The organism is Pseudomonadota bacterium, assembly GCA_039818985.1.
GTDB lineage: Bacteria > Pseudomonadota > Alphaproteobacteria > Sphingomonadales > Sphingomonadaceae > Alterisphingorhabdus.
In genome coordinates this window covers 511,500-569,170 of record JBCBSU010000002.1, presented here as the reverse complement: position 1 = coordinate 569,170, position 57,671 = coordinate 511,500, and the positions used below count along the sequence as shown (strand labels likewise).

At 59.3% G+C, this 57,671-nt stretch carries 50 protein-coding genes and 2 tRNA genes (2 of these 52 cut by a window edge); 27 read left to right on the top strand and 25 right to left on the bottom strand.

Translation table 11 applies throughout. The features are described 5' to 3' along the window. The 4 genes from ileS to AAFX04_14425 form a co-directional block, all read right to left on the bottom strand. A protein-coding gene (gene ileS, locus AAFX04_14440; protein MEO1046633.1) for an isoleucine--tRNA ligase crosses the window boundary here: on the bottom strand, positions 1 to 2,909 show its 5' portion. 175 nt of this gene lie to the left of the window's left edge; only the first 2,909 of its 3,084 coding nucleotides appear in the window; it begins with the start codon at positions 2,907 to 2,909; its stop codon lies off the left edge, out of view. 145 nt (positions 2,910 to 3,054) lie between these two features. Further along, entirely contained in the window at positions 3,055 to 5,247 is a 2,193-nt protein-coding gene (locus AAFX04_14435) for a 3-hydroxyacyl-CoA dehydrogenase NAD-binding domain-containing protein (protein MEO1046632.1), read from the bottom strand. Positions 5,248 to 5,354: 107 nt separating this feature from the next. Next, the gene (locus AAFX04_14430; GenBank protein MEO1046631.1) at positions 5,355 to 6,569 is read right to left on the bottom strand and encodes an acetyl-CoA C-acetyltransferase; all 1,215 of its coding nucleotides are present in this window, start codon (positions 6,567 to 6,569) and stop codon (positions 5,355 to 5,357) included. A 277-nt stretch (positions 6,570 to 6,846) separates the two neighbouring features. Then, a tRNA-Cys gene (locus AAFX04_14425) sits at positions 6,847 to 6,920 on the bottom strand. Between the two features lie 271 nt (positions 6,921 to 7,191). Here AAFX04_14425 and AAFX04_14420 point away from each other — a divergent pair. The 10 genes from AAFX04_14420 to AAFX04_14375 all read left to right on the top strand — a co-directional run bounded on the left by AAFX04_14420 (position 7,192) and on the right by AAFX04_14375 (position 18,403). Next, the gene (locus tag AAFX04_14420) at positions 7,192 to 7,878 is read left to right on the top strand and encodes a protein-L-isoaspartate O-methyltransferase (protein MEO1046630.1); all 687 of its coding nucleotides are present in this window, start codon (positions 7,192 to 7,194) and stop codon (positions 7,876 to 7,878) included. A 78-nt stretch (positions 7,879 to 7,956) separates the two neighbouring features. Further along, the gene (locus AAFX04_14415; GenBank protein MEO1046629.1) at positions 7,957 to 9,396 is read left to right on the top strand and encodes a TolC family outer membrane protein; all 1,440 of its coding nucleotides are present in this window, start codon (positions 7,957 to 7,959) and stop codon (positions 9,394 to 9,396) included. Positions 9,397 to 9,514: 118 nt separating this feature from the next. Beyond that, positions 9,515 to 9,937, top strand: coding sequence for a DUF2497 domain-containing protein (locus AAFX04_14410; GenBank protein ID MEO1046628.1), 423 nt, complete (start codon positions 9,515 to 9,517; stop codon positions 9,935 to 9,937). Positions 9,938 to 9,993: 56 nt separating this feature from the next. Then, positions 9,994 to 12,057: a S9 family peptidase gene (locus AAFX04_14405; GenBank protein ID MEO1046627.1), complete on the top strand. Its 2,064-nt coding sequence runs from the start codon at positions 9,994 to 9,996 to the stop codon at positions 12,055 to 12,057. Then, positions 12,054 to 12,722 carry an enoyl-CoA hydratase/isomerase family protein gene (locus AAFX04_14400; protein MEO1046626.1) on the top strand — a complete coding sequence of 223 codons (669 nt, stop codon included), beginning with the start codon at positions 12,054 to 12,056 and terminating at the stop codon, positions 12,720 to 12,722. Before AAFX04_14405 ends, AAFX04_14400 begins: the two co-directional genes overlap by 4 nt. A 144-nt stretch (positions 12,723 to 12,866) precedes the next feature. Continuing rightward, on the top strand, positions 12,867 to 15,968 hold the full coding sequence (locus tag AAFX04_14395) for a valine--tRNA ligase (GenBank protein MEO1046625.1): 3,102 nt from the start codon (positions 12,867 to 12,869) through the stop codon (positions 15,966 to 15,968). A 4-nt stretch (positions 15,969 to 15,972) separates the two neighbouring features. Beyond that, positions 15,973 to 16,332 carry a VOC family protein gene (locus tag AAFX04_14390; protein ID MEO1046624.1) on the top strand — a complete coding sequence of 120 codons (360 nt, stop codon included), beginning with the start codon at positions 15,973 to 15,975 and terminating at the stop codon, positions 16,330 to 16,332. A 94-nt stretch (positions 16,333 to 16,426) separates the two neighbouring features. Next, complete coding sequence (locus AAFX04_14385; protein MEO1046623.1) at positions 16,427 to 17,284, top strand: hypothetical protein; 858 nt, start codon at positions 16,427 to 16,429, stop codon at positions 17,282 to 17,284. A gap of 112 nt (positions 17,285 to 17,396) precedes the next feature. Continuing rightward, the gene (locus tag AAFX04_14380) at positions 17,397 to 17,666 is read left to right on the top strand and encodes a hypothetical protein (GenBank protein MEO1046622.1); all 270 of its coding nucleotides are present in this window, start codon (positions 17,397 to 17,399) and stop codon (positions 17,664 to 17,666) included. Then, complete coding sequence (locus tag AAFX04_14375; GenBank protein MEO1046621.1) at positions 17,666 to 18,403, top strand: 7-carboxy-7-deazaguanine synthase QueE; 738 nt, start codon at positions 17,666 to 17,668, stop codon at positions 18,401 to 18,403. The genes AAFX04_14380 and AAFX04_14375 overlap by 1 nt, the downstream gene beginning before the upstream one ends. Positions 18,404 to 18,655: 252 nt before the next feature. On the opposite strand, the gene AAFX04_14370 is transcribed toward AAFX04_14375, so the two are convergent. The 5 genes from AAFX04_14370 to AAFX04_14350 form a co-directional block, all read right to left on the bottom strand. Beyond that, on the bottom strand, positions 18,656 to 20,272 hold the full coding sequence (locus AAFX04_14370; protein ID MEO1046620.1) for a DUF87 domain-containing protein: 1,617 nt from the start codon (positions 20,270 to 20,272) through the stop codon (positions 18,656 to 18,658). A gap of 177 nt (positions 20,273 to 20,449) precedes the next feature. Continuing rightward, positions 20,450 to 21,172, bottom strand: coding sequence for a TIGR02186 family protein (locus AAFX04_14365; protein ID MEO1046619.1), 723 nt, complete (start codon positions 21,170 to 21,172; stop codon positions 20,450 to 20,452). Positions 21,173 to 21,210: 38 nt separating this feature from the next. Further along, entirely contained in the window at positions 21,211 to 22,125 is a 915-nt protein-coding gene (locus AAFX04_14360; GenBank protein ID MEO1046618.1) for a sulfite exporter TauE/SafE family protein, read from the bottom strand. Positions 22,126 to 22,204: 79 nt separating this feature from the next. After that, a complete protein-coding gene (locus AAFX04_14355) occupies positions 22,205 to 23,377 on the bottom strand; it encodes a hypothetical protein (GenBank protein MEO1046617.1) in 1,173 nt (390 codons plus the stop codon). Further along, the gene (locus AAFX04_14350; GenBank protein MEO1046616.1) at positions 23,374 to 24,798 is read right to left on the bottom strand and encodes a glycosyl transferase family protein; all 1,425 of its coding nucleotides are present in this window, start codon (positions 24,796 to 24,798) and stop codon (positions 23,374 to 23,376) included. The genes AAFX04_14355 and AAFX04_14350 overlap by 4 nt, the downstream gene beginning before the upstream one ends. A gap of 173 nt (positions 24,799 to 24,971) precedes the next feature. Between AAFX04_14350 and nhaA the strand changes: the two genes are divergently transcribed. Genes nhaA through AAFX04_14335 form a run of 3 tightly spaced genes read left to right on the top strand, consistent with a single transcriptional unit; the run spans position 24,972 to position 28,676 of the window. Next, positions 24,972 to 26,264, top strand: a complete 1,293-nt coding sequence (nhaA, locus tag AAFX04_14345; protein ID MEO1046615.1) for a Na+/H+ antiporter NhaA — start codon at positions 24,972 to 24,974, stop codon at positions 26,262 to 26,264. Continuing rightward, the gene (locus tag AAFX04_14340; protein ID MEO1046614.1) at positions 26,264 to 27,607 is read left to right on the top strand and encodes a hypothetical protein; all 1,344 of its coding nucleotides are present in this window, start codon (positions 26,264 to 26,266) and stop codon (positions 27,605 to 27,607) included. Before nhaA ends, AAFX04_14340 begins: the two co-directional genes overlap by 1 nt. 4 nt (positions 27,608 to 27,611) lie before the next feature. Continuing rightward, positions 27,612 to 28,676 (top strand): histone deacetylase family protein, encoded by a 1,065-nt coding sequence (locus AAFX04_14335; protein ID MEO1046613.1) that lies wholly within the window; start codon positions 27,612 to 27,614, stop codon positions 28,674 to 28,676. Between the two features lie 9 nt (positions 28,677 to 28,685). On the opposite strand, the gene AAFX04_14330 is transcribed toward AAFX04_14335, so the two are convergent. Continuing rightward, the gene (locus AAFX04_14330) at positions 28,686 to 29,135 is read right to left on the bottom strand and encodes a hypothetical protein (GenBank protein ID MEO1046612.1); all 450 of its coding nucleotides are present in this window, start codon (positions 29,133 to 29,135) and stop codon (positions 28,686 to 28,688) included. Positions 29,136 to 29,265: 130 nt separating this feature from the next. Beyond that, entirely contained in the window at positions 29,266 to 29,703 is a 438-nt protein-coding gene (locus tag AAFX04_14325) for a VOC family protein (GenBank protein ID MEO1046611.1), read from the bottom strand. Between the two features lie 119 nt (positions 29,704 to 29,822). Between AAFX04_14325 and AAFX04_14320 the strand changes: the two genes are divergently transcribed. After that, complete coding sequence (locus tag AAFX04_14320; protein MEO1046610.1) at positions 29,823 to 30,557, top strand: SIMPL domain-containing protein; 735 nt, start codon at positions 29,823 to 29,825, stop codon at positions 30,555 to 30,557. Here AAFX04_14320 and AAFX04_14315 read toward each other — a convergent pair. Together AAFX04_14315 and AAFX04_14310 are read right to left on the bottom strand one after the other, a co-directional pair. Then, complete coding sequence (locus tag AAFX04_14315) at positions 30,538 to 31,392, bottom strand: tetratricopeptide repeat protein (GenBank protein MEO1046609.1); 855 nt, start codon at positions 31,390 to 31,392, stop codon at positions 30,538 to 30,540. The two genes, AAFX04_14320 and AAFX04_14315, sit on opposite strands and share 20 nt — an antisense overlap. Positions 31,393 to 31,418: 26 nt before the next feature. Further along, positions 31,419 to 32,186, bottom strand: coding sequence for an alpha/beta hydrolase (locus AAFX04_14310; GenBank protein ID MEO1046608.1), 768 nt, complete (start codon positions 32,184 to 32,186; stop codon positions 31,419 to 31,421). Positions 32,187 to 32,330: 144 nt separating this feature from the next. On the opposite strand from AAFX04_14310, the gene AAFX04_14305 reads away from it, so the two are divergent. Further along, positions 32,331 to 33,299 carry a helix-turn-helix domain-containing protein gene (locus tag AAFX04_14305; GenBank protein MEO1046607.1) on the top strand — a complete coding sequence of 323 codons (969 nt, stop codon included), beginning with the start codon at positions 32,331 to 32,333 and terminating at the stop codon, positions 33,297 to 33,299. Positions 33,300 to 33,309: 10 nt separating this feature from the next. After that, entirely contained in the window at positions 33,310 to 34,419 is a 1,110-nt protein-coding gene (locus AAFX04_14300; GenBank protein MEO1046606.1) for a hypothetical protein, read from the top strand. Positions 34,420 to 34,449: 30 nt separating this feature from the next. Here AAFX04_14300 and AAFX04_14295 read toward each other — a convergent pair whose 3' ends face one another. After that, entirely contained in the window at positions 34,450 to 35,064 is a 615-nt protein-coding gene (locus AAFX04_14295) for a 2-hydroxychromene-2-carboxylate isomerase (GenBank protein ID MEO1046605.1), read from the bottom strand. Next, entirely contained in the window at positions 35,064 to 35,816 is a 753-nt protein-coding gene (locus tag AAFX04_14290; GenBank protein ID MEO1046604.1) for an SDR family oxidoreductase, read from the bottom strand. The genes AAFX04_14295 and AAFX04_14290 overlap by 1 nt, the downstream gene beginning before the upstream one ends. 803 nt (positions 35,817 to 36,619) lie before the next feature. Here AAFX04_14290 and AAFX04_14285 point away from each other — a divergent pair. Both AAFX04_14285 and AAFX04_14280 read left to right on the top strand, forming a co-directional pair. After that, on the top strand, positions 36,620 to 36,763 hold the full coding sequence (locus AAFX04_14285; GenBank protein ID MEO1046603.1) for a hypothetical protein: 144 nt from the start codon (positions 36,620 to 36,622) through the stop codon (positions 36,761 to 36,763). Positions 36,764 to 36,954: 191 nt separating this feature from the next. Then, the gene (locus AAFX04_14280; protein MEO1046602.1) at positions 36,955 to 37,101 is read left to right on the top strand and encodes a hypothetical protein; all 147 of its coding nucleotides are present in this window, start codon (positions 36,955 to 36,957) and stop codon (positions 37,099 to 37,101) included. A 14-nt stretch (positions 37,102 to 37,115) separates the two neighbouring features. On the opposite strand, the gene AAFX04_14275 is transcribed toward AAFX04_14280, so the two are convergent. Then, positions 37,116 to 37,322 carry a helix-turn-helix transcriptional regulator gene (locus AAFX04_14275; protein MEO1046601.1) on the bottom strand — a complete coding sequence of 69 codons (207 nt, stop codon included), beginning with the start codon at positions 37,320 to 37,322 and terminating at the stop codon, positions 37,116 to 37,118. Next, the gene (locus tag AAFX04_14270; GenBank protein ID MEO1046600.1) at positions 37,319 to 37,708 is read right to left on the bottom strand and encodes a hypothetical protein; all 390 of its coding nucleotides are present in this window, start codon (positions 37,706 to 37,708) and stop codon (positions 37,319 to 37,321) included. The genes AAFX04_14275 and AAFX04_14270 overlap by 4 nt, the downstream gene beginning before the upstream one ends. 171 nt (positions 37,709 to 37,879) lie before the next feature. On the opposite strand from AAFX04_14270, the gene AAFX04_14265 reads away from it, so the two are divergent. The 4 genes from AAFX04_14265 (at position 37,880) to infC (ending at position 41,396) form a co-directional block, all read left to right on the top strand. Then, positions 37,880 to 38,026, top strand: a complete 147-nt coding sequence (locus AAFX04_14265; GenBank protein ID MEO1046599.1) for a hypothetical protein — start codon at positions 37,880 to 37,882, stop codon at positions 38,024 to 38,026. A gap of 327 nt (positions 38,027 to 38,353) precedes the next feature. Further along, positions 38,354 to 40,333, top strand: coding sequence for a threonine--tRNA ligase (gene thrS / locus AAFX04_14260; protein MEO1046598.1), 1,980 nt, complete (start codon positions 38,354 to 38,356; stop codon positions 40,331 to 40,333). Beyond that, positions 40,333 to 40,752, top strand: coding sequence for a DUF305 domain-containing protein (locus tag AAFX04_14255; protein MEO1046597.1), 420 nt, complete (start codon positions 40,333 to 40,335; stop codon positions 40,750 to 40,752). Before thrS ends, AAFX04_14255 begins: the two co-directional genes overlap by 1 nt. 110 nt (positions 40,753 to 40,862) lie before the next feature. After that, the gene (infC, locus tag AAFX04_14250; protein MEO1046596.1) at positions 40,863 to 41,396 is read left to right on the top strand and encodes a translation initiation factor IF-3; all 534 of its coding nucleotides are present in this window, start codon (positions 40,863 to 40,865) and stop codon (positions 41,394 to 41,396) included. A 72-nt stretch (positions 41,397 to 41,468) separates the two neighbouring features. On the opposite strand, the gene AAFX04_14245 is transcribed toward infC, so the two are convergent. The 4 genes from AAFX04_14245 to AAFX04_14230 all read right to left on the bottom strand — a co-directional run bounded on the left by AAFX04_14245 (position 41,469) and on the right by AAFX04_14230 (position 45,105). Next, positions 41,469 to 42,437 carry an oxidoreductase gene (locus AAFX04_14245; GenBank protein ID MEO1046595.1) on the bottom strand — a complete coding sequence of 323 codons (969 nt, stop codon included), beginning with the start codon at positions 42,435 to 42,437 and terminating at the stop codon, positions 41,469 to 41,471. A 51-nt stretch (positions 42,438 to 42,488) separates the two neighbouring features. After that, the gene (gene ald, locus AAFX04_14240) at positions 42,489 to 43,601 is read right to left on the bottom strand and encodes an alanine dehydrogenase (GenBank protein ID MEO1046594.1); all 1,113 of its coding nucleotides are present in this window, start codon (positions 43,599 to 43,601) and stop codon (positions 42,489 to 42,491) included. A 146-nt stretch (positions 43,602 to 43,747) separates the two neighbouring features. Next, the gene (locus AAFX04_14235) at positions 43,748 to 44,080 is read right to left on the bottom strand and encodes a DUF1905 domain-containing protein (protein ID MEO1046593.1); all 333 of its coding nucleotides are present in this window, start codon (positions 44,078 to 44,080) and stop codon (positions 43,748 to 43,750) included. Further along, positions 44,077 to 45,105 (bottom strand): peptidylprolyl isomerase, encoded by a 1,029-nt coding sequence (locus AAFX04_14230; protein ID MEO1046592.1) that lies wholly within the window; start codon positions 45,103 to 45,105, stop codon positions 44,077 to 44,079. Before AAFX04_14230 ends, AAFX04_14235 begins: the two co-directional genes overlap by 4 nt. Positions 45,106 to 45,174: 69 nt before the next feature. On the opposite strand from AAFX04_14230, the gene AAFX04_14225 reads away from it, so the two are divergent. The 3 genes from AAFX04_14225 to AAFX04_14215 all read left to right on the top strand — a co-directional run bounded on the left by AAFX04_14225 (position 45,175) and on the right by AAFX04_14215 (position 49,736). Next, positions 45,175 to 45,265 (top strand) — tRNA-Ser (locus AAFX04_14225). Between the two features lie 506 nt (positions 45,266 to 45,771). Further along, the gene (locus AAFX04_14220) at positions 45,772 to 46,371 is read left to right on the top strand and encodes an Ig-like domain-containing protein (protein MEO1046591.1); all 600 of its coding nucleotides are present in this window, start codon (positions 45,772 to 45,774) and stop codon (positions 46,369 to 46,371) included. Positions 46,372 to 46,454: 83 nt separating this feature from the next. Then, entirely contained in the window at positions 46,455 to 49,736 is a 3,282-nt protein-coding gene (locus AAFX04_14215; GenBank protein MEO1046590.1) for a hypothetical protein, read from the top strand. A 266-nt stretch (positions 49,737 to 50,002) separates the two neighbouring features. On the opposite strand, the gene AAFX04_14210 is transcribed toward AAFX04_14215, so the two are convergent. The 3 genes from AAFX04_14210 to AAFX04_14200 all read right to left on the bottom strand — a co-directional run bounded on the left by AAFX04_14210 (position 50,003) and on the right by AAFX04_14200 (position 53,148). After that, a complete protein-coding gene (locus AAFX04_14210; protein MEO1046589.1) occupies positions 50,003 to 51,316 on the bottom strand; it encodes an NAD(P)/FAD-dependent oxidoreductase in 1,314 nt (437 codons plus the stop codon). 168 nt (positions 51,317 to 51,484) lie between these two features. Then, positions 51,485 to 52,189 (bottom strand): hypothetical protein, encoded by a 705-nt coding sequence (locus tag AAFX04_14205; protein MEO1046588.1) that lies wholly within the window; start codon positions 52,187 to 52,189, stop codon positions 51,485 to 51,487. A gap of 86 nt (positions 52,190 to 52,275) precedes the next feature. Continuing rightward, positions 52,276 to 53,148, bottom strand: a complete 873-nt coding sequence (locus tag AAFX04_14200) for a LysR family transcriptional regulator (GenBank protein MEO1046587.1) — start codon at positions 53,146 to 53,148, stop codon at positions 52,276 to 52,278. Positions 53,149 to 53,278: 130 nt separating this feature from the next. Here AAFX04_14200 and AAFX04_14195 point away from each other — a divergent pair, with 130 nt between their 5' ends. Next, a complete protein-coding gene (locus AAFX04_14195) occupies positions 53,279 to 54,850 on the top strand; it encodes a proton-conducting transporter membrane subunit (GenBank protein MEO1046586.1) in 1,572 nt (523 codons plus the stop codon). A gap of 3 nt (positions 54,851 to 54,853) precedes the next feature. Then, positions 54,854 to 57,322: a DUF2309 domain-containing protein gene (locus tag AAFX04_14190; protein ID MEO1046585.1), complete on the top strand. Its 2,469-nt coding sequence runs from the start codon at positions 54,854 to 54,856 to the stop codon at positions 57,320 to 57,322. Between the two features lie 50 nt (positions 57,323 to 57,372). Here AAFX04_14190 and AAFX04_14185 read toward each other — a convergent pair whose 3' ends face one another. After that, positions 57,373 to 57,671 carry the 3' portion of a metalloregulator ArsR/SmtB family transcription factor gene (locus AAFX04_14185; GenBank protein MEO1046584.1) on the bottom strand. 70 nt of this gene lie beyond the right edge of the window, so 299 of the gene's 369 nt are visible here — the last part of the coding sequence; its start codon lies beyond the right edge, outside the window; it ends in the stop codon at positions 57,373 to 57,375.

The following is a 57,671-nucleotide window of genomic DNA, read 5'->3' as shown; positions in this document are numbered from 1 at the left end:
GCGAGTTCGTCATGTGGAAAGACAATCTCCGCTTCCAGGCTGGAGCGGATGGTCTTTTCCTGTCGTAACGGCTCAATCGCCTCGGTCACCGCCTCGCGCTGTTCGCGCAACCTGTCCCATTTCCCAGCCAGTTCCGCATCGGACCAGCGCGCGTCCACCTCGGGCCATTCGAGCAGATGCACGCTCTCGCTCTCGGGATAGCGCGTTCCCCATACTTCCTCGGCAGTAAAGCACAGAACCGGCGCGATATAGCGCGTCATGGCATGGAACATGATGTCGAGCACAGTACGATAGGCGCGGCGCTTGTCGGTCTGCGTCCCCGTCGCTGGATTGACATCGCAATAGAGGCAATCCTTGCGGATATCGAAGAAAAAGGCCGACAGGTCCTCATTGGCGAAATCGGAAAGCGCGCGGACATATTTGCCAAATGCGAAGTCATTGACCGCCTGCTTCAGCTCGGCATCCAGCGCCGCCAGCCGGTGCAGCATATAGCGCTCCAGCTCGGGCATATCGGCGACGGGCATTTTCTCGGCCTCGTCAAAATCCGACAAGCCGCCCAGCATATAGCGAAAGGTATTGCGCAGCTTGCGATAGCTGTCCGACACGGTTTTGAGGATTTCATCGCCAATGCGGTGATCCTCGGTAAAATCGACACTCGCCGCCCAGAGCCGCAAAATATCGGCACCCTGCACATTGATGACCTTTTGCGGATCAAGCGTATTGCCCAGCGACTTCGACATTTTCTTGCCGCTCTTGTCGAGCGTCATGCCGTGCGTCAGCAGCGCCTTATAGGGCGCGCGGCCTCTTGTGCCGCCGCTTTCGAGCAGGCTTGACTGGAACCAGCCGCGATGCTGGTCAGACCCTTCGAGGTACAGGTCCGCCGGGCTGTCCAGTTCGGGCCAGCGTTCGCTTTCAAGCACAAAGGCGTGGGTCGAGCCGCTGTCGAACCAGACGTCGAGAATATCGGTGATGACCTCATAATCATTGAGATCATAATTATTGCCGAGCAGCGCCTGATGATCGGCATCGAACCAGGCATCGGCCCCGCCCTGTTTGAACGCGTCGATAATCCGTTCATTCACCGCCGGGTCATTGAGATACTCGCCACTCTTGCGATTGACATAGAGCGCAATCGGCACGCCCCAGGCGCGCTGGCGTGACAACACCCAATCGGGGCGACCCTCCACCATCGACTCCAGCCGCCGCTGGCCGCGCTCGGGCACAAAGCGGATTTTGTTGCGGATTTCATCGAGTGCCACTTCGCGGAGCGTGGGGTTGATACCTTTGGCGTGGCCACGCTCAAACTCCGTTCGCCCTGAGCTTGTCGAAGGGCCGTTCTCCTCTTCACCCAAGGACAGGGCTTCGACAGGCTCAGCCCGAGCGGTGGTGAAGTCTGGCAATGGCTGGTCCATCGGCACAAACCATTGCGGGGTGCAGCGATAGATGATCTTCGCCTTGGAGCGCCAGCTATGCGGATAGCTATGGGCAAAATCATCCGAAGCCGAGAGCAATGCCCCCGCCTCGCGCAGATCAGAGCAAATCGGCCCGTCAGCAGCGACAAACTTCTTGTTGATCACTGATCCTGAACGCGGCAGCCAGGCCCAATCCTCGCGATATTGCCCGTCGGCATCGACCGCAAACACCGGGTTGATGCCATGCGCCTTGCACAGATCAAAGTCATCCTCGCCATGATCGGGCGCCATATGGACAAGGCCGGTACCCGCATCAGTGGTGACAAAATCGCCGGGCAGGAAGGGGCGGGGCTTGGTGAAGAAGTCGGTATTCTTCAAGCCCTCTCCCTTGAGGGAGAGGGTTGGGTGAGGGTGTTCTGTCCCATCGGCCTTGGGAGCCCCCTCCCCGCCGGGGAGGGGGGAAGAGAAGATGTCCGCCATGGGGTGCTTGGCGACGGCTCCGGCGAGTTGGGAGCCTTTGCCTCTCCAAAGAGTGTCAACTTCCAGGTGACCACCCTTACCGCAAACTCGGTCTTTAAGGGCACCAAGCAGTTGATCTGAAACGAGAATCGTTTGTCCAGAAAGCACACTAAGCTGACGAGCCGTCATACTGCTTTCGCTTGCCCATTCAGCGGCAACCGAGCCTAGTATCTTGAAGGCCACATACTCAATATCCTCACCATAAGCGAGCGCCTGATTAACCGGGATCGTCCAGGGCGTCGTCGTCCAAATCACTGCATGCGCGCCGACCAGCTCTGGTGCATTCGGTGCCTCAACAATCTCAAACGCCACATCGATCTGGGTCGAGCAGATATCCTCATATTCCACCTCGGCCTCGGCCAAAGCGGTCTTCTCCACCGGCGACCACATTACCGGCTTGGCGCCGCGATATAATTGACCCGATTCAGCGAATTTCAGCAGCTCGGCGACAATCTCGGCCTCGGCGGCATAGTCCATGGTGAGATAGGGCTGGTCCCAGCGGCCCATCACGCCGAGGCGCTGAAACTGCTCACGCTGCACATTGACCCATTTATCGGCATAATCGCGGCATTCGGCGCGGAATTCAGCGGCGGGCACCTCATCCTTGTTGCGCTTTTTCTTGCGATATTGCTCCTCGATCTTCCATTCGATCGGCAGGCCGTGGCAATCCCAACCGGGGACATAGGGCGCGTCCTTGCCGAGCAGGCTCTGGGTGCGCACCACCAGATCCTTGAGAATCTTGTTCAAGGAATGGCCGATATGGATATCGCCATTGGCATAGGGCGGGCCGTCATGCAGGATGAAGGTCTCGCGTCCCTTGCGCCGCTCGCGCAGCGTCTCATACAGCTTTTCGTCGCGCCAGCGATCAAGAATGCCCGGCTCCTTATTGGCCAATCCCGCCTTCATCGGGAAAGGCGTTTTGGGCAGGAACACCGTGTCTTTATAGTTTGGCTTTTCGGGCGCGTTGCTGTCGGTCATAATGGAAGAGGCGATTAGGGCCGGTTGCTGCCGGACGCAAGCAATTTAGGGCGATAACCTCGCCGCATAAAATAGCGGACCCAAACCCGGCCCTTGCGATGCAAAGCCGGGAATGAGTCCGCAATGATCGGCAGATGCCTGTCCGTCAGGCCGCTTTGTAGAAGCTCTCGCCCTTGTCGGCCATTTCACGCAGCAGCACCGGCGGCTTGAACCGCTCACCATGTTTTTGCGCCAGCGAGTCGGCGGTGCGCACAAAACTGTCGACGCCCATGGTGTCGATATGGCTGATCGGACCGCCGGTCCAGGGCGCAAAGCCCCAGCCGAAAATCGCGCCGAGATCGGCCGATTGCGGATCATGCACCACGCCTTCCTCATAGCATTGTGCGGTGGCAATCAGCTGGACGAACATCAGCCGCTGCTGCACCTCCTCGACGCTGGGCTGGACCTCGGCGAGCGGGAAATGCTCGGTAATGCCCTGCCACAGGCCTTTCTTGTTGCCCTTGTCGTCATAGTCGTAAAAGCCGCCGCCAAAGCGCCGTCCGCGCCGGTCGATCTGCTTGACCATCAGCTCGAACAGACCCTCGGTCCCGCTCGGCTTATAGGCATCGCCCAGCTCTTCCTTGGTCGACTGCATCACATCATAGCCCAGCTGCAAAGTGGTCTCGTCGACCACTGCCAGCGGGCCAATGGGCATGCCCATATGCAGCGCCGCATTTTCGATCAGCGCCATCGAGACGCCCTCGGTGACCATCAGCATCGCCTCGCCGGCATAAGGCGGGAAGACGCGGTTGGTGAAGAAGCCGCGCACATCCTTGACCACAATCGGCGTCTTGCGGATGCGGGCATTGTAATCAAATGCCACTGCAAGCGCCTTGTCGCCGGTCTCCTCACCGGGGATGATCTCGAGCAGCGGCATCTTCTCTACCGGTGAGAAGAAATGCAGGCCGATAAACTGTTCCGGGCGCTGGCTGTTCTTCGCCAGACCGGTGATCGGCAGGGTCGAGGTGTTGGAAGCGAAGATCACATCGTCGCGGATCACCGCTTCTGTCTTCTTGATGACATCGGCCTTGACATCGGGGCGCTCAAACACCGCCTCGATAATCAGATCGACGTCTTTCAGGTCATCATAATTGTCGGTCGGGGTGATGCGCGCCATAAAGGCGTCGGCCTTTTCCTGTGTCATCTTGCCGCGCGCGACTTTCTTGTCGACGATCTTCTGGCTGTAGGTCACCGCCTTGGTCGCTTCCTCGACGCTGCGATCAAGGACCACCACGTCCATGCCACCCTTCGCAGTGACATGGGTGATGCCCGATCCCATCAGGCCACCGCCGAGCACACCGACTTTCTTGAGCTCGGCCTTGGGCACATCGGCCGGACGCGCTGCGCCTTTCTCGGCTGCCTGCTTGTTGATGAACAGGGTACGGATCATGTTCTTGGCCTGACTACCCGAAAGCAGCTTGGTGAAATATTTCGATTCCACCCTGAGCGCGGTATCCATCGGCAGCTGGGTGCCTTCATAAAGGCAGGACATGATCGCCTGGACCGCAGCATAATTGCCCTTGCTCTGTTTGTTGGCGAGGGCGTTGGCGCCGACAAAGAACTGCACCGCATTAGGGTTCATCGAGCCGGCACCGCCAGGCACCTTATAGCCCTTTTTATCCCATGGCGCGGCCGCCTTGGGGTTGGCCTTGACCCAGGCTTTGGCCTTGGCGACCAGCTCGTCAGCGGGCGCGACTTCGTGGACAATGCCCTGGGCCAGCGCCGCCTGTGGATTAGCCGGCTTGCCCTGGAGCAGCATCATCGCCGAAGCCTGCAGGCCCATCAGCCGCGGCATGCGCTGGGTGCCGCCACCGCCGGGCAGCAGGCCAACCTGCACTTCGGGCAGGCCCAGCTGGATCTTCGGATTGTCGGCGACAACCCGATAATGACAGGCCAGTGCCAGCTCGAGACCACCGCCGAGCGCCAAACCGTTAATCGCGGCAGCAACCGGCTTGGCATGCGCCGCGCCCTTGAGCAGCGCCTTGGCCGGATGGCCGCCGGTTTCCATCTTGCGCAGCGTCGCGTTGAGCGCGAACGCGCCTTCAAACGCTTCGGCCATGCTGTTGGCCTTGCTGCTGCCCAGCATGTTGAGATCGGCGCCGGCAAGGAAGCCCGATGCCTTGCCCGAGGTGATCACCGCGCCGGTAATGGCATCATTGCTGTTTAGTTCCTCAACAAACACATTGAAGTCATCGATCAGATCGGCATTCCAGACATTCATTGACTGGCCAGGCAGATCAATGGTGACAAGGGCAATACCGTCGCTGTCAATATCAACGGTCATGGCTTTATAGGTCATGTTTATTTTCCTGATTTCTCAAACCCGTTCACTCTGAGCCTGTTAAAGGGTCGTACTTGCTTGAAAGGCGATGCTTCGACAAGCTCAGCATGAACGGTGAAGGTCTGTTAGTTTACGCGCTCGATAATGGTCGCGATGCCCATGCCGGCGCCGATGCACAGTGTCGACAGCGCGACATTCTTATCGGTGCGCTCCAGTTCGTCGAGCACGGTGCCGAGGATCATCGCGCCGGTCGCGCCCAGCGGGTGGCCCATGGCAATCGCGCCACCATTCACATTGATTTCGCTGTGATCGACATTCATCGCCTGCATGAAGCGCAGAACAACCGCAGCGAAGGCTTCGTTCAATTCCCACACATCAATATCGCTATTGGTCATGCCTGCACGCTCAATCGCTTTCTGCGCGGCAAATTCGGGGCCGGTGAGCATGATTGTCGGTTCCGAACCGATAGACGCCATAGAAACGATGCGCGCACGCGGCTTGAGGCCATGCTTCTTGCCCGCTTCTTCATTGCCGATCAGAACAGCGGCGGAACCGTCGACAATACCCGAGCTGTTACCGGCATGATGGACATGGTTGACCTTCTCGACATCGGGGTGCTTCATGATCGCAATATCGTTAAAGCCGGGCATCTGCTCGCCCATGCCCTTGAAGCTTGGGTTTAGCGCGCCGAGCGACTGCATATCGGTGTCCGGACGCATTAGTTCGTCATGATCGAGAATCACTTCGCCAATGACATCGCGCACCGGCAGGATCGACTTTTCAAACCGCTTTTCTTCCCAGGCTCTGGCGGCGCGCTTCTGGCTCTCCACCGCATAGGCATCAACATCGTCGCGGCTAAAACCATATTTGGTGGCGATCAGGTCGGCCGAAATACCCTGGGGCACAAAATAATTGTCAAACGCCGATGCAGGATCGGTCGGCCAGGCGCCGCCATCGGAACCCATGGGGACACGGCTCATCGACTCGACACCACCGCCAATGGTGAGGTCGGCCTCACCCGACTTGATCTTGGCCGCAGCGATATTCACCGCTTCCAGACCCGAACCGCAGAAACGGTTGACCTGAATGCCCGAGGTGGTTTCGGCATAGCCTGCCTGCATCACTGCGGTGCGGGTGATCACCGCGCCCTGCTCGCCCACCGGAGAAACGCAGCCAAAAGCGACATCTTCCACCGCTTCGGAGGACAGATCGTTGCGCTCACGCACCGAGGCCAGCGTCTGCGAAGCCAGGTTGAGGGCGGTGATTTCGTGCAGGCTACCATCGGCGCGGCCCTTGCCCCGCGGCGTGCGCACGGCATCATATATAAAGGCTTCGGTCATGAACGGGGTCCTTTCATTCGCAGGGTGAAGATCAATCCAGAGGGGAATGCTCCACCATTATCATCTTTTCGAAATGGCGTGCAGCCTGGTTACGCGGGGAAAATGCCCGCAGGCCTGAGCCGGATTGGGGAGCATTTAGGCTAGCAGGGGGAGCCAAGGCAAGTCGTTTTAATCGAGCGGTTAAACCGGCTGCGTATTTATGGCGGGATGCCGCTACGGACTCCGCGTTGCGGGGCCAATATTGTTGCGGAAGCCAAATGGTTGCAGAAGCCGAATATGGAGGCCCGAGCCGGAATCGAACCGGCGTACACGGATTTGCAATCCGCTGCGTCACCACTCCGCCATCGGGCCTGGACAGGCCGGCCAAAAATACCGGGACCTTGTGGTAGGTCGCGGCAAATGTGCGCCTTTTGTCGGAAAGTCAAGCCGATTGGTACAAAATACACTGGTGATAGCAGCCAAATATTGCCATCGCCTGCCATGCGCAATAGAGGCATCGCAATAGCGGCCTTTGCTGTCGCCGGGCCATGGCTTGACTGTATTATAATTATAATACACTATGCTGTGACCTTGGGCATGGCTCCGGCCATGCCGCTGAAAGAAAGAGTGGGACGATAGTGCAATGACTGAGGTGAACGAAGCTGCGCCGCACGCTGCTACGGACTTCCATGACGCCCGGCGCGCCATGGTCGACAGCCAGCTGCGCCCCAATGATGTCAACGACCCGGTTGTCATCGGCGTCATGGCCGTTACACCCAGAGAGAATTTTGTTGCGGAGGAACGTCGCACCGCTGCCTATATCGACCGGGCCATACCGCTCGGCGACGGTCGTGTGCTAAACCCGCCACTGGCCTCCGGGCTGATGCTGACTCGTGCCAACATCCAGTCATCGGATAATGTACTTATCGTCGGCGCCAACACCGGCTATATGGCTGCGCTGCTCGCTCCCATCGTCAACAGTGTCGTCGCGCTTGAGAATGATGACACGCTGTTCGCCATGCTGACCGGGAATATCGGCACAACGGATAGCAGCAATGTCACCACCGTGCAGGGGCCGCTGGACAAGGGGTACCCCAAGGCCGGGCCCTATTCACTGATCATCATCGATGGTGCCGTGGAGACGATCCCGGTACCGCTGGCGCGCCAGCTCAAGGATGATGGCCGGCTGCTCTGCGGCCTGGCGGAAGATGGTGTCACCCGTCTGGCCATTGGCCGCAAGGTCAAGGATAATATCAGCCTCGCCGATTTTGCCGATGCCGATATCGCACCCCTGGGGGCCTTTGCCCGCCCCGCCGAATATGTATTTTGACGGGATGGCATGATGACGCAGAAATTACCAAAGACTTGCGGCAAAAACGCCGCGAACCGCTCGATCACGGCATCCGGAATGGCTGGGGCTTTGCTGTCGACGGCGCTGGTGATGCCCGGTCCCGCCCGCGCCGATACGCTGCGCGATGCGCTGATCGCGGCCTATACCAATAACCCGACGCTGACCGGCGCGCGCGCGGAACAGCGTGCCACCGATGAAGGCGTTCCGATCGCGCTGGCCGATGGCCGCCCCAACTCGACCTCGACAGCCACCTATCAGGAAAACTTCCTGATCAACGCCAACGCCTTCACCGCACCGATTCGCCAGGTCACCGCAAACGTCAACCTCAACGTCCCGATTTACCGCGGCGGGCAGGTGCGCAATGCGATCAAGGCAGCAAAGGAGCGCGTCAGCGCTGGACAGGCAACACTGCGCGGTACCGAATCCTCGATCTTCAGCCAGACCGTCGCCGCCTATATGGACGTCATCCGCGACCAGGCACTGGTCGAACTCAACCGCAATAATGTCGATGTGCTGGAAACCAATTTACAGGCAACCTCGGACCGGTTCGAAATCGGCGACCTGACCCGCACCGATGTTGCCCAGTCAGAGGCGCGTCTGGCGGTGGCCCGCAGCGACCTGGAAACCGCGATTTCCAACCTGATTCGCAGCAAGGAAGTCTATATCCAGATCGTCGGCAAGCCGCCCGAGGACCTGGCACCGCCGCCACCGCTTCCCGGTTTGCCTGAAGATCCGTCCATGGCGGTCGCTGTGGCGCTGGACAACAATCCCGACATTGAAGCGGCAAAAGAGCGCGTCAAAGCTGCGGAATATGATGTCAAGGCAGCGCGAGGCGCGCGCAAGCCGAGCATCGACGCCTTCGCCCAGGGCGCCTATGCCAATTTCCTCGGCACATTGGGCGGCAATATTCCCGGGGTCAATTTCATCCAGGAACAGTCCAACGCCCAGGCCGGGGTGACACTGAACGTGCCGCTTTATCAGGGCGGTCGTCCCGGCGCGCAGATTCGCCAGGCACAGGCGCGCACCAGTGTCGCCATGGAACAGGAAATCGCGGTTGAGCGCGATATTATCGCCCAGACCCGCGCTGCCTATGCCAGCTGGCAGGCATCGCTCGAAGTGATCCAGTCGGCACAGGAAGCGGTCGATGCCAATGCACTGTCCCTCGAAGGCGTGCGCGCTGAAAACAGCGTCGGCAATCGTACCATTCTCGATATTCTCAACGCCGAGCAGGAGCTGGTCAACGCCCAGGCACAGCTGGTGGTGGCGCGACGCAATGCCTATGTCGCCGGTTTCACCCTGCTGGCGGCGATGGGTCGTGCCGAAGCGCGCGATCTCGGCCTTGATGGCGGCGTATTGTACGATCCGGAAGTCAATTACAAAAGGGTCCGCGGCAAGCTGAATGACTATGCCACCGACCCCGATCCCGTGGCCGAGGCAACCCGCACCACTGATACGCCGGCGCAAACCGTGGTCTACGGCCCGGTTGACGAAGAGTAAGCCTGTCGCAAAGACCCTTGCACCACGCTAAAATGGCGGGTTATATCCATTATATGGTGGAACGGTCGGACTTTTTCGGTCGATCATCATTGATGACACGCTGAGAGCAGGGGCGATTATGGCACGGCAGGATCAGGAACCCAGTGTCGAGGATATTCTCGCCTCGATCAAAAAGGTAATGGCTGCCGATTCGGGCAAACCGGCCAAGCCACGTACGCCCCGCAAGACTTCTGATGACTCAGTGCTGGAACTGACCGATCCCGTCGATGGCGATACGACACCAAGCGGTGAAGACATGGATGATCCGCTGGTCGATGCCCAAGCCAGCCAGTCGATCCATGAATCGCTCGCCGCACTCACCACATTGTCCGGGCCCGGCCGCGCACCCCAAATTGTCCGCTCGGGCGAGACTTCGCTCGAAGGGCTGGTGCGCGAGATGCTGCGGCCGATGCTCAAACAATGGCTCGATGACAATCTGCCCGAACTGGTCGAGCAGATGGTCGCAAAGGAAATTGCCCGCATCACCAGCAAGCGCAGCTGATCCGGCGGCAGCATATTTCACTTTTTTTCGCAGCGCGTTTTGCTAGCGTGCGCAATATGAAACAGCTTCTTCTCTCTGCCGCCACTGCGGCCATCGCCCTCTCACCCACCTTCGCTGTGCCAGCCCTGGCCGAACCGATGACCGCACAGGATCTGACGACGCTGGATCGCGTCGGCGCGCCTGTGCTGAGCCCCGACCGCAAACAGATTGCCTATACGGTGACCCATACGGACAGCGAGAGCTACAAGCGCACCAGCAAGCTGTATCTCCGCTCGCTCGAAACCGATGCGGACGCCACACTGATCGCCGATATGGAGGATGCCAGCGAGCACAGCCCCGCCTTCACGCCCGATGGCACGCTTTATTTCTTGAGCGACAAGAGCGGCAGCGAACAGCTCTGGCGCTATAAACATGGCTCGGATGTCGTGCCGGTACAGGTCAGCGAAATGAGCCTGAATATTGCCGGATTTCATCTATCACCCGATGGTGCCAAAGTCGCGCTGTGGACCGACATTACCGTTGGCGCAATGCCCGACACGCCGCAAAAGGACCGTACTGGCACCGGCAGCGCTCGCAGCTATGACCGGCAATTTGTCCGTCACTGGTCAAGCTGGGAGGTTCCCGGCGAATATTCACGCATCTTCGTCTACTCGATCGGCGATGACGGTGCCCTGATCGCCGATAGCCGCGTTGATATCATGCAGAAGCTAGAAGGCGATAGCCCGACCAAGCCTTTTGGCGGCGGTGAGGAAATCGCCTGGTCGCCCGACAGCAGCACCATCGCCTTCACCATGCGCGTTGCCAATGGCGATGAACCCGGCTCAACCGACACCGACATCTACCTTGCCGCTGCCAATGGCACTGGCCCGGTCCTCAACATCACGGCCGACAACGATGCCACCGACACCCTGCCCACCTTCTCGCCCGATGGCAGCAAGATCGCCTATGCCGCAATGGCGCGACCCGGCTATGAGAGCGACCGGCTGGTGCTGACCATACTCGATATCACCGGACAGAAACGCACAGCCCTGACAGGTGACTGGGATCGCTCTGTCGGTTCCATCGTCTGGGAAGAGGATGGCAATGGCCTGATCATCACCGCGCAGGATGTACTCGACCACCCGGCCTATCGCGTCAACGCCACGACCGGCGATGTCGTGCGACTGACTGGACGCGGCAATGTGCGCAATGTCGTGCCGCTCGGCACCGCCAGCTATCTCTACACCATGAGCAGCCTGCAAAGCCCTACCGATATCCATGTCCAGCGCGGTCGCGCCATGCCGCGTAATATCAGCAATGCTAACGCCGCACGGCTGGCGGAGATCGATCCGGTCGACATCAATCGCTTTTCTTTTGCCGGTGCCAATGGCGACACGGTACATGGACAGATCATCAAACCCGAAAGCGATGCCGAAAAGCTGCCGCTGCTGTTCCTCGTCCATGGCGGACCGCAGGGCTCTTTCGGTGATGGCTGGTCGACACGCTGGAACCCCAAAGTCATGGCCGCCCAAGGCTATGCTGTGGTGACCATCGATTTCCATGGTTCATCCGGTTACGGCCAGGACTTCATGGATTCGATCAATCAAGACTGGGGCGGCAAACCGCTCGAAGACCTGAAGCTCGGTATGGCAGCGCTCGCAAACATCGACCCGCAAATCGATACCGAAAACGCCTGCGCCCTGGGCGCCAGCTATGGCGGCTATATGATGAACTGGATTTCCGGCCAGTGGAATGACGGGTTCAAATGCATCGTCAACCATGCCGGGCTGTTCGATATGCGCAGCTTCTATTATGCCACCGAGGAATTATGGTTCCCGCGCTGGGATTTCGGCGGCAGCTACGCCGAACAGCGTGACCTGTATGAGCAATGGAACCCGGCCAATCATGTCGCCAATTGGCAGACCCCGACATTGGTGATCCATGGCGAGAAGGATTTCCGCGTGCCCTATGGCCAGTCGCTCATGGCGTTCACGGTTTTGCAGGAGAGAGATATCCCGTCACGGCTGGTAATGTTCCCCGACGAGAATCACTGGATATTGGGCGGTGAAAATTCGGTGCGCTGGCATAATGAAGTGTTCGACTGGGTCGGCAAATGGCTCAAGGATGACAGCGCCGAATGAGCTTTTTCCCGACCAGCCGCCATGGCGATACGGTTCTGGTCACCCTGACCAATCCGGATCGCAATACGCTGACACCCGATCTGCTCGAAGAGGGCACAGTCGTGTTTCAGGCACTGGCCAAGGATCCGCCCAAAGGCGGTGTCGTCCTGACCGGCGCAGGCGAGCATTTTACCTGCGGCATGAACACAAAGGTTGCCGCATCACTCGATGCGGCTGGCATCAAGCGCGCAATCGCCGCAATCAACGCCTATTGCGCCGCGCTGCACCGCCTGCCCTGCGCGCTGGTATCCGCAGTCAACGGCCATTGCATCGGTGCCGGCGGGATCATGGCGCTGGCCAGCGACTGGATCGTGGCGGCCAGGGGCGACTATAAAATCGGCTTGCCCGAAGCCAGGGCGGGCCTGCCTTTTCCGCCAGTGCCGCAAATCGTTCTCGACCATTGGATCGATCCGGTATGGCGGCGGAGGCTGGCGCTGTCATCAGAATTGCTCACCCCGGAAAACGCCATATTGGCCGGTATCACGGATGAATTATGCGATCCGGCGCGCCTGATCGAGACCTCTGTCGCACTGGCACAGGCACTCAATGCCCAGCCCGGCTTTGCCGCCTGCAAGCACCAGCTTCGTGCCCGCGCCAATGCGGAGATCGATGCTGTGCTGAACTGACCGCAATCTTCGTCATCCTGGACTTGTTTCAGGATCTCGGCTGAAGAATGTGATTTAGCGAGATGCTGAAACAAGTTCAGCATGACGAGTGTGAAAATGTTTCCCGGGTTGTTTCGCGTTTAAAGCAATGCCAAAGGCAAAAACATGACACTCGACAAGACCTTTGATCCGGCGGCAATAGAAGCGCGCTGGTACAGCCATTGGGAAGAAAACGGCCTGTTCCGGCCAGAGCGTGATGATCGTGAACCGTTCACCATCGTCAACCCGCCGCCCAATGTGACCGGCAAGCTGCATATCGGCCATGCACTCGACAACACCTTGCAGGACATCATTATCCGCTATGAGCGGCTGCGCGGCAAGGATGCGCTGTGGGTGGTCGGCACCGACCATGCCGGCATCGCCACGCAGATGGTAGTCGAGCGCCAGCTGAATGAGCAGCAGCAAAAGCGCACCGACTTCACCCGCGAGGAGTTTGTCGAGAAAGTCTGGGCGTGGAAGGAAGAAAGCGGCGGCACGATCACGCGCCAGCTGCGGCGTCTGGGCTGTTCGATGGACTGGTCGAATGAACGCTTCACCATGGATGAGGGCTTTACCCGCGCCGTTACCAAGGTGTTTGTCGATCTCTACAACCAGGGCCTGATCTACCGCGACAAGCGGCTGGTCAACTGGGATCCGGCGTTGAAAACCGCGATCAGCGATCTGGAAGTCGAGACAACAGATATGAAGGGCCATTTCTGGCACTTCAAATATCCGCTGGCGGACGGTGCTGTGCTCAATGATGGCCGCGATTATATCGAGGTCGCCACCACCCGGCCCGAAACCATGCTCGCCGATATGGCGGTGGCGGTGCACCCCGGTGATGACCGCTATAAAAGCGTTGTCGGCAAACATGTGGTGCTGCCGATCACCGGGCGGCGGGTGCCGATCGTCGCCGACGAACATGCTGACCCGGAGCTGGGGTCAGGTGCGGTGAAGATCACGCCGGGGCATGATTTCAACGATTTCGATGTCGGCAAGCGTGCAGGCTTTGCCCCTGCCGAGATGCTCAACATGCTGGATGGCGAGGCTAATGTCTGCCAGACGGCTGACGAGCTGGTGCCCGAGGAATTTATCGGCCTGCACCGCTTCAAAAAAGACGGTGTCGACGGCGCGCGCGAACTGGTGGTCCAGCGGCTAAAGGAACAGGGCTATCTGATCCCGCATATCACCAAGACCAAAAAAGGCGAAGACATCGAGCTAGATGCCGAGCCGCGCACCATCGCCACGCCGTTCGGCGATCGCGGCGGCGTGGTCATCGAACCCTGGCTGACCGACCAATGGTATGTCGATGCCGAAACTTTAGCCCAACCCGCGATCAAGGCGGTGCGCGACGGCGATATCGAGATTGTGCCGAAGACATGGGAAAAGACCTGGTTCAACTGGATGGAGAATATCCAGCCCTGGTGCGTCAGCCGGCAGCTATGGTGGGGACATAGGATTCCGGTTTGGTATGGGCCTGTGATTGAAGAAAGAGATGGTGTTCGGTACTTTCTGTATCTCAATGACGTTCTTTTCCAGAAGAATAAGAATCGTCCGCGCGATGAGCAGAGATTCGTATTTGAGACAGAAGAAGAAGCAATATCAAAGGCAAAAGACTTTTATCGCTCTGATATCCTACCCGACCCCGAAGTCGTTGTCTTTGATACACGTGAGCAAGCTTCGCGATTCGCGCGAGAGGAAGGTGGAGGGCAGATAATCGCTCTCTTCCGAGAAGAAGACGTTCTCGACACTTGGTTTTCCTCTGCCCTCTGGCCTTTCGCCACCATTGGCTGGCCGGATGATATGATTTCCCTCCCCCTTGAGGGGGAGGGTCAGGGTGGGGGTGCTCCGCCCGCTGGCAATGACAGTACCCCCTCACCCCAACCCTCTCCCCACCGGGGAGAGGGAGCCGCGCCCCGCCCCAATTCCGACCTTGCGCGCCATTACCCCAATGACCTGCTGATTTCCGGCTTTGACATATTGTTCTTCTGGGATGCGCGCATGGCGATGCAGGGCTTGCATTTCATGAAGGATGTGCCGTGGAAGCGGCTTTATCTGCACGGGCTGGTGCGCGCGTCTGACGGCAGCAAAATGTCCAAGTCCAAGGGCAATACCGTCGATCCGCTCGGCCTGATCGAGCAATATGGCGCCGATGCACTGCGCTTTTTCATGGCGGCGATGGAGAGTCAGGGCCGCGACATCAAAATGGATGAAAAGCGCGTCGAGGGCTATCGCAACTTTGCCACCAAGCTGTGGAACGCAGCGCGTTACTGCCAGTCCAACGGCATTGGCGCGAGCAGCACCATCACCGCGCCCCCGGCACGACTGGCGGCAAACCAGTGGATTATTGGCGAGGTTGCGGAAACGGTCAAAGCCATGGATCGGGCCTTGGCTGACCTGCGCTTCGATCTGGCAGCCGACACCATCTATCAATTCACCTGGAGCCGCTTTTGCGACTGGTATCTCGAGCTGATCAAGCCGATTATCTCTCCCCTCCCGCTTGCGGGAGGGCCTGAAAACGCTAATACCCCCTCCCCTAACCCCTCCCGCAAGCGGGAGGGGGACTCTGATCCCGCTGCTGAAACCATCGCCGTCGCAGGCTGGGCGCTCGACCAGATATTGGTCATGCTGCACCCGTTCATGCCATTCATCACCGAAGAGCTGTGGCAGCAACTTGGTGAGCGCAGCGGCCCCGACGGGAAGCAATGGCCGCTGATCACTGCAAAATGGCCCGAGCCAAAAGCGCAGGTTAGCGAACAGGCCGTTGCTGCGATTGACTGGGTGATCGACCTCACCACATCGGTGCGGGCAGCGAAGAATGAACTCGGCATTCCGCCGGGTGAGAAGCTGGCAGCCTATTGCCCTGCCCCATCCGCCATCGCCAAAAGCACGGTTGAGCGCAGCGCCAAGGCGATCGAACGGCTGGCGCGGATCACCCCGGTGCATTTCGAAGGTGCTCCCAAGGGCGCCGCAATGCAGATCAGCGCTGGCGAGGATGTGTTTATCATCCCGCTCGAAGGCCTGGTCGATATCGCGGCAGAAAAGGCGCGGCTGACCAAGGCGCTGGAAGCGGTCGCCAAAGAAGCCAAATCGCTCGAAGGGCGGCTCAATAACGCCAATTTCATCGAGCGCGCCAAGCCCGAAGCGGTAGAGAAAGCCCGCGCCGACCATGCCGAGAAATCCGCCGAGGCCGAGCGGCTGACCGCGGCGCTGGCGCGGCTGGGATAGCGTCTTGAAACTCGATCATCTTGTCATCCTTGTGCGCTCGTTGGAGCGTAGCCTGCCCTGGTATGCAGCACTTCTGCCATTGTTGGGCTTCACCAAGACACGCAACCATGTCTGGTCCAGCGATGATGGTCTCAGCATTGATCTTAAGCAGGCTAAGCAAGCAACAGATGACTATGAGCGCTATGCCCCCGGTTTGAACCATGCGGGTTTTACTGCGGCTGATGATGCTGCGCTGGATGCAGTGCGCGATGGCATGGCAGCGGCCGGTTTCGAAGTCCCGGAAAAGCAGTATTTTGGCACCGAGACAGCAACCTTTTTCCGCGATCCCGATGGTATGCGGATAGAAGTTACGGTATATCGCTGAATTGATGACCAATAGTGATGCTTTAGCACAGGAGTACCGATCAGGGATATTGCGGCTCCTGCTTGTGTTTTGCACTCTCATCCTGCCTGCCGCCGTGAATGCGCAGACGACGGAAGACCCGATCATCCTCACTGGTGTGGTGCGCGAGCAGGGCGTCCCCTATGAACCCATAGGCGACGTCGAAGGATTCCGGCAATCGATCAGCTTTGTCGCCTGGAGAGAGGGCGATGGACCGGTCAGCACCTCGCTGCTTCAGGTGCAACTGAACGTCGACAGCCGAGAAGAGCAACAGGCGCTGCAACAGCCATTTCGCAAGGGACGTCTCGTGCGCTTCGTGATCGAGGATGAAGTCATTTTTCGCATGGTGGACGGCGTGCCACTATCTGCCGAAGCCGACTGGGTGAGAATGCTGGAGCCGGTTGAGGACCCCGAGCTTGCCGCCGCAGCAGACCGGATATTCAACCCGCTACCCTTTACAGACGCTGAGTTGGGCGAATTCGAGCCGCATTCCAGACTGTTCGATCATTTCGGGCAGGTGCGCCAGTGGCTGGGCAAGGATATCATCTTCGAGCTTATCCTCGAACCCATGGGGCCGGATGCGCGCGACCGGGCTCTCGCCATGGCGCACCTGGCGTGGAATGATCACGCGGCCATCGATGAAAAGATACGCGAGGCGATCACCGATCATATTTATGCACGGCGCGCCGAAGAGGCGGGCATACAGCTTGTCCCGCTGGACGGCGGTGAGCCGATCACCGAGGACGAACTGCCACCGCTCAGCCGCAAAGCCTTCAAGGCCGATCACCGGCTGAGACGCGTGTCCTGTTCAGCACTGGATTATTGTGTGCTGGAATATCTGGCGGATACGCTGGAGTGGCACTGGAGTTACACCGCCACCATCATGCGTGACGATGGTGGCGGCTGGTATCTGGACGGCTGGGACTTCCCTTGAGAGCAGGTAACCGTATGGCACCTAACGCGTGGACGATAATGCAATGCATGAAATTGAGTAAAAAGTGGCAGACGTGCAATGATTAGGCCTCCAGAAAGTTCAGGGGAATAATATGATTGAGCGCTCTATATCCGGCAATGGCGAACTTCTAATTGGAGAAAACTCGCTGCCTGTAGATTATCATATCAATGTATTCTTTGATGGAGCAATGCGCTCTGCGCGAGGCACAATAACTGGTGATCCCGGTACGTTACTGGCAGCAATGATGCAGCGCGAAAACTTGGATATGCATCTCGAAGGGGGAGGAAAAGTAAACTTAATCCTGACCCGCTCTAGTTCATCCGGTACTTTTCAAATCACAATTAGCGGACCGGTTCCCTAATGGAACGCCTCACCCTCGCCACCGACGATAACGGCGGTCCGGAAATCTTCGCCTCGATCCAGGGTGAGGGGCCGAGCATCGGTCACCCCGTGGCCTTTGTGCGGCTATCGCGCTGCAATCTCGCCTGCATATGGTGCGACACCGCCTATACTTGGCATTTTAACGGCGATGATCGCCCGCATCGCGATGGTGCGACCTTTGACCGCAAGGCCAATCAGATAACACTCGCTACTGCCGATGTCGTCGAACATATCCTCGCGCTCGGCATGAAGCGACTGGTGGTGACCGGCGGCGAGCCGCTGTTGCAGGCCGGGCCGCTGGCTGATCTGCTCGACAAGCTGCCCGATATGGCGGTCGAGATCGAGACCAACGGCACCACACCGGTACCGACCCGGCTCGATATCCGCGTCGACCAGTTCAATGTCAGCCCCAAGCTCAGCCATAGCGGCAATCCGGCAGAGCTTGCGCTTGTCGAGGACCAGCTGCATTTTTATGCCACGGACAAACGCGCCTTTTTCAAATTCGTCATCGCCAAGCCGGAGGATGTGGACGAAGTGCTGGCGCTACAGCAACGTTTCCATATCCCCGCTGAACGCCTTTATCTGATGCCCGAAGGCACTGACAGCCCGACACTGCATCTGCGCGGTGCATGGCTCGTGCCTTTATGTCTGAAACATGGCTTTCGCTTTACCGACCGCGAGCATATCCACCTGTTCGGCGACACGCGGGGAACGTAATATGTCAGCCCTCAAACGCCAGGCGGCTGCATCCGCAGCCCTGGCTTCGCCGCAATACGCGGCGGCGACCGGTCGGTCTTGCGGGCCTGACGGCCCGGATTTAGCCCGCAAAAATATGCTGTCATCTCGTATTGCCGCTGGAATAGAACCAGAAGCGATTTAGCGTAGTGAGCTGTGAGGAGTAAGGCGCGGGGAGAACGCGCAGCCCTTCGAGGCCGCAACGACGAAGCAGATCGCTGCGATAAATCGCTTTTAGCGGCCCTGGTTGCGCCAGCGAGTGATGACGCGGTCGACGATTTCCTCTTCGCCACCGGTCTGGTTCCACAGCTCGCTGAAGCTCGGATCTTCCGAAGCCGGGCGGCGCTCTTCTTCCAGATTGTCGAATGACACGCGGATCGGGATCGACACGCCTTCGCCGCAGATAATGCATTCGCGGTTCCTGAGCGCCGGAATCGAGTCGAGAAAGCCGCGCGCACCCTCTGGCATGGCCGCCTTGACATAGGCCTGGTCGCGATCATTGTTGAGACGCATCGCAATGATCGTACCGCATTGCGACAATACCCCTTCGGCAAGATCGGATGGACGCTGGGTGATCAGCCCCAGCGAAACGCCATATTTACGTCCTTCCTTGGCGATCCGCGACAACACATCGCGTACAACGCTCTTCTCGGTCTCGCTCGCCGGAATATAGCGGTGCGCTTCCTCGCACACCAGCAGCACCGGGCGTTGCGGTTCGTTGCGGCTCCATATGGCGTAATCGAACACCAGCCGTGACAGCACCGCGACAACGGTCGAGGTAATCTCCGAAGGAACACCCGAGACGTCGATAATCGAAATCGGCTTGCCTTCGCTCGGCAGACGGAAAATCTTGGACAGGAAGCTGGCCATGCTGTCGCCGACCAGCATACCGGAAAACATGAAGGCATAGCGCGGATCGGCCTTGATCTCCTCGATCTTGCCTTTGAGCCGCATATAGGGTGCGGTGGTGTGCGACTTGTCGAGTTTGCCCATCGCATCCTGAATGTTGGTGAGCAGGTCCGACAACATATAGGGCACCGGTGAATCCACCGTCAGCTTGCCGATAGATTCAGCAATGCGGTTCTTTGCCCGCGCCGCGAACAGCGCCCGGGCCAGAATGTCGCAATCGGTCTGGCGATCCGGCCCTTCGGAGGTGACGAATACCTCGCAATGCTCCTCAAAGTTCATCAGCCAATAGGGCATGGCCAGATTGCTGACATCGTAAAGCGCGCCATTCGTCTTGAAGGCCGCCGAATATTCGCCATGCGGATCGACCATCACAATATGGCCTTCGGGTGCCATGTCACAGATGCGGTGCAGGATCAGCGCCGCCGATGTTGATTTACCGGTACCAGTCGAACCGAGCAGGGCAAAATGCTTGCCCAGCATGGCATCGACATAGAGCGCACCGCGGGTATCCTTGGTCGGATAAACTGTGCCGATCTCGACATTGGCACGCGAATCGGCGGCGTAAATCTGTTTCAGATCATGGCTGGTCGCGGCATAGATTTTGGTACCCGGCACCGGATAGCGGGTTACACCGCGACGGAAATGATAGATTTTGCCGGTCAGCTTCTCTTCATCGCCTTCGCCGAGAAAATCGATCTGGGCGACGATCAGACCAGCTTCGCGCTGGTGCATGCGCTGGGTACGGACACTGGCCAGCAGCCAGCGACTGCCGAGGCGGATCTTGACCTGGCTGCCGACCTGGCCGGCCATGGCAATACTGGGGTCAGGGTCATCGTTGAGAAAGTCGAGACGCGAGGAATCGATAAGCACCTGGCTGCCGGATCCGTTGATCTCGATCACTTCGCCTATGGCAAGCTCTTCCAGGCTACGCTGGGAGACCATCTCCTGCGGTATATCCCGCACCGATGCCGGTTGGAAACGGTCGAAATTATGCTGTCCCATATCAGCCATGCTGTGTCCATATCCCTGCTTTTTCAATAGCGTTCGGCTTTAGCGGAATATGGTGAACAAACCTTTTATATGGCGCCATAACACTGTGTAAAATCAATGTTATCAATACTATATGCGCTGGAAAATCATGCCCGCAGCCCAACCGAAAAGCAGTGAGACCAGCACTGCCGCCAGGCCGTAGATCCAGCTGTAACGGTCGGCGACAATTGCGACAAAACGCTCAAAGCCAACCTTGCCGACCTCGATCTCGCGGATCTCGGCGGCCACTACCACGCCATCCTGCACCAGAAACGTCTCTGCCTCATAGGTGCCCTCGACCACGGTTGACGGGATTTGCAGCCGCGCCTGATAGAGCAGGCCACTTTCTATGGTGACACCGTTATTGCGTTCATCGAACAGCTGGTTGCGACGGTTGAGGTCGACCAGGCCGTCGACAAAACGCCGCTGCTCCTCCGGGTCGATGGTGCTGGCCGGCGAAAGCTGGAGCTTGTCGAGGCCGAATTCATAGATCAGCGCGGTACGGTCATCGACAATGTCGTCAAGCGGTCGTGACGATGCGATAGCGTAATAGGAAGGCGCCGAGCGAAACTCGGTGCTGGCGGCATTGACCCAGATGCCGGCAATTTTCTGTTTCTCGCGCACGGTGATCGATTGCGGCGGGCCGCGCAGCACCACAACAATATCGGTCTGGACGTCAGGCGGCCGGACGCTGGGATAGGAAATGGCGCCGAACAGCAACAGTTCAGCGCCGGTGAAGCCATAGCGGATGTTGATGGTACGCTGCGAAACATCGGGCACCAGCACCGGTTCCTCAGCTGCAGTCAGCAGCATCAGGCTCGCAAGGCCAAGGAACAGGGTTGCTATCCGCCTCACTGAACCGCCACCGAATAGATTTCATCCGGCCGCCAGCCCAGACCAAGGGCGAGACGGAACGCCACCATCAGCACCAGCGCCGCCAGCACCAGCCGCAGATATTCCGGCTTGAGCTGTTGCGCAATACGGGCACCGATCTGGGCACCGCTGACACTGCCCACAAGCAGAAAGATAGCCAGTACGATATCGACCGCCTTGGTGGTCAGACTGTGTACCAGAGTCGCGGCAATGGTGACGAAGAGAATCTGGTAAAGCGAGGTGCCAACCACCACCTGGGCGCCCATGCCGAGCAGATAGAGCATTGCCGGCACCATCACGAAGCCACCGCCAACGCCGAGCAGCATCGTCAAAATGCCGGTGATGAAGCCAAGCAGCAGCGGTGCCAGCGGCGAGATATAGAGACCCGAGCGATAGAAGCGCCAGCGCAGCGGCAGGCTGGCAACCAGTGGATGGTGCCGACGCTTGCGCACCGCAACCCGCTGACCACTGCGCATGGCGCGAATGGTCTGGATGCTCTCTCGCGCCATAAGACCGCCAATGCTGGCCAGCATCAGCACATAGATGAGGTTGATGATGATATCGATCTGGCCGAGCGATTCGAAAAAGCGGAACAGCAAGGCGCCAAAAAGCGTCCCCACCAGGCCACCCGCCGCAAGCATGGCCCCCATGTGATAATCCACCGCTTTGCGCTTGGTATGCGCCATCACCCCGGAAATGCTGGCGCCAGTGACCTGGGTCGATGCGGATGCGGCGGCCACTGTCGGTGGTATGCCATAAAAGATCAGCAGCGGCGTGGTGAGAAACCCCCCGCCGACGCCGAACATGCCCGAAAGCAGACCGACCAGACCGCCCAGGCCGATAATGACCAGTGCGTTGACCGAAAGGTTTGCGATGGGAAGATAGACGTCCATGACTGGCCTGAACCTAGTCTTTTTGCACGCCCACCGGAAGGGCAATAACCGCATCAAGCGTGGGTAAAATCGTCTGTTCTCAAAAACGCGTCGATACCGTCAGCGCCGGGCCCGATCCGGGATCGGCATTGCCGGCGACACGCTGGCGCCAGTCGAGCGCAACACTCGCCGGCTGTCCGGCCACGGAAAACCCAATGGCAGCCCCCGGCCCGATGTCGACCCGAACCACATGGTCGATCTGCAACCCGCTATCATCATCGCTTTCAATCGGGCCCTGACCACCACTCCACAAGCCGACGCCGAGCGACAGATCGCGCTGCTTGTCACGGGCAACCTGCTTCTGCGCCACCAGCTGCAGGTCAAAAAACCAGGCGGAATCCGCGACACCCACCGCACCGGCCTGGCCATAGCTGTCAAGCGACACGCCTTGTGGCAGCGCGAGCCGCGGCATTTCGGTATAGGCATAGAACGCAGGACGGGAAAAACCGCTGTCATCGAGCGCCAGCCGTTGTTCGGCGGCGACGCGCAGTGGCAGTTTCTTCACCGGGCGGATGCTGGCGCCAATAGCGAGCTCTGCCTGGGATGGACCGGAAAAGGCGCGCGTGGCCCGGGCAAACAACGTCGGTGCCGAAGCACTGCCGTCACCCAGCCGATAGCGCAACACCGTACCGGCCTGACTGCCGCCATATTGGCCACGACCGCCGATCGGGCTGACAGCACTGCCCGGACGCACAAATCCCCAGGCGTCGAGCGACAGGCGATCCACATTTCCTGGCGAAGCCGAAGACAGTCTTTGCTGACCCGGTTCACGCAGCTGGAATTTGTCATATGCACCATGGACCGCCGGCTCTGTAAATGGAGAAGCGTCATATGTGCGCAGCACAAAGGCCGGGCGCACATGACGCCAATATAAGAGCTGATGCTGTGCCAGCATAGCTCGCGGCAGTCCTGCCGGAGCGATTTCCCGGCTCTGTGGGTGCATCGCCATTACAAGCGCATTAGCCGAACGCCCATTGACGCGCCGTACGGATTGCCCTGGTTCGAGAGCCGGGGGGGCGGCGTCGCCAGCAGCGCTGGCCAGCGCGTCGCGCAGTGCTTCTATTACCGGTGGTGCGCTACCCGCCTCACCGGCAGGCGCCAGCAACATCTGAGGGACACCATAGGCAATCAGGCGGCCGCCGCACCACAGCAACAGCACGATCAGCAGAAAGCGCAGCGGCTCTCCCGGTGTGGCACGCCGATGCAATGTCATGTATCGCGCACGCGCAGCACGTCATAGGCAGGCGTCCGCACCTCTTCCGGCACGGCATGATCGGTCTTGTCCCAGCGTAGCGGACCACCGAGCAGCAATTTGCAATAGATCATCATCGCCCGGCGCGCTGCCATGATGGTAATGATATTGGCGGTAATCATGCGCGGTATCGCCAGCAACCCCTGCTCCAGACCGTAAAGGCGGGTTGTGAAGACAACCCGCATCACCAGCCGCCACAGCAGGAACAGAGCATTGGCCAGCAGCAATATCTGCAGCGGCCTGGCGAATGGCGTCGGCGTGATCAGCCCGAACCAGCTGGCTATCGCCACCATGCCGCCGCAGACAATGGCGCCATAGGCCGCCAGCAGGACAAGCGCGCTGAGCATTGCTCGCCGGTCACGCAGCCGCATCCAATATTCGGCCATGCCTCCCTGCCAGCCGAGCCGGTCCCAGCCGCTCAGCGCGATACCGGCAATCCAGCGGCTTTTCTGGCGCACCGCATCACCAAGGCGGTGTGGAAAATAGGCACGGGTGGCAATCCACTCGCCATCACCATTGCGGCAGCGACAGAAGCAGGCGCGCGCGCCTGCGCGGTGCAGCAACAGACCAAGCTCATAATCCTCTGTCAGACTGTCTTCAGAAAAAGGAGCGGCACCGCTTCCTGTTGCGAGCCGACCCAGCACCTGGCGGTCAATAGCGCAGCCGACACCTGCCAGCGGCAGGCCGGCATCTAGGCTGTCGCGGACCACCATCGCCTTGCCATGCGCCTCGGCAAATTCATCGGCATAATGGCCGGAAACAAAGAGGGAGCCCGGATGGATAAGCGGGATTACCGGCAGCTGCACCACTGCATGCGTTTCCAGCTTATCTGCATAGAGCGCGAGCGCGTCGCGATGCACGATATCCTCGGCATCATGCAGCACCACGGCATCAAAGGCATGGCCCGAACGCCGTTCTTCATGGCACAGCGCCTGCCACATGCGGTTGAGGCACTGAGCCTTGGAGGTCGGGCCGTCTTCGCTGTTGATGACAATGCTGAGCCGCGGGTCACCGGTCAGTGCCAGCGCAGCATGCAGCGTCGCCGGGTCATTGGGGTAGCAGCCGAGGAATATCTGCACATCCTCGTGCTGCCAGCGCTGCAGCATGGTGCCGAGCGTTCCGGCAATGACCTGCGCTTCATCCCAGGCCGGGACAAGCACGGCAAAACGGCGCCGGGGATATCCTTCAGGCGTGTGCCGATGCTCGGGAGCAGATCTGCGCCGCCACCATAACAGGTCGACAGCAATGTCATCGAGTGCACCGAGAAGGAACCAGAACCCGGCGAAAAATGCCAGCTCGCGCGCGCCAATGTCGAGCCAGCTTCCCCAATCGGCTGCCACAATCGTCCCCCTGACCGACACCGGCGCCGGCAATGTGTTCATGCATACTCTTGCTGCTATTGTGAAGCTTGTCAAAGCCCCAGCGCATATCGCGCCGCACCGCTCATCACGGCATTGCGACCATTGGCGACTGGACTCAGGGGAATATGCTTATACATAGAGGCTGAACCATTGATGATGGGGGCCATGACCCATGCCCCAGCGAAAGGACTTACATGGCTGCGCCAAAGACACCCCGCTCCGGCAGCAATTCCGCATTACGCAATTTTCTTGAGAGCGAAGCCGCCGGTGGCGTCCTGCTGATGATCTCCGCCGCGGTGGCAATGATCATCGCCAATACGCCGCTTTATGATGTCTATCATCATGTGCTGCACGAGATTGAAGGCCCTGTCCTGACCGAAAAGCTGGGTCCCATGACCCCGCATCTGTGGATCAATGACGGGCTGATGGCGATATTCTTCTTCCTTGTCGGCCTCGAAATCAAACGCGAATTCATCGATGGACGGCTGGCAACCTGGGATGACCGGCGGCTTCCGGTCATTGCCGCGCTGGGCGGCATGGCGGTCCCCGCGATTGTCTTCATCATCGTCATCTATGCGGCCGGTATGCCCGAACTCAGCCGCGGCTGGGCGATCCCGGCGGCCACCGACATTGCCTTCGCCATCGGGGTGCTGGCGCTGCTGGGCAACAGGGTGCCGGCGTCTCTCAAGCTTTTTCTGGTAACTGTTGCCATTGTCGATGACATGTGCGCGGTTGCGATCATTGCTCTGTTCTACACGTCAGGCCTGAAGATCGCCTTCCTTGCCGCCGCTGCGGTGGTGCTGGCGATCATGTTCGGCATCAACCGTGCCGGCGTCCGCTCGCTGCCAATCTATTTCGTCTTCACCCTGGTGCTATGGTATCTGGTGCTGATGTCGGGCGTCCATGCCACCATTGCCGGCGTGCTCGCGGCGCTGACTATCCCGATCACCAAGAGCCCGGGCGCGCCGGATGATGCGGAATCACCCCTGCATGTCCTCGAACACGCCATCGCTCCGATCAGCGCCTTTTTCATCATCCCGGTTTTCGGCTTTGCCAATGCGGGAGTCGAGATTATCGGCAAGCTGAGCTGGTCGGAAGTGTTCGCACCGCTGCCGCTTGGCATTGCGCTGGGCCTGTTGGTCGGCAAGCAACTCGGCATTTTCGGCAGCATCTGGGTTTGCGTCAAAATCGGCTTTGCCAAGAAGATACCCAATGCCAATTGGCAACAGATTTACGGCCTCTCGATGATGTGCGGCATCGGGTTTACCATGAGCCTGTTCATCGGTGAACTCGCCTTTGCCGGTAAGGATCCTTATATGCAGCTGCTGCGTGATGAGGCCAAGATCGGCATCCTGATGGGTTCGATCGTCTCTGCGGTTGTCGGCTATTTTGTGCTGCGATCGGCATGCAATAAGCGGCTGGCCGAACGCGCCGCTATGGCGGCCGCGGAGAAGGCAGCGGCTACCGATCCACAGGCGGCCGAATAGTGCGTTTCGCCGTAGCGGCCGGCACTGTCCTGTCGCTTGCCTGTCTGTTACTGCTCGGCGCCTGCACCGCTGCCAAACCACCCGTTACCGCGCCTGCGCCGACCCCTGAAAAAGTGGCGGTCACCATGGACGGCATCGCCGAAGAATATGTCCGGCTGTCGCTCGAAATCGGCAGCCATGAACCCGGATATATCGATGCCTATTACGGGCCAGCGGAGTGGAAGGCAGAAGCCGAAGCCAATCCGCGCGGACTGGTCGATCTCGCCAATGCGGTGATCGCGCTGGAAGAACGGCTCGATCTCGTCGACGAAAGCTTGCTCAACCCGTTGCAGCAGAAGCGCCGCGCCTTTTTGCTGGCGCAGCTGACCGCAGCACGCACCCGATTGCTGATGCTGCAGGGGGAGACACTGTCCTTTCGCGATGAGGCATTGGGACTCTACGGCGTTGTGCCCGAAATCAAGCCATTATCCAGCTATGACTCGGTGCTGGCGCGACTGGACCGGCAATTCCCCGGAAGCGGGCCGCTTATCGACCGCATATCCGTCATTCCCGCACGACACACCCTGCCGGCGGATCGTGTCAAAGCGGTATTCGATGCCGCCATCGGCGAATGCCGCCGACGCACCCTGGAGCATATCGCCCTGCCCGAGAGCGAACGCTTCACCATGGTTTTTGTCAGCGACAAGCCATGGAGCGGCTATAATTATTATCAGGGCGGCTTTAGCAGCAGGATAGAGATCAATACCGACCTGCCCTTGCGCACCGGCCGGGCCATCGATCTCGGCTGCCATGAAGGCTATCCCGGCCACCATGTGTACAACATGCTGCTCGAGCGCGACCTGTCACGCCAGCGCGGCTGGGTCGAATATCAGGTCTACCCGCTCTACAGTCCGCAAAGCCTGATCGCCGAGGGCAGCGCCAATTATGGCATCGAGCTCGCCTTCCCCGGAGACGAGAAGCTCGCCTATGAGCAGTCGGTGCTCTATCCGATGGCTGGCCTGGACCCGGATACCGCAAAGGAAATGGCCGATCTGCAAAAGGCTCTGCGCGATCTTTCAGGTGCCCGCTTCACCATAGCCCAACGCTATCTTGATGGCGAGATCAGCCGTGAAGAGGCTATCGCGCTGACCCGGAAATATCTTCTGGTGCGGCGCAAGCGGGCAGAACGGTCAATCCGCTTCACCGACACCTATCGCAGCTATGTCATCAACTATGGGCTGGGCCGCGACCTGGTGCGCGATTATGTCGAAAGTGCGGGTAGTGACCCGGCAATGCGCTGGGCCGCGATGGAGAAGATACTCAGCGAACCGACACTCCCCGTTGATCTGATAACGGGTCCCTGACGCTATGGATACTGCCACAGCCAGCCGGGCAATGCGGGTGTTTTTCGATCCCGGGCAGCGCGCCCATAATCCGGCGACCGAACTGCACAATGGCGGTTTCGTCCCCTATGCCGAGCATGTCGGGCGTATCGACGCGCTGACCGCGGCTGTCATTGCGGCCGGCCATAGGCTCGAAGAGCCGGCAGATTTCGGTATCGCTCCGATCGCAGCGGTCCACAACGTCGACTATCTCGATTTCCTGCAACATGCACACCGCCGCTGGCGCGAGGCCGGACGTGACGGCGATGCTTCGGGCTATGCATGGCCGGTTGTCGGGCGGCGATCGCTGACCCTCAACCGTATCGATGGTGATCTGGGTCAGTTCAGTTTCGATGCCGCAACTCCCATCGCCGCGCAAAGCTGGCACAGTGCCCGCGCCAATGCCCGGACGGCGCTGTCGGCTGTCGATGCGCTGCTCGACGGCGCGGCCGCAAGCTGCGGCCTGTGCCGACCGCCGGGCCATCATGCGGGAGCGGATTATATGGGCGGCTATTGCTATCTCAACAATGTCGCCATCGCGGCGCAATATGCCCGTGACAATGGGGTTCGTCGTGTCGCCATTCTCGATGTCGACTATCATCATGGCAATGGCACGCAGGACATATTCTACAGCCGCGATGATGTCTTCTTCACCTCGATCCATGCCGACCCGGCGACGGACTTCCCGTTTTTCTGGGGCCATGGAGATGAGCACGGAGAAGCGGCAGGCAAGGGGTATAATGCCAATTTTCCCCTGCCGCGCGGTACCCGGTGGCACGATTATGCCGTCGCGCTCGAGCAGGCACTCGCCGCCATCACCCGTTTCAACCCCGAATTGCTGCTGATATCATTCGGTGCGGATACGCTGGCCAGCGACCCAATCTCGCATTTCGTACTGGAGCTGGAAGACTATCCGAAAATGGGCGCAATGGTTGCCGCAACCGGTCTGCCCAGCGCCATCATCATGGAAGGCGGCTATGATGTCGACCATATTGGCGCGGCGCTGACCGGCTTTCTCTCCGCCTTTCCGACAGACGCGCCAAAAGCCTAGAGCCAGACCCTAGTCGGCGGCCTCTTCGGCCTTCTCATATTCGGTGAACATGCTGAACTGGCAGGAACCATAGGTCACGCCCGAGCGAAAATCGGTGATGGTGGCAACATCGCCCTTGCACAGCAGATCTACGGGGCGATTGGTCACCAGCGTGTTGTTCTTCAGATTGGGGCAGCCCTTGACCGGCTGGTTCACCAATACATCGCCATTGCGCATATTATAGACCAGCACATCATTGCTGATGGTGGTGACGTTGCGGATCAGCCGCTGGGAGATACAGCGGCGCTCACCCGTGGCTTCGCGACCGTCGAGCAGCTGGTCCAGCTTGGCCAGCTGCTTCTCGTCCAGCGCGGCACGGTCAATCTGGCCCGGCTCAGCGGCGGAAATCAGCAACGGAGCGACGACCACAAGTCCGAGGCCCGCAGCAGCACCGGCGGAAATCTGTTTGAAACGTGGCATAATCCTGATCCTTGTTTGCGTTTCCCGACCCACATACTCTCAAACAGGATTTAGCATAAATGAGCGATTGTGACCATATTGTGAACAGTCGCGGTGCCATTGACTGCCTCTATCACGCCGCGATGCAGCATCACCATTCGCCGCTATTGGGCATGGATGCCCAAGGCTCTTTCGGCTCCAGACTGCCCTGCTGCAGCAACTCTATCGATATACCATCCGGGGTACGCACAAAGGCCATATGGCCATCGCGCGGCGGGCGGTTAATGGTAACACCGGCATCCATCAGCCGCTGGCAGGTCGCGTAGATATCCTCGACGCGATAGGCGAGATGCCCGAAATTGCGACCGCCCTCATAGGCTTCGGCTGCGCTGCCATCTTCCCGCGGCCAATTATAGGTCAGCTCGACCTCGGCCAGCCCTTCCTGCCCCGGTGCAGCGAGGAAGATCAGGGTAAAGCGCCCTGCCTCGACATCGACCCGCCGCACCTCCTCGACACCGATGAGCTTGAAAAAGGCAACCGTCGCCTCGGGATCGGTTACACGGATCATGCTGTGCAGATATTGGGTCATAACAGTTAGTCTCACTCCATTCGTCGCAGTTCAGAAACGGTTCATCGCTGAAAACATATTGGCTGGGGCACGGTCGCTGTTCGCAATGTGTGCATGATTACTGCAAAGGGGAAGCGAAAATGTCCGAGTCATCCGAAAACCTGTCACCCTCTCAATCAGCGGCACGCGGGCTCTATTGGGGCAGCGCCGGCATTATAGCCATCGGCCTGGTGCTGGGCGGTTATTTGCTCGGCGATGGCCTGCTCCGCGCCCGCGAGGCTGACCGTTCGGTCACCGTGCGCGGACTGGCGGAACGCGAGGTGACCGCCGATCTCGCCACCTGGACCATCGCTTATTCGGCCAAGTCGACGAGCATGGAGCAGGCACAAAATGATATCGACCGCGATACCGACGCCATTCGCGCTTTTTTCACCGAACTTGGCTTTGCCGGCGATGCCCTGCAACCCACCGGCGTCAATGTCTCGCGCTATACCGAATATGGCAACCAGACCTTCACCATCCGCCAGCGGCTGCAGCTGCGCACCGATGACATCGAGAAGGCGCAGGCCGCAGTATCGGAGCAGTTCGGCCTCGTGCGCCGTGGCATTGTGCTTGAGGATGGGTCGGGCATGAATTTCAGCTTCACCAGGCTCAACGACATCAAACCGGAAATGGTGGCCGAGGCGACCAAGGATGCACGCAAGGCAGCGGAACAATTCGCCCAGGACAGCGGTACCGATGTCGGCGCGATCAAGAGCGCGACCCAGGGCTATTTCTCGGTCTCTTCGCGCGACGGCGATGGCGGCTATGGCGTCAGCGATACCCCCTATAAAAAGGTCCGCGTCGTCACCACGGTCAATTTCTATCTGGAATAGTATCGGTGCCGGTGCCCGCCGCCGGTGAGGCGGGGGCTTCCCCGCTCTCTTCACTATCCGCCATCTCATCCAGCTGGCGCAGATAGTCCTGGGCCGAGACCCGGGCCGGCCCGGGGGCATTGATTGTCACCACCTGCTCCCACGCCTTGCGAGCAGCGGCCAGGTCTCCCGACAATATGGCGATGGCACCGGCCTCGACCAATATGTCGGGATCTTCCGGACCGAGCGAAAGCGCCACCTGGATATCGGCGCGCGCGCGCTCGAGATTGTCGAGCCGCCTCTCAAGCGTTGCCGACAGCAGCCAGCCCAGCGGATCTTCGGGAACAAGCTTTTGCACCTGGGCAAAATCGCCGCGCGCATCCTCAAGCCGTTTCATCGCCACCAGGATGCGGGCGCGGTCGAGATGCGCCTCGCCACGCATCTGGCCAGTGAGCGTCCCCTGTGCAAGGGCGCTGTCAATATAGGACAGCGCGTCATCGAACTGACTGCCCGCCAGAGCGGCATTGGCCGCCTGGGTCCACAGATTGGCAGCGCGCTTGTCACCGGCGCTCTGGGCAGCATTGGCGGCCTGGGCGAAAGCGATGGCCGCCGCCTGCCAGCGCTGCTGACGAACATAGGCAAAGCCGAGACAATGGCGGGCAAAATAGCTGCCCCCGGTGGTCAGCCATTCATTGGCATTGGCGACGCCGCTCGACGGATCATCAATGGCGATATCGAGGCAACGGTTAAACTGGGCCTCGCGCGGATCAGGCGGCCCCATCACCTGCGCCGCCAGCGATTGCGGCAGCAGCGTAGACGCAGCAAGAATCGCCACAACGGGACCAGGGCGTATCACGGACAAGCGAGTCTCCTGCAGCGGGTTCAGCCTTCGGCTTTTGACGGATCGACCAGTTGCGCCAACATCGTCAGGATCAGGGCAATATCCTGTGGTCGCGACAACCGATGATCGCCATCCTTGACAAACACCGTCTGCACATCGGCTGAACGCAACAGCTTTGCCGTTTCCAGACTATATTGCCAGGGTACATCGGGATCGGCCTGGCCGTGGATGAAGCGCGCCGCGCAGGCTATGTCGATAGGCGCTTCGAGCAGGCGATGTGCTTCGCCCGACTGCCAGAAAGCCCTGGTGGTGATATAGGGCTCCGGGCCATAGTCGCTGGTTTCGACCAGCTTGCCCTCACGCAGGATTGTCAGCTTCTGTTCCTGGGTAAAGCCCCATAAGGTGAAATCGGGTGCGGCGGCAATGCCGAGCAGGCCGGTGACACGGCTCGGCCGTGACAGCGCGACCAGCAACATCAACCAGCCACCCATGGATGAACCGATCACTATGACCGGACCTTCGACCAGCCGGTCGATCAGGAGCAGCACATCATCGCGCCAGCTGATAAGGGTCTGGTCCTCGAAATCTCCCTCGCTGGAGCCGCAACCGGCATAATCGAACCGCAAACAGCCAAGACCATTTTCAGCCGCCCACTGATCGATCGCAACCGCCTTGCCGCCGTCCATGTCGGACATATAGCCGGGCAGGAATACCAGTGTCGGCTTGGCGGCACTGCCAGTGCGGTGGCGGTAGGCCAGCTTCAGCGTGTCGGGACGGGGGAGATAGGCGATAGCAGTTTCCTGAATCATGGCACCTGCGATATGGCGCGCGATGCGCATTTGCAAGCCGTTGCCACGATCCCGGACAAAAGTCCCATTCCATCCTCGGAAATGTCCGTTTTGATCGGAAGAATGTCATTTGAGACATCTCCAGTTCTATCCTAAGTCAAGCATATGGTTCGCACCGTCGCCTTTTTGTTGTTCGACAGGGTTAATGCACTCGATGTCGCAGGTCCCGCCGAAGCCTTTGCCACCGCTGTCGCTGCCGATGGCAAGCAGGCTTATATCGTCGAGACCTGGTCGCTGGGCGACAGGGTGGTTCGCAGCGAGTCCGGTCTCAGGCTATGCGCCGACCATGAAGTGCCGGGACAATCGCCCACTGATCGCTCCGGCGGCGCTGATATTCTGGTGATACCGGGCGGCGAGGGGATTCGCATCGGCCCCGCCTTGCCGCTGATCGCTGGCTGGCTGCAGCAACAAGCAGCGCATTTCCGCTATATCGCATCAATATGCACCGGCGCCTATGCCCTTGCTGAATCGGGGCTGGCCAATGGACGGTGCATCACTACCCATTGGGCCCATGCTGCCGATCTGCAGCGTCGCTATCCCGGGGTGAATGTCGCAGCCGATGCGCTGTATCTACGCGATGGCCGCTTCCATTCTTCTGGCGGTGTCACCGCCGGGGTCGATCTGGCACTTGACCTGATCCAGCGCGACCTCGGCAGCGATGCGGCGATGCAGGTGGCGCGGCAGATGGTTGTATTCCTGCGTCGCACCGGCGGTCAGGAGCAGTTCTCCCTGCCGCTGCAGATGCAGGCCGCGGCCCCCAGGGGACTGGAGAATCTGTGTGCCTGGGCGGCGGGCAATCTCGACAAAGACCTCGGAGTCGAGGCGCTGGCCGGTCGCGCCGGAATGAGCAGCCGCCAGCTGTCGCGCCGCTTCCGCGACGCATTCGGGACTCCACCCGCAGCCTATATCAAGCGGCTGCGGCTCGACAGTGCGCGCGCGCTGCTCGACCAGGGCATGACGATAGCGCAGGCCAGTCATGCGGTCGGGTTCATCAGCACGGACGGTTTCCGTCGCGCTTTTGAAAATTGCTTCGGCATTTCGCCTGGCGAATATCGCAAGCGCTTTCAGCAATAGGAGAGGGAAAATGGTCTGTACCGACCGCAGGACAGTGCTGGCATCGGCGATGGCCGGTGCTGCCGGAATGCTTGTGCAGCCGCCGGCGCTGGCGGCAATCGCCAACGCCACAGACGAGAGGTTCCGATGTCCACCATGCGGGTGCAGCATGGACAACCATATGTTCCTCGCGCCAGGCAAATGCCCCGATTGCGGCATGATATTGCAACCGGGGCAGGAAACCGATCTCGGCCATGCCCCGGACCGGCTGGCCGCGCGTGCCGGGTATTTCACCCTGGCAGGCAAGGATATGGCGCGCATCCGCATCGATTATTACAAGCCGGACAATTTCACCGCGACATCGCCGATCCTGCTGGTCGTTCCCGGAGCCGGACGGGACAGCGACGAATATCGCAACGCCTGGCTCGAAACCGCTTGGTCCACCGGCACTCTGGTCGCGGCGCTGGGATATCCCGAGGCTGATTATGATTTTTCCGCCTATCATATGGGCGGCGTTATCCGCGACCTGCGGTTCGACAATATGGTGATCGAGCGCCCGGATGGCGGCGGCCGCGTGATCCGGATGCGCGATGAGGATATCCGCTTCTCGGTCAACCCGGACCGGGCGAGCTGGCTGTTCGGGGATTTCGACCGGGTGTTCGACCATATTGTCACCGCTACCGGCTCGCGGCAACAGGGTTATGATATTTTCGGCCATTCCGCCGGTGGCCAAATTCTGCATCGGCTGGTGCTTTTCCATCCTCAGGCAAGGGCCGGACGGATCATCGCCGCCAATGCCGGTTTCTATACCCTGCCGGACCTGGCCGAGCCGCTGCCGACCGGATTGGCCGACACCGGACTCACCGAAGCGGATCTCAAAGCATCGCTGGGTCGATCACTGGTGCTGCTGCTCGGCGAGAAGGATGACAATGAAGGCGCCGGTGGTACCTTTTTGCGCACCCCGGCCACCGACCGTCAGGGTCCGGGCCGCTTGCAGCGTGGGCGCTATTTCCATCGCACGGCGCAGCGAAAGGCAGCAGAGCTCGGCATCCCTCTGCAATGGCAAGTGCAGACCGTGCCCGGGGCCGGTCATGATTTTGCCGCCATGACCCGTGGCGCGGCAAAGCTGCTCTATGGCTGATTGCGGTTCGAACCTGTCGGCGTGCGCCAACTACCCCTGGGTGTCGGCGAGCGCCGCCTGCTCGACCTGGTGCAGCCGCTCCTTGCCAAAGAACATCTCGTCGCCGACAAAGAAGGTGGGGATGCCGAATACGCCGCGATCGACCGCATTCTGGGTGCGCTGCAGCAGTGCCTGCTTGATTTCGGGATCATCATAGGCCACCGACAGCGCCGCGCCGTCAAAGCCCGATTCCGTCATTGCCGCGGCATAGACATCGGCATCGCCCATGGCCTTGGGCGCTTCCCACATATGGTACAGCCCGGCCTCGATATAGTCCATCAGTCGGCCTTGCTTCTCCGCCACCAGGGCGCCGCGCATCAGCCGCACCGTATTCACCGGGAAGTGCGGGTTGAACTGAAATTTGTCCACGTGGTGCTGCTTGATGAAGCGCTGTATCTCAAGCTGCTCATAGGCGAGCTTCTTGGGGATGTCGGCAAAGGCCACCATCGGCGCCTGATTGCCGGTCAGCTTGAAAATACCGCCGAGCAGTGCCAGGCTGTAATTGAAACCAATCCCCGTCCGCTCACTGATCGCGGGCAGGGCACAATGCACCAGATAGCCATTGGGGCTGGCAAAATCGAAGATGAATTCAACCGTTTTCGGCATCACCACTCTTCCTTCCATGGTCTAAGATCGAGTTCATGCGTCCAGGCGCTGCGCGGCTGTTCGTGCAGCATGACATAATTGGCGGCGATGGCATCGGGTGACAGGATACGGTCATCGGCACGCAGATCATCGACCCCGGACACATTCTGACGGATGAAATTGGAATCGATCATGCCGTCGACCACGACATGCGCGACATGCACGCCCTCCGGCCCCAGTTCGCGCGCCATGCTCTGCGCCAGCGCCCGCAGCGCGAATTTCGCTCCGGCAAAGGCGGAATAGACCGGCCCGCCACGCAATGACGCGGTCGCGCCGGTAAACAAAATCGTCCCATCGCCGCGCGGCACCATGTGCTTTGCCGCCTCACGGCCCGTCAGAAAGCCGGCAAAGGCTGCCATCTCCCACACCTTGCGATAAACACGGCCGGTGGTCTCGCGGATTTTGAACTGCACATTGGCGCCGATATTGAACACCACCACGCCCAGCGGTGCGATATCGCGCTCGATTCGCTCGAACAGCGCAACCATTTCGTCCTCATCGCGGGCATCCACCGGACAGGCCACAGCCTCGCCGCCTGTGGCCTCTATGTCGCGCACCAGCGCATCGAGTGCGTCACTATGCCGCGGCCGCCGCGATACGCAGGCGATATAACCTTTGGCCGCGAAGGCGCGGGCAATCGCACTGCCGGTATCATCCCCTGCCCCGATAACCAGGCAGGCGCGTTTCTCTGATTGATCAATATCCTCGTCCATGCACAAACGCTGACAGGATTCAGTGCATGATGCAAGAAAAGTCTTAAATGCAGACTGTTTGACCCCGAAGGCGGCGGTCACAGTCCACCTCGTTACGCTCGAGACATCAAAACACGGTCTTCCACGACCATTATGGACCTTGCCTTGCGGGTTGGATTTGCTAGCCTGTTCCCGAATACTAAAAAGGGACGCACGCAATGAATGATACACCGATTTCTGAGAACCCAGCCATCACCAAGCAGCCATGGGTGCGCCCTATACTCGTGGAACTTACCCACACGACAGAAGATGTTCAATTTGGTCCCGGTGCGGGTACCGACGGCCCCTTCAATACCACTACCAGCTAATGTAGCGCCTGTTATCAGCCACGCTGCGCACACTTGTTATTAGACAGGTTTGCGTTCTTCAGATTCCGCGCTGCGAGTACCTGCCCTAAAAGTGACTGGCAGCGAATGACAGTCACCTGGACGGCCTGATGCGCCCTGTTTAGTGCATTGTGTTTAATTTAATCTGTCATTCCGGCGATAGTTATGGGCCCAATATTTCAGGAGCAGATTCATTCAAGACCAGAAGTAAATGGAAGCCAGTCATATTGCAAAACAACCCTGGACCCGCCCACAGCTTACGGAACTGGATAGGGGCGCACCCGACATAGAAAATCTCACCGGCGCTATTGATGATGGGTTTTCTTCGACTTCCTGATAACGCCAATGGCATCCAGCCATTGTTTACCGAACCATGATAGAGCTTGCTTTGCATGCCGAGCTTGATAGTTTTCTTGATAGTAACAAGGGAGCCACATCATGACCGACACACCTGTTTATGAAGACACTACCGAAATCAGGCAGCCATGGGTGCGCCCGGAACTGGTCGAACTGGCAGCAATGGCTGATGACATAAAGGCAGCAGGCGGTCTTGGCGGAGACCTTGGGACGAGCACCAGTTAAGCGACTGGCACATTGTCGGATTTTGGCCGTGGTACCAGCAGCTGATCACTCATCGCCCGGCGCGCGCTGCATGGCATAGCCGAATGCACTGGCATCATGAATCACATTTAGCGCCTTTCAAACCATCATGGTTCTGGCGTTGCGGGTCAGATTTGCTAGAATCTTCTCGAATAATGGCAAGGGATGACCCGATGACCGATACACAGAATTCTCAGGAATCAGCCAATACCAGACAATCATGGGTCCGGCCCGAACTGGTCGAACTGTCAAAAACCCCTGATGACATCAGTTCCAGCAATGGCCCTTTCGTCGACCTCACATTCACCCTTACGAGCTAGTCACACACTAGCGCTCAGCCGACATTACTGCGGTCAGGCGTAAAAATCTCCTCGATCCGCATGCCGAACAGATCGGCAATTTTGAACGCCAGTGGCAGTGACGGATCATAGCGGCCTTTCTCGATCGCGTTGACGCTTTGCCGCGATATGCCGAGATGGGTGCCCAGATCCGCCTGTGACCAGTCGCGCTCGGCGCGCAGCACTTTCAGCCGGTTCTTCATGCCCGCCACCGGGCAAAGGGCGCCGCCAGACCGAACATCGCCAGCCAGATCACGCCTATCCATTGCGGTCCGGCCTCCAGCACATCATAGACTTTGAGAAACTGCCAGACGGTGGCAATCACCAGCGTAAAGGCGGTCGCCATCAGCACCTGCTTGGCGATCAGCAGCCGCTGATATTCATCATCGCATTCGATCAGCAGGCGGAAGATTGTCCAGAAGACGCCGCAAATCGGCAGCGCGGTCGCGATAGCCAGCGCAACCAGCGCCAGCTGTGGCGGATCGCCCTGCTTTGCATAGCTGAGACCGGCAAACAGGATCACCATATAGGCCCCGATAAACATCAGGATTCGGCGGCTGTAATTCTTCATATAGTGCGGCATCGTCATGGAAAACCTCCTGTTCTTTATGGAAAGGGTGTTTGACACAATGATTCGCTTATGTCAAGTAAGCTTTCCATAAAGGAAAGGGCGCTGCTATGCATTTGAATTCACTTGCAACATTTTGATAACCGACTAGGTTCGCCATGGGTTGCAAGCGCATCAGCCGAGGGGACAATCATGCAACAGGGACAAACAGGCAAGGCACCAGAGCAACGCAAGCGCTGGGAAAAACCGCAGCTTGTTGAGGTGACATCAGAGGTTGAGAATAGTTTTACCGGCATTGCCACCGATGCGACAACGCCTGTGCTGCCGACGTCGAGCTAGTCGCAACGCTCTGCCGGTCGTGCCGGACATCTCACATTTCCTTAGTGACTTTGAAAGGCTCAGCCATTAAACAGACGTTATGGCTTGTCTGTTGACCACGACCACCACTATCACCACCCCGACGCGCCAAGAGCGTTTTGGGGGAGGCGGATGGTCTGTGGCTGGCGCTAACTAGCCTTTATCAAGACACACCCGCCTCCGGTTCTGATGAGGCGGGCGTCGGCTTTATCGGAAAATCGTCAAAACTTCCCGACGTCGGCTTCAACCGCGCCCTTTATCATTATGGGCAATTGTGCCAAGGCGCGGCAAAATGATGGATGAGATGCGATGACAGAGATGATCAAGATCACCCTGCCCGACGGCTCCGCACGTGAAGTCGCATCGGGCACCACGCCGGCACAGATTGCCGCGGATATCGGCCCCGGCCTTGCCAAGGCGGCAATGGCGGCGCGGGTCGGTGGCGAGGTGCGCGATATCATGCGCCCGCTGGATAGTGATACCGATCTGGCGCTGATCACCAATCGCGATGAAGAAGACGCGCTCGAGCTGGTGCGGCATGACTATGCCCATGTGCTGGCCGAGGCGGTGCAGGCTTTATGGCCCGGTACGCAGATCACTTTTGGTCCCGCGACCGAGGATGGCTTTTATTATGACGTGATGGCCCCGGCCTCCCGCGAGCCCTTTGGTCTGGATGACCTGCCTGCGATCGAGGAAAAGATGCGCGCAATTATCAAGGCCGACAAGCCGCTGGTGCGCGAGGTATGGAGCCGTCAGCAGCTGATCGACAAATGGGAAAAGGAAGGCGAGACCTTCAAGGCCGAATGGGCCAAGGAACTGCCCGAGGATGAGGAACTGACGGTCTATTGGTCGGGGGAACCGGGCAGCGAGGGCGCGTGGCTGGATATGTGCCGCGGGCCGCATCTTGCTTCTACGGGCAAGCTCGACCCGCAGGCGTTCAAGCTGATGCGCGTCGCCGGGGCCTATTGGCGCGGTGACCAGAAGAACGCGCAGCTAACGCGGATTTACGGCACGGGCTGGCTCAACAAAAAGCAGTTGAATGCCCATCTGCATCGGCTGGAAGAAGCGGCCAAGCGCGATCATCGCAAGCTGGGCCGCGAGCTGGACCTGTTCCATTTCGAGGAATTCGGCCCGGGCGCGGTCTTCTGGCATCCGCATGGCTGGCAGATGTTCCAGAACCTGCTCACTTATATGCGTCGTCGTCAGGAGCGCGCCGGCTATGTCGAGGTCAATACGCCCGATGTCATGGACCGCAGCTTGTGGGAAACCTCGGGCCACTGGTTCAACTATCATGAGCATATGTTCACGACGCAGACCGAGGATGAGCGCGTCTTTGCGCTGAAGCCGATGAACTGCCCCGGTGGCGTATCGCTGTTTGCGCATGGCCTGAAAAGCTATCGCGACCTGCCGCTGCGCATGGCCGAATTCGGCAAGGTGCACCGCTATGAGCCTTCAGGTGCATTGCATGGCCTGATGCGAGTCCGCCATTTCACGCAGGATGACGCGCATATCTTCTGCACGCCCGACCAGCTCAATGATGAGAACCGCGCTGTGGTCGAGCTTGTGCTCGATATCTATCGCGAGTTCGGCTTTGAGGATGTGCGGATCAAGCTGTCGACGCGGCCGGAAAACCGCATGGGCTCCGATGAAGTCTGGGATGTACTGGAAGGTTCGCTGATCGACACGCTCGATGCGATGGGTCTGGAATATTCGGTCAATGAAGGCGAAGGCGCGTTTTACGGGCCGAAGCTGGAATTCGTGCTGCGCGATGCGATCGGCCGCGATTGGCAATGCGGCACGCTGCAGGTCGATATGAACCTGCCCGAGGCGTTCGATATCGGCTATATCGGCGAGGATGGCGAGCGCCATCGCCCGGTGATGTTGCACCGTGCGCTATTCGGTTCGCTCGAACGGTTCATCGGCATTTTGATCGAGCATTATGCTGGCAAGCTGCCGCTCTGGCTCGCGCCGATGCAGGCCGTGGTCGCGACCATTGTCTCCGATGCCGATGACTATGCGCACGAAGTGCTGGCCAGGCTCAAGGCCGCTGGCTTGCGGGCCGATGCCGATCTGCGCAATGAGAAGATCAATTATAAGGTGCGCGAGCATAGCCTCAAAAAAGTGCCCAACCTGCTGGTCGTCGGCAAGCAGGAGGCGGAGAAGGGCAGTGTCGCGTGGCGCAGGCTGGGTGAGAAGCAGCAGCAATTTATCCCGCTGGATGAGGCCATCGAAGCACTGGTTACCGAAGCCACACCACCAGATTTACGACAGTTAGAGGAGGAACAATAATGAAAAGGGCATTGATATTGACAGCGATACTCGCCTTGAGCCTCAGCGGATGCCTCAAGGATAAGAGCACCATGCCGGAAGAGCAGCCGGCTGACCCAAATGTTGCGGAAACCACCGAACTCAATGCGCCACAACAGGCCTATACCGAAGCCAATGCCCGGATGCATGCGGGCATGGGCGTGATCGACGCCGATGCCGATATCGCTTTTATCCAGGGCATGATCCCGCACCATCAGGGCGCGGTCGACATGGCCAATATCGTGCTCGAACATGGCGATGACGAGGAGGCCAAGGAGCTGGCGCGCAATATCATCAAGGCGCAGGAAGAGGAAATTGCGTGGATGCGCAACTGGCTCAAGGAGCGCGGTCTTTCCGAAGTCGAGCCGGTAGCGGTTGACCATAGTGCCATGGGGCACTGAAACACCGCGCAAAGGGGGCTTTTTGGCCAAGCCCCCTTTATTTAGCGGCGCAAAGGCTTTAACTAGCGACCGGTATCTGAAACACAGGAGATTTGACTATACGCCCGCCAATAAACCGCCGTGGACCGTCCGCACCGCCCAAGAACGGCCCGCGCTTCAACGATTTTATCCAGTCGCCCAACGTACGCGTCATTGATGACCAGGGTGAGAATCTGGGCGTAATGCGCACCGAAGAAGCGATCGAACGGGCCCGCGATGTCGGCCTAGATCTCGTCGAAGTCTCCCCCAATGCAGATCCGCCAGTGGCCAAATTCCTCGATGTCGGCAAGTTCAAATATGAGGCCCAGAAAAAGGCCAATGCCGCGCGCAAATCACAAAAGACACAGGATATCAAAGAGATAAAGATGCGCCCCAATATCGATGACCATGATTATATGGTCAAGATGAAGAAGGTGCACCAGTTTATCGAACATGGCGACAAGGTGAAGGTTACACTGCGTTTCCGCGGCCGTGAAATGTCGCACCAGCAGCTCGGTATGCAGTTGCTGCAGCGGGTGCAGGAAGACACCAAGGAGGACGCCAAGGTCGAAGCCTATCCACGCCTCGAAGGGCGTCAGATGCTCATGGTGCTGTCACCGAAATAAGCGACTCACCGACAGGAAAAAGAGCGCGGCTGGCCATAAGCGAGTCGCGCCCTTTGCATAGCAGGTCCGAATTCAGGCCAGCAATTGCTCGGTCATCGTCCACAGCCGCTCTGCCGCGGCATCGTCACAGGCATAAGTCTCGACATTCCGGTAGCGCACCGGATTGTCCGGATCGCTCAGCGCGGCAATATCGCAGTCCTCGCAATATTGCCCCCCCTTTTCCGCCAGCATCGGGCTTGTCGCCGCCCATAGCGTGGTGCTGCAACCCTGTGTGGTTGATTTGAACATCTCCTTGGCATTGGCCGACCAGTCACCGCTTTCATCCTTCCAGCCCAGCGCCACCATTTCCTCGTCATGCAGATGCCGCTGCAATGGCGTCGCGATACCGCCGGGATGCACCGAAAAGACCCGACCACCGCTCTCACTCAAACGCGCATTAAAGCCCCGCGCAAACAGCGCATTGGCGGTCTTGGACTGACCATAGGCCTGCCATTTGTCATAGGGCTGTCGGGTGAAAAACGGGTCATCCCAGCGAATGGGGGATTGCTTGTGCCCGGTTGAGGACAGCGCGACCACCCGCGGCGTCTCGGCCTTTTGCAGCAGCGGCATCAGACCCTTTGCCAACACAAAATGGCCGATATGGTTGACCGCAAACTGCATCTCCCAACCCTCAGCGGTACGCATTTCCGGGCACGCCATGATCCCGGCATTGTTGATCAGCAGGTCGAGTCTGTCCCACTCGCTAATGACCTGATCGGCAAGGGCACGCACCGACGCCAGATCGGCAAGATCCATTGCCGCAGTGGCGACATCGCCTTGGACATTGGCGAGCGCAGCTTCGGCCTTGGCCGGGTCGCGCACCGGTATCAGCACCTTGACTCCGCGCGCCGCCAGTGCCCGCACCGTTTCCAGACCAATACCCGAATAGCCGCCGGTGACGACCGCCAACTTTCCCGCAAGGTCAATGCCGGTGAGCACATCATCGGGCTCGCTGGACCGGTCAAATCCGGAATTGACGGGTTGCTGGCTGCTGTCGCTCATCAGACTATCCTCCGCTGTGCTTTACGGCAGAGAAAGCCAGGACCGGAACGGTCAATCGAGCACTTCTTCAACCGCCTTGTGCGGATAGCCCAGATCGCGAGCCACCGCTTCATAGGTCACATGACCGTTCCACACATTGAGCCCCTGGGCAAGATCAGGATCATGGCGCATTGCATCTTTCCAGCCGAGATCGGCGATACGCAAAGCGTGCGGCAAAGTGACATTGTTGAGCGCATAGGTCGAGGTGCGCGACACCGCCCCTGGCATATTGGCGACGCAATAATGGACGATGTCATCAATGACATAGGTTGGCTCCGCATGGGTGGTGGGGCGCGATGTCTCAAAACAGCCGCCCTGGTCGATAGCCACATCGGCCAGCACCGCACCGGGTTTCATCGTCGACAGCATGTCGCGCGTGACCAGCTTGGGCGCCGCCGCGCCCGGGATCAGCACCGCACCGATGACCAGATCGGCCTCGGCGACACATTCGGCAAGATTGGCAACATTGGAAAAGCGTGTCTTGGCACGGGCTTCAAAATAATTGCCGAGCTTTTCCAGAACTTCAGGGTCACGATCGAGGATGGTGACATCGGCGCCAAGACCGGCGGCCATTTGCGCCGCGTTGAAACCAACCACACCACCGCCAATCACCGTTACCTTGGCCGGCGAGACGCCGGGCACACCGCCAAGAAGCACACCGCGACCGCCATGCGCCTTTTCCAATGCCGTGGCTCCAGCCTGGATCGACATCCGCCCGGCGACCTGGCTCATCGGCTTGAGCAGCGGCAGGCCACCCTTGCCGGTCACCGTCTCATAGGCGATGCAGGTGGCCCCGGACCTGACCAGATCGGCGGTCTGTTCCGGATCGGGGGCGAGATGGAGATAGGTATAGAGAATCTGCCCCTGGCGCAGCATGGCGCGCTCCACCGCTTGTGGCTCCTTGACCTTGACCACCATGTCGCATTCGGTGAACAGCTGCTCGGCGCTGTCTACCAGCTGTGCGCCAGCGGCACGATAATCTTCATCGGTGGCGCCAATGCCCATGCCGGCGGAGCGCTCGACCTGAACTTCATGGCCATGTTCGACCAGTTCGCGAACGCTTTCGGGTGTCAGGCCGACGCGATATTCATGATTCTTGATTTCCTTGGGAGTGCCAACGCGCATGGGAAAAGTCCTTCAACCGGGGAGGATGATGGAGTCGCTATAATCGGCTTCACCCGAATTGGCGAATCCGAAAGCGCAAGAAACGCAAATTTATACGCAATTATCTTAGTCTGAATTTTGATCACAATGCCTGATACTGGGCGCGCTTATATCAGGGCGAGCGAAATCCGCACTTCGTCGCCAGCAACCAGCCCCTCAGCCTTGCGCACCTCCGCCTTGACAGGGAGAAGCCATTCACCGGTCTTGCTGGCGGGAAAGACCGAGGTCTGCCAGACACTGTCGCCAATCGTCACCTCGACCTTGACCGCGCCCCACCCGCGCTTTTTGGGTAAGCCGAGCTCGAGCCGGTTGATGATGGCGGCATCGCGTATCGCCGTTGCGGTGTCGCCCGATATGGTCAGGAAATGCCAGCTGCCCTTGCCGGTTTCCGGATGCCATAGCCAGAGTTCGCCCGATGCTGTGAAGCTCTCGCCGCTCATTCTCCGCTTTCAGTCACCCGCCGAACAGGGACAGGGATATTGCAAATATCCGCGCCGCCGGCAGGTACATTGAAAAACGGGTCACGGCGATTGGCCCGCGCTTCCGCATAGCGGGCAAAGGTCTCGGCCTCGGTATCGAGATATTCGAAGCGCGGCTGGTCTGCCTCGGGCAATGCACTGACCAGCCGTATCGATGTGATCGGCACGCGTCTGGCCGGGTCCTCGTAAAAACCAAGCTGCCCCTTGCCGCGCGGCAGGCTGGAGAGATGCTCTATCCCCTCGATAATCCGCGCGACCAGTGCGATATTGCGATCCAGGTGCCGCGGTGCATGCCCGATCACGGTATAGAGCTCGGCACCGGTGCCGGTATCGGGCGAGAGATTGCGACCGACACCGACCATACCATAGCAATGGACAGGCCAGGTTGATCCAAGACGGCGTGCATCAGCACCCAATGGCCAGCCCTTCCAAAAGCCAGCCGCCTCAGAATAAGCGTCTTTATCGGCCGGAATAGGGGTGATCGGGTCTACAATCGGCTGAAACGGATCGGGTTCCGGGATGCCAGGCTCGGTCATGACAAATAGCTCCTGCGCCTTGGGTTGCAGATATTCACTCTCCGGCACCACCTCCAGATCCTCTGGCAGGCTCTTCGCCTCGCCTTCGCTTTCCGGATTGTCATAATCGGCATCGCCCCATTGCACGACATAATTGTCCTGCACCCGGTTCACACTCGTGCCATCCCACCATTTCGCCGCGGCCAGCTTGCGGATATTGCGCACCCAGCCCTGGCTGAACGGCGGCGGCATCAGCTGGATGATGACGCGTCTTTCATTGCCTTCGCGGTCTGGTGCAAGCTCCATCACCAGCAGGTCGCTGGCGGCAATGGCGATCCATTCCTCCGCTGCAGCCTGTGCGACTATCTGGCCCGGTGATGGTGGAGGCGCCACCTCCTGATCCTGAACGGCGACAGCGGAAACGGCGCAGACAAGCGGCAATGCGGCGAGCGACGGTAGAAGATTTCTCATGGGAGCGAAGGCTATGCGATTTACCGGCCTTGCGAAAGAGTCAATTCACCGCTAGACGCGCCCTCTCGCGGACACGTGGCCGAGTGGTCGAAGGCGCACGCCTGGAAAGTGTGTATACGGTAACCCCGTATCGTGGGTTCGAATCCCACCGTGTCCGCCATTATTTTGATCTCGCGACAATTCGCTGCGCTCATGTCTCCGATGAGGCGGCCTTTCGGCCGACGCGCAGTTGCGCTTGCGAACCCCAATGGGTTCGAACGGTCGCTTGAAGCTGCGCTTTGCTTGACCGATATTCTCCGGCTTATCGGCCAGAACAAGCATTTCGCGTTCCAGTCCTGCAATGCACCGCTCTATGGCAGAGGCGACTTTGTCTGACTTCATGCTGACGATGCGGTCCACCAGCTTGTCAAGCTCGCTGTCCGTATCGCCGATCAGTCACTCATATGCAAAAGTCACATTTACATAAGCTGTTTTGCATTATGGATAGTCCGTGCAATTAGCGCGCTTGCAAATGTTGGAAAATAGAGTGGTGCCATAGGATAACATCAGGCCGAATTTACTTTGGGTATTTGCCTGAATTTATGGAATTTGAATATTCTTTCCTACAATCAAATCACTTGATATTTTTCTGTTCACTTTTTGTTCTGATGTGGATGGAGGAATATCGTGCGGGCTAAATTTATCATGGCGGCCAGCCTGATGGTGCTGGGCGGGGCGGTGGCCGCGCAGGAAACCACGACCTATGAATATGATGCGCAGGGTCGCCTGACCAAATCCTCCAAATCCGGCGGTCCTGCTTCGGGCACGGAGAAATGCACCAGCTATGATGACGCGGGCAACCGCACCAATCACACGGTCAACACGGCCGGCTGCACAGTTGGTGGTACAAGTTCGGGTGGCAGCAGCGGTGGAAGCTCTGGCGGCAGCGGTGGAGGCTCCAGTGGAGGTAGCTCGGGTGGCAGTTCTGGCGGAGGCAATAGCCCGCCTGTTGCCAATCCCGACAGCTATCAGGTCTCCTGCCTGCCCGGTGCCTATACTGTCACTTTCAACGACACCGATGCCGATGGCGATCCGCTGGATATCATAGCGGTTTCCGGTCCGATGGGCGCGCGCAGGCACAGCGCCTCGCAAATTCATGTGGACGGCACCTATACGCCGGGCACCTACGTCATCAATTACACCGTCGAGGATACGTCCGGTGCCACGTCCAGCGCAACATTGACGCTGACCTGGGCCCTGAACCCTGCCTGTGGCGGGTATGAGTGAGCAAATCCCTTCCGACCTGGCCGGTGCATCGCCATCACAGGATGATTTTCAACGATAATAACAATTTAGCTTTGGGAGCATTTATGCGGAACAATGGACTTTGGCTTTCTGCGCCGCTTTTTCTGACGCTCGGCTTCGTAACTCCGGCGCACGCACAATCAATCAAACCGCTGGAGATCGAGCCGGATGAAAATGGCGTCGATCTGCTGACCGGCCGTGTCGCCACCAGGGAACCGGCGCTGTCCATTCCCGCTGCGGGCAATCTGCGCTTCACCCGGATGAGCGAGATTTTGCCGATCATGATCGGCGAAGTGCCACCGGGGGTGGAGTCCTCCTATCAGATCAATGGCGGTGGCTCGACGTCGGAATCGCTGGTCTGCCTCGATGGCGAATGCCAGTCGCGCAAACAGAATGGTTCGACTCTGACAGCAGCTATTCAGCCTGGCGGCAACAGCTTCCACTATTATCAGGGCGGCACAAACAAGCAGATCCTGTTCGACAAGGAATTTGCCACCACGGCCCTTGCCCAGGGCGGCTGGCGCTTTGTCTACTATCCGTCATGGATCCAATGGACCAATGGTGAGCGTCACACCTATTTCTACGATACCTATGATAACGGTCTTACCGACCAGCATAGGCCGAACAAGATTACCAGCAATCTCGGCTATGAGATGCGCTTCACCTATCAGTCCAACACCGGCGGCCAGATAGGATGGCGGATTGTCGCCAGCGTTGCGATCTACAAGACGTCCGACCCCAATAATGCGCTGGCCAGCCTGACCTATAGCGGCAACACGGTCACCGACATATCGGGCCGGACATGGGACTGCGGCGGATGCAGCTTCTCGATGGATGCCGCGCCGCAGGTCAATACGACATCACTGCAACTCCCCGGCGAGAGCACCGATTCCTATGTGACAACAGCGGTATCGTCACCCAACGGCACCTATGGACAGCCCATTGCCCAGGTGGTGCGCGATGGCACGACGTGGAATTACAGCTATCAGAATCTGACAACTGTTCCTCAGGACCCCAGTACCCCCAAATTCGACAAGATAACCGTCTCCGGTCCATCGGGATTCACCCGGTCGGCCGATATCTGGCATCCTGCGTCGGGCAGTTCCGCCGCGCCGCGCATCACCAAGATCACCAACGGACTGGGTCAGGAAACCAGCTACACCCATGATGGCTGGGGCCGCTTGACCAGCATCACCCAGCCGGAGGGCAATTCGGTCTCGGTCACCTATGATCCACTGGGCAATATCACCGAGAAGCGCACCAAGAACAAATCGGGTACGGGTGACCTGATCGAGACCGCCTATTATGCCAGCAGCGGCGCGACTGAACCCTGCACCGGCACCATCTGCTTTCGCCCCAACTGGACCCAGGATGCGGCGGGCAACCAGACCGATTATACATGGGCCGAGCATGGCGGTATGCTGACCCGGCTCGAGCCGGCCGACCGGCAGGGCAAGCGCCGCAAGACCATCTATGAATATACGCCCGGTCTTGCCCGGGTGCAGCGCGAGCGTATCTGCTCGATCAACAGCGATGGCTCCAACGACACGTGCGGCACCGCCGATGAGCAGGTCACCGAATATAGCTATTGGGGCAACAGCTTCCTGCCGCTGACGGTGACCCGGACCAATGGCACCGGCACAATCTCGGCAGTGACCACCAACAGCTATGACAATGCCGGGCGCATGGTCTCATCCGATGGCCCGCTGCCGGGCAATGGCGATGCGACCTATTATCGCTATGACAGCATCGGCCGCCGGACCTGGGAGATCGGCCCTGAAGGCACAACGGGCGCAACGCGCCCGGCAACGGTGACGACCTATCGCGATGCCGATGACCAGCCACTCACCATCGAAACCGGCACCGTTTCCAGCCCGACCGATACCACGCTGACAGTAACGCAGGCCGTCGATCATGCCTATGATGCGAACCGGCTGCGCAGCAAGACCGAGGTCAGCAGCGGTGCCACCACCTTTGGCGTCACGCAATTCTCCTATAATGCCCGCAACCAGCTCGAATGCTCTGCGGTGCGGATGAACCCGGCCGAGTTCGGCTCGCTCCCGGCCAGCGCCTGCGCCCCCGATACCGCCGGCTCCGATGGCCCGGACCGGATTATGCGCACCAGCTATGACGTGCTTGGCCGTCCGGTGAAGACGGTCGGCGGCTATGGCGTGATGAATGGCGGCGACGGCAATGTCGAGATCGAGCTGGGCTATACCAATAATGGCCAGGTCCAGTGGCGCAAGGACGGCAATGGCAACAAGACCCAGTACGTCTATGACCCATATGACCGCAACAATTACATCTATTATCCGCACAAGACCAATGTCGGCGCGCATGACACCAGCGATTCCGAGCGTTTCGCCTATGATACGCGCGGCAATGTCATAGCGCATTTCCGCCGCGATGGCCGACGCATCTACTATGATTATGACGATGTGGGCCGCAACTGGCGCAAGCGTTACTGGGATCCGGCGCTGGGCTTTCTCGGCGGTGAATATCTCTTCTACGGCTATGATGGCCTGGGCCGCCCGACCTATGAGCGCCGCGGTTCGGCTGGCGGCCAGGGTCTGACGCACAGCTATGACGGTCTTGGCCGTCTGGCCTCGACCACCGACACCAGTAATGGCGGCAGCCGGACGCTGAGCTATCAGTATGACATAGCCGGCCGCCGCATCCGGGTGACGCATCCGGACAGTGTGTATTTCACCTATGACTATTCGCCTGCGGGCCAGCTGACCGCGATCGATGAATCGGGCAGCACCAATCTGGTAAGCTACAGCTATGACGGTCTGGGGCGGATGACGGCGCTCACCCGCGCCAATGGCATCAGCTCGACCATGGCCTATGATCCGGTGTCGCGCCCGGTCAGCTATGATCATAGCGGCGTCACCGATACCGACTTTGCCTATAATGCGGCGAACCAGATTATCAGCCGCACGCTCTCCAACACCGCTTATGCCTGGGGCGATGATGCCAATGCCGACAATGACTATGCCATTAACGGGCTCAACCAATATACCGGCATCGGCCCGTCGGGCAGCCCGGTCAGCCACAGCTATGACGGGAACGGCAATCTCACCGGCGATGGTTCGTCGACCTTCGCCTATGATATCGACAACCGTCTGACAGCAAAGAGCGGCGGCACAGCGGCGATGCTGGACTATGACCCCAAGGGCCGGCTGTCGCGGCTGGTATCGGGGGGCAGCACGACGCGCTTCCTCTATGATGGTGATGGCTCTTCGCTTACGATCATTCCCCGAAAGATCGTGTCTCATCGCGGTGGCCGAGCTGGATGCCACCGGCACCATATTGCGGCGCTATGTCCATGGTGCCGGGGTGGATGATCCGTTGAATGGCTTCGATCCGATAGGGACCGAATGTGGGTCACTGGCCGCGGGCTATATCGGCACCGCCTGTTCAGGCCAGTCGCTTGTTCAAACACGGCGCCGGCTCGCGCCATCAAATGCATATTCTTGGGTTACAAGATATCCTGGTATGGCAGGATATCTTTGATGGACAGTCAATAGAAGAAGTAGAATAAATCCAGGATTATATTGAATAATGTGCCGAGGGCCGGAATTCTTGAATATAATAGATTATAAATATATTTTTAGTGCAGTTTGAATTTGGGCCGGACGATCTGGTTGACCCGGCCGATCACGATCAGCATCGCGCCGCGGAGATAGCCATGAATGGCCAACAGGTGCAGCCGGTAGAGCGACTGATAGGCCCAGCGTGCCAGCCGGCCCTCAATCGCCATCCGCCCGCCGACGAGATTGCCCATCAGGCTGCCCAGAGCGGAAAACCGGCTGAGTGACACCAGCGAGCCGCGATCACGATAAACGAAATCCTTGAGCGGCTGGCCCTTTTGCACGCGCACCAGATTGTCGAACACCAGGCTGGCCATTTGGTGTGCCGACTGGGCGCGAGGCGGGATCGGCTTCTCGGCCCCGGGCAGGGTGCAGGAGGCACAGTCGCCAAGCGCGAAAACCCGGTCGTCCATGCTGGTCTGCAGCGTCGGCCGAACGACAAACTGGTCGAGCCGGTTGAGCTCGAGATCGCTCATCTGGGCAACTCCGTCCGAACCCTTGACCCCGGCGGCCCAGACGATGAGGTCAGCCGCAATGCGACCACCCGATCTGGTCTCGACATGATCGGCATGGACACCCGTCACCTGAGTCGAGGCATGGACCTCGACACCGAGCCGCTCCAGCTCATGTCGCGCGGTCGCGGCAAGATCTTCGTCCAGTTGCGGCAATATGCGCGGCCCGGCTTCCAGCAAGGTCACTTTCAGCTTGTCCTCGTCGAACACTTCCAGCCCATAGGTGCGCAATGAACTGGCTGCATTATAGAGCTCGGCAGCGAGCTCTACGCCGGTGGCACCTGCCCCGATAATGCAGATACGGACATCGACATCGCCCTTGCCTGTCTGGTGCGCATGATTGGCCCGCAGACAGGCGTTGAGCAAGCGCTGGCGAAAGCCGTCGGCATGGCCGCGATGCTCAAGAAAATGCGCATGCTCACGCACCCCGGGCACACCGAAATCATTGGAAATGCCGCCAAAGGCCAGCACCAGATAATCATAACGGATGACGTGCCGACCGATAATCTCTTCACCCTCATCATCGAGCAGCGGTGCTGTGGTGATCTGCTGCTTTTCCCGGTTGATCGATTCCAGTGCGCCATGGAAGAAGCGATAACCCCATCGCACTGCATGGCCGCCATAGCCGACCTCATCCATATTGGCGTCGAGCGAGCCTGCCGCGACTTCGTGCAGCAGCGGCTTCCATACATGTGTCAGATTGCAGTCGACGAGAATGATGTCATGCTGTTCGCGGCCATATTTGGCGCCCAGTTTGCGGACCAGCTCCAGTCCGCCGGCGCCACCGCCAACCACGACAATTTGCGTTTTGCGCTTGCCCACTCACCCACCACCTTTCGTAATGGCAGAGCCGCTCCCTCCGGCACCGCTGCTCCCCGATTTTGTCTACACATAGCGCTTCAAACCGGCCTTTGTTCCGCATGCAACGCTAATGCCGCCCTAGAGCTGTGTCGGGAAAGCCCTGTTTTCAGGCCGATAGAAGCTGCTTACCTAGCGGGCGCGCCGCTTCTGATTGGCCTGTATGGTGAAATAGATGATCAGCCCGACCCCGATCAGACTGGGTCCGGTCCAGATCAGCGGATTGAAAACCTGGTCGGGAATCAGACGGATCAGCCCGACCGAGAGAAACGCGGTGTAGGCCGAGATTCCCATGCCGAGCAGGGCGCGGAAATGCTCACTGACATAGGCGATGGACGGCACCGTGGTGCGCCAGATAAAGCGCTGCTGCAATGCCATGGCGACAAGGCCGACGGCAGCCACCAGCACCATCAGCGGATGCGCGACGCGAAAGCCGAACCAGGCGCACCACAGCCCGGAAATCACCACTGCCGCTATCACCAGCTGATAACGCGGTGCACGCAGTGCATTGCGCTTGCGGCCATGTTTGACCACCGCCAGCCCGTAATCGGCGAAACCAATGGTCAGCAGGCCGAGATACAGCATGAACCAGCCGAACAATCCGGCGAAAAGCTCGCGGTCAGTAATCGAGGGGATGCGCTCTTCGGGCCCATAGAGTGACAGCAGCGCCATGGCGATGGCAAGCGCACCGGCAGCCATGAAAGCATAGCAGGCAATGCGTCCCCATTTGCGATGCGGCTTACCGCCCTTGCGCGCAATAATCGGCACCCAGAAGGAAATCAGGCCGATCGACCCGGCAATAACATGCAGAATCACAAGGATTTCGAACAGGTGCATCCGGGCGACTGTAGAATCTTTTGGACAGTTGCAAAAGACAGGAAATGCAGACGACCAGAGTCGGCGGGATCAGAGAGACAGCGGGATCAGGGGCTGATAAGCTCTTCCAGCAGCGGATTGGGGAAACGACGCGACAGGGTGATCGCATAAAAGTCCTCTACCATGCCGGGCAATTCGGCGACCTGCACCAGCTCGCCACTGCTCAGTTCGTCCTGCACCACAATCGGCGGGATCACCGCCAGACCGTTTTTCTCACGCGCCAGAAGCCGCAGCATCGCCATGTCATCGGCCTCGGCGGCGACCTGCACTGTGACGCCCAGCCGTGCGGCAAGGGCATCGAAACTGCCCCGGATGCTGCTCTCGGCTGAGGGCAGAATCAGCGGCCAGTCGGTAAGCAGCCGCTCAAGCGGCTGCTGTTCAATCGCCAAGTCACTATGCGCGATAAGACTGACCGGCTGCTCGTCGATCAGATGCGCCGCCCAGTTGGTTTCGCTGTCGCGTTGCGGCGGCATATTGGTGAGCAGCACGTCGATTTCATGATTTTCGAGCTTTTCATGCAAGGTCCGGAAATTCCCCGAGTCAATGGTGACATGGACATTGTCACGACCCAGAAGCGGTTCGAGAAAACCGATCTGAAAGTTGCGCGACAGGGTCGACACTGCGCCGACGCGGAAAAGATGACGTTCGGGGCTATGCTGGTCGCGCAATGTCCCGAGCAGTTCTTCGCCGGTAGCAAAGATGGAATCGGCATAGTCGAGTGCAATGTGCCCGGCTTCAGTGAGGTGCAGCCGCTTGCCGCGGCGCTCAAACAATGGATGATCAAGCTGGCGCTCGAGCTTCTGGATTTGCACCGACAGTGCCGATTGGGACACATTCAGCTTCTCCGCCGCGCGGGTCAGATTGCCTTCATGCGCGACCGCCCAGAAATAGCGCAAATGGTTGTAGTTGAGCTGTGCCATGACGTCCTGTGGCCGGTTAATCGTTGATCTTTGATATATAAAAGCGAACGATAAGGCGCAAACATTGAATTTTGGAAACGAATAGCATGCCGCTAATGCCACAGGAGCATAATTTTGTCCGGAGCGGTTCATGCCTGATCTTTTGACCATCCTTCCCACGCTCGCCCCGCTGGCGCTGATCATTGCCGGCCTGTTGTGTTTCCGCAATCCCGGCCTGCGCCCCAAGGCGGCACTGGCCGCCAGTCGCGGCGCCAGCCTGTTCGGGCTTGCTGCAGCGCTGGGGACAATCGGGCTGCTGATCGCCTATGGTCCGATCGATGGGGCGCTGATCGGTAGTGGATGGCTCAGCCTTGGGGACCGGATCGACCCGCTCAGCACCGCGCTGTTTACGCTGATCGCCTTTATCGGCGTGATCGTGCTGCAATATAGCCGCAACTATCTCGATGGCGATGCCGCCCAGGGTCGGTTTCTCGGCTGGATGTGCCTGACTCTGGCTGCGGTGATGCTGCTGGTTCTTTCGGGTACGCTGTTCCAGCTTGCCCTGGCATGGATCGGTACCAGCCTCGGCCTGCACAAGCTGTTGATATTCTATAATGACCGGCCGGCGGCGACCATCGCCGCGCGTAAGCGCACCGTTGTCGCACGGCTAAGCGATGCTGCGCTGATCAGTGCCTTTATACTGATCGGCATGGCCTTTGGCGAAACCCAGATCAGCGCCATATTGGCCGCAGCCAAAACCGCTGAGCCGAACAGCACAATCACTGTCGCAGCCTGCCTGATCGCATTGGCGGCGCTGCTGAAATCGGCACAATTCCCGACCCATGGCTGGCTGATCGAGGTGATGGAAACGCCGACACCGGTTTCGGCATTGCTGCATGCGGGCATCGTCAATGCTGGCGGCTTTCTGGTCATCCGCTTTGCCGATGTCATGCTTCTGGCGTTGCCATCGCTGTGGATCCTCGCCTTTATGGGCGGCCTTACCGCACTGGTCGGTGTTGCCGTCATGCTGACCCAGTCGCGCATCAAGAACCAGCTGGCCTGGTCCACGGTCGCGCAAATGGGCCTGATGCTGATGCAATGCGGCTTTGGTGCCTTCTCACTGGCACTGCTGCACATCATCGCCCATTCGGTTTATAAGGCGCACAGCTTTCTGTCATCGGGCAGTGTGATCGACGCAGTACGTGTGCCGACTACCGATGGCGCGGTGGGCCGTCCGGATATGGCGCGCTTCCTTGTCGGCGCTGCTGCCGCCCTCACCTTCTATGTCGGCATTGGCTCGCTAATGGGTATCCAGCTGACCGAGAAGCCAGGCTGGATGGTGTTTGGTGCGGTGCTGGTGCTGGCGCTTGCTCGCTTCATGGCCAAGAGCCTCGCCGCGAAGAGCTGGGTTGCCAGCACGATCCGCATCGGCGCTTCCGCCGTTGCTCTCTCCGCGCTCTATTTCGCACTCCAGCTAGGGGCAGCATGGCTCGTTGGTGACAGCCTGCCCGCAACGGCGATAACCTCCCCCGTGCTGGTCGCGATGATGGTCGGCTTTACCGCCAGCTTCATCCTGTTGATGGCGGTGCAGCATCTGCCGCCATCGCTTGCACGCACCCGCTTTGCCGAGTCCATGCGCATCCACACCACTAATGGCTTTTACGCAAACGCCGTTTTCAACCGCATCGTCGGCGCTTCGCGCGGACAGAATAAGGCTGTATAAATCATGACCACTGACGTTATCGAGAACGTGAAAGACCTGCCCGCCTCTGCTTCGGAGATGGTCCATATCCCTGCCGAGGCTTTGGAAACGGCTATCGGCGCATCGTGCAACCGCATTGCCCCTTGCTGGCCACTCAAGAATTTCGTCGCGGTAAACCCCTATTTCGGCATAGCTGACAAGAGCTTTATGGGTGCTGCTGATTGGCTGGCGCAGACTGCCGGTTCTCCGCTGACGCTCAAGCCCACCGAATATATCGAAGCGATTGATTCCGGCCGCATCACGTCTGATGCCCTGACGGCTGCGCTGAAAGCCGCTAATATCGATGAACGCACCGATGCCGTGGTCGCGCGGCTGACGGTGATGGATGATACGCTCATCAAAGCGCATTCCATGGCCTCACTGCTCTCAGAAACACGCGGCTGGGACATAGAGGATTTTGTCATTGACCGCATCTCGCATTGGGCGATGGCGCATTATGATGAGGGTCAGGCCGATTGGCGCCCCGATCTCGACAAGAGCGATTTCGCTGCCTGGAAGACCTTTGCCGGCATTGACAAGACGGCCAATGTCGCGGGCCTGAAGGGTCTGCGGCCGCTATTCAAAAGCCTTCCCGAAGACCCGCAAGCGGCGATTGCGCAGATGGCGATGGAGATGGGCCTCGGCGCTGAACGGTTGGAAATGGTGTTTGACCGGATGCTGATGAGCATCAATGGCTGGGCGAGCTATACCCGCTATATTGCCTGGGGCTATGAGCTGAAGGGCGAGAGCAATGACAGCGTCATGCAGATACTCGCCATCCGTCTCGCCTGGGACTGGGCTTTGTGGAAGACAGCCAGCACCAGCGAAAAGCAAGGCTGGGCCGAAGCGCTGGACGCGGCAGAAACCAGAAGCGATGATCCGGCGCTGGCGCTGCTCCATGCGGTGCACAATGCCTATGAGCTGAGCTGGCAAAAGGATCTGGTCGGCGAGATCAATGCGCAACCCGATACCGATGTGCCAGAGCGCCCGGAAGTACAGGCGGCATTCTGCATCGATGTCCGCTGCGAGGTCTATCGCCGCGCGCTGGAACAGGCCTTGCCGAAGGTGGAGACGATCGGTTTTGCCGGCTTTTTCGGCGTTGCCATGGAATATGTGCCTTTGGGCGCGCAATCGGGCTCTGACCAGTGCCCGGTGCTGCTGAACCCCGGATTCCGCGTCGCCGAGACCAGCGGTGATCCCCAGAAAGATGCCGAAATCATCGGTGCCAAGCGCGTACGGGAGGCCACCCGCGCCGCTTGGTATGCACTGAAAATGGGCGCTATTTCCTCTTTTGCCTTTGTCGAGACCATTGGCCTGGGCTTCTTCTCCAAACTGATCACCGACACGCTGGGCATTACCCGCCCCGGCCCCAATCATGCCGAACGTGGCGTAGCCAAAGGCCAGGCCGATACATTGGCCCCCTCATTGGACGCACAGTCCGAAATTGCCGGCATTCCAACCGATGAGCGTGTCGATCTGGCGGCAGGAATATTGGCCGGTATGGGGCTGACCAATCGCGTTGCGCCGCTGACCTTGCTGATCGGCCATGGCTCGACCAGCGCCAACAACCCGCATGCCAGTGGGCTTGACTGTGGTGCCTGTGGCGGCAGCCCGGGTGATTGCAATGCGCGCGCTGCGGTAACCCTGCTTAATGATCCGGGCGTTCGTGCCGGTCTTGCAGAGCGTGGCCAGCCCATCCCCGAAGATACGGTCTTTGTCGCGGCCAAGCATGATACCGTCACCGACGAGGTGAAGCTGCTCGATGCATGCTGTGTGCCGGAAAGCCACAAGGCGCAGTTGAAAGAGGTCAGGGCCGCGCTCGACACCGCCAGCGAGACTGCAAGGCTGGAGCGCAGCAACAAATTCACCATCCGCAAGCAGAATGGCGTTTCGAATCAGGTCCAGGCGCGTAGCAATGACTGGAGCCAGACGCGCCCGGAATGGGGCTTGGCAGGGTGCGCCACCTTTATCGCCGCGCCGCGCAAACGCACGCGTGGTATCGATCTCGATAGCCGCGCCTTTCTGCATGATTATGATTCCGCATCCGACCCGACACGGGGTGTATTGGAACTGATCATGACCGCGCCGATGGTCGTCGCAAGCTGGATCAACCTGCAATATTTTGCCTCGACCGTCGACAATGTCACCTTTGGCTGCGGCGACAAGACACTGCACAATGTGGTTGGCAAGGTCGGGGTTTTGGAAGGCCATGGCGGCGATCTGCGCACCGGGCTTTCCTGGCAATCGCTGCATGACGGCGAGAAGCTGATCCATGAACCGATGCGTCTCAATGTCATCATCGAAGCGCCGATCGATGCGATGAACACCATCATCGAAGGGCATGAGCATGTCCGCCACCTGCTCGACCATGGCTGGATCCATCTGTTCCATATGGACAGCGATGGCAAGGTTGCGAAGAAATATGCCGGCAATGGCGAATGGGCCGCGTTTTAATGCTTGGTCTGACGACTTGAGAGTCTGGCGATAAAGGCTGGAATCTCCAGCTAGTCTTTATCGCTACCAGGCTTTGGGGGCTGGGTGCGGGTTGCGCCGGTTTCAGAGGAATCGGCAGTGTCATCCAGCCCCCAAATCGCCCGCGCGCTGGCAATGTCTTCATCGGTGACGCTGCCGACCCGGTGCGCCACAAAGTCAATGCCATCGGCAATCCATCGCGCCATTTGCGGCTGGCGCAGCCGGTAAAATTGTTCGCGCCCCTCGGCTTCGGCTTCGACCACACCGAAAGACCGCAGGGCCGAGAGATGCTGCGACACTCGGGATTGCGGCATGTCTAGCGTTTCCGCCA

What these genes read in the sequence shown, in the direction of transcription:
- AAFX04_14285 (MEO1046603.1), top strand. Translation starts at nt 36,620, where the DNA reads ATGACCGACACACCTGTTTATGAAGACACTACCGAAATCAGGCAGCCA.
- thrS (MEO1046598.1), top strand. Translation starts at nt 38,354, where the DNA reads ATGACAGAGATGATCAAGATCACCCTGCCCGACGGCTCCGCACGTGAA.
- AAFX04_14370 (MEO1046620.1), bottom strand. Translation starts at nt 20,272, where the DNA reads ATGGTCTCCCAGCGTAGCCTGGAAGAGCTTGCCATAGGCGAAGTGATC.
- AAFX04_14410 (MEO1046628.1), top strand. Translation starts at nt 9,515, where the DNA reads ATGGCACGGCAGGATCAGGAACCCAGTGTCGAGGATATTCTCGCCTCG.
- AAFX04_14365 (MEO1046619.1), bottom strand. Translation starts at nt 21,172, where the DNA reads ATGCTGCTGACTGCAGCTGAGGAACCGGTGCTGGTGCCCGATGTTTCG.
- AAFX04_14325 (MEO1046611.1), bottom strand. Translation starts at nt 29,703, where the DNA reads ATGACCCAATATCTGCACAGCATGATCCGTGTAACCGATCCCGAGGCG.
- AAFX04_14420 (MEO1046630.1), top strand. Translation starts at nt 7,192, where the DNA reads ATGACTGAGGTGAACGAAGCTGCGCCGCACGCTGCTACGGACTTCCAT.
- AAFX04_14195 (MEO1046586.1), top strand. Translation starts at nt 53,279, where the DNA reads ATGCCTGATCTTTTGACCATCCTTCCCACGCTCGCCCCGCTGGCGCTG.
- AAFX04_14215 (MEO1046590.1), top strand. Translation starts at nt 46,455, where the DNA reads ATGCGGAACAATGGACTTTGGCTTTCTGCGCCGCTTTTTCTGACGCTC.
- AAFX04_14295 (MEO1046605.1), bottom strand. Translation starts at nt 35,064, where the DNA reads ATGCCGAAAACGGTTGAATTCATCTTCGATTTTGCCAGCCCCAATGGC.
- AAFX04_14205 (MEO1046588.1), bottom strand. Translation starts at nt 52,189, where the DNA reads ATGCACCTGTTCGAAATCCTTGTGATTCTGCATGTTATTGCCGGGTCG.
- AAFX04_14270 (MEO1046600.1), bottom strand. Translation starts at nt 37,708, where the DNA reads ATGACGATGCCGCACTATATGAAGAATTACAGCCGCCGAATCCTGATG.
- AAFX04_14350 (MEO1046616.1), bottom strand. Translation starts at nt 24,798, where the DNA reads ATGAACACATTGCCGGCGCCGGTGTCGGTCAGGGGGACGATTGTGGCA.
- AAFX04_14380 (MEO1046622.1), top strand. Translation starts at nt 17,397, where the DNA reads ATGATTGAGCGCTCTATATCCGGCAATGGCGAACTTCTAATTGGAGAA.
- AAFX04_14245 (MEO1046595.1), bottom strand. Translation starts at nt 42,437, where the DNA reads ATGAGCGACAGCAGCCAGCAACCCGTCAATTCCGGATTTGACCGGTCC.
- AAFX04_14290 (MEO1046604.1), bottom strand. Translation starts at nt 35,816, where the DNA reads ATGGACGAGGATATTGATCAATCAGAGAAACGCGCCTGCCTGGTTATC.
- AAFX04_14360 (MEO1046618.1), bottom strand. Translation starts at nt 22,125, where the DNA reads ATGGACGTCTATCTTCCCATCGCAAACCTTTCGGTCAACGCACTGGTC.
- AAFX04_14395 (MEO1046625.1), top strand. Translation starts at nt 12,867, where the DNA reads ATGACACTCGACAAGACCTTTGATCCGGCGGCAATAGAAGCGCGCTGG.
- AAFX04_14430 (MEO1046631.1), bottom strand. Translation starts at nt 6,569, where the DNA reads ATGACCGAAGCCTTTATATATGATGCCGTGCGCACGCCGCGGGGCAAG.
- nhaA (MEO1046615.1), top strand. Translation starts at nt 24,972, where the DNA reads ATGGCTGCGCCAAAGACACCCCGCTCCGGCAGCAATTCCGCATTACGC.
- AAFX04_14255 (MEO1046597.1), top strand. Translation starts at nt 40,333, where the DNA reads ATGAAAAGGGCATTGATATTGACAGCGATACTCGCCTTGAGCCTCAGC.
- AAFX04_14305 (MEO1046607.1), top strand. Translation starts at nt 32,331, where the DNA reads ATGGTTCGCACCGTCGCCTTTTTGTTGTTCGACAGGGTTAATGCACTC.
- AAFX04_14400 (MEO1046626.1), top strand. Translation starts at nt 12,054, where the DNA reads ATGAGCTTTTTCCCGACCAGCCGCCATGGCGATACGGTTCTGGTCACC.
- AAFX04_14320 (MEO1046610.1), top strand. Translation starts at nt 29,823, where the DNA reads ATGTCCGAGTCATCCGAAAACCTGTCACCCTCTCAATCAGCGGCACGC.
- AAFX04_14200 (MEO1046587.1), bottom strand. Translation starts at nt 53,148, where the DNA reads ATGGCACAGCTCAACTACAACCATTTGCGCTATTTCTGGGCGGTCGCG.
- AAFX04_14230 (MEO1046592.1), bottom strand. Translation starts at nt 45,105, where the DNA reads ATGAGAAATCTTCTACCGTCGCTCGCCGCATTGCCGCTTGTCTGCGCC.
- AAFX04_14435 (MEO1046632.1), bottom strand. Translation starts at nt 5,247, where the DNA reads ATGACCTATAAAGCCATGACCGTTGATATTGACAGCGACGGTATTGCC.
- AAFX04_14330 (MEO1046612.1), bottom strand. Translation starts at nt 29,135, where the DNA reads ATGCCACGTTTCAAACAGATTTCCGCCGGTGCTGCTGCGGGCCTCGGA.
- AAFX04_14415 (MEO1046629.1), top strand. Translation starts at nt 7,957, where the DNA reads ATGGCTGGGGCTTTGCTGTCGACGGCGCTGGTGATGCCCGGTCCCGCC.
- AAFX04_14300 (MEO1046606.1), top strand. Translation starts at nt 33,310, where the DNA reads ATGGTCTGTACCGACCGCAGGACAGTGCTGGCATCGGCGATGGCCGGT.
- AAFX04_14265 (MEO1046599.1), top strand. Translation starts at nt 37,880, where the DNA reads ATGCAACAGGGACAAACAGGCAAGGCACCAGAGCAACGCAAGCGCTGG.
- AAFX04_14355 (MEO1046617.1), bottom strand. Translation starts at nt 23,377, where the DNA reads ATGACATTGCATCGGCGTGCCACACCGGGAGAGCCGCTGCGCTTTCTG.
- AAFX04_14310 (MEO1046608.1), bottom strand. Translation starts at nt 32,186, where the DNA reads ATGATTCAGGAAACTGCTATCGCCTATCTCCCCCGTCCCGACACGCTG.
- AAFX04_14405 (MEO1046627.1), top strand. Translation starts at nt 9,994, where the DNA reads ATGAAACAGCTTCTTCTCTCTGCCGCCACTGCGGCCATCGCCCTCTCA.
- AAFX04_14375 (MEO1046621.1), top strand. Translation starts at nt 17,666, where the DNA reads ATGGAACGCCTCACCCTCGCCACCGACGATAACGGCGGTCCGGAAATC.
- AAFX04_14275 (MEO1046601.1), bottom strand. Translation starts at nt 37,322, where the DNA reads ATGAAGAACCGGCTGAAAGTGCTGCGCGCCGAGCGCGACTGGTCACAG.
- AAFX04_14335 (MEO1046613.1), top strand. Translation starts at nt 27,612, where the DNA reads ATGGATACTGCCACAGCCAGCCGGGCAATGCGGGTGTTTTTCGATCCC.
- ald (MEO1046594.1), bottom strand. Translation starts at nt 43,601, where the DNA reads ATGCGCGTTGGCACTCCCAAGGAAATCAAGAATCATGAATATCGCGTC.
- AAFX04_14235 (MEO1046593.1), bottom strand. Translation starts at nt 44,080, where the DNA reads ATGAGCGGCGAGAGCTTCACAGCATCGGGCGAACTCTGGCTATGGCAT.
- AAFX04_14190 (MEO1046585.1), top strand. Translation starts at nt 54,854, where the DNA reads ATGACCACTGACGTTATCGAGAACGTGAAAGACCTGCCCGCCTCTGCT.
- AAFX04_14280 (MEO1046602.1), top strand. Translation starts at nt 36,955, where the DNA reads ATGACCGATACACAGAATTCTCAGGAATCAGCCAATACCAGACAATCA.